The sequence below is a fragment of the Bradyrhizobium sp. BRP56 genome (assembly GCF_020194035.1).
GTDB lineage: Bacteria > Pseudomonadota > Alphaproteobacteria > Rhizobiales > Xanthobacteraceae > Bradyrhizobium > Bradyrhizobium australafricanum.
In genome coordinates, this window is sequence record NZ_JADYVV010000010.1 from 114,592 (window position 1) to 156,498 (window position 41,907).

46 protein-coding genes (1 of these 46 only partly in view) are annotated in these 41,907 nt (G+C 64.7%); 29 read left to right on the forward strand and 17 right to left on the reverse strand.

Annotated elements, in window-relative coordinates:
- A protein-coding gene (locus I6F38_RS09845) for a helix-turn-helix domain-containing protein (protein ID WP_225160156.1) crosses the window boundary here: on the reverse strand, positions 1-414 show its 5' portion. The gene continues 15 nt to the left of window position 1, outside the view; 414 of the gene's 429 nt are visible here — the first part of the coding sequence; it begins with the start codon at positions 412-414; its stop codon lies beyond the left edge, outside the window.
- Between the two features lie 98 nt (positions 415-512).
- Between I6F38_RS09845 and I6F38_RS09850 the strand changes: the two genes are divergently transcribed.
- Positions 513-1,541, forward strand: a complete 1,029-nt coding sequence (locus I6F38_RS09850) for an aldehyde reductase (RefSeq protein WP_225160157.1) — start codon at positions 513-515, stop codon at positions 1,539-1,541.
- Positions 1,542-1,649: 108 nt separating this feature from the next.
- Positions 1,650-2,435 (forward strand): fumarylacetoacetate hydrolase family protein, encoded by a 786-nt coding sequence (locus tag I6F38_RS09855; protein WP_225160158.1) that lies wholly within the window; start codon positions 1,650-1,652, stop codon positions 2,433-2,435.
- Positions 2,436-2,836: 401 nt separating this feature from the next.
- Here I6F38_RS09855 and I6F38_RS09860 read toward each other — a convergent pair whose 3' ends face one another.
- The gene (locus I6F38_RS09860) at positions 2,837-3,589 is read right to left on the reverse strand and encodes a carbonic anhydrase (RefSeq protein WP_092084928.1); all 753 of its coding nucleotides are present in this window, start codon (positions 3,587-3,589) and stop codon (positions 2,837-2,839) included.
- A gap of 774 nt (positions 3,590-4,363) precedes the next feature.
- Here I6F38_RS09860 and I6F38_RS09865 point away from each other — a divergent pair.
- The 7 genes from I6F38_RS09865 (at position 4,364) to I6F38_RS09895 (ending at position 8,173) form a co-directional block, all read left to right on the forward strand.
- Positions 4,364-4,687, forward strand: a complete 324-nt coding sequence (locus tag I6F38_RS09865) for a metalloregulator ArsR/SmtB family transcription factor (RefSeq protein WP_016846748.1) — start codon at positions 4,364-4,366, stop codon at positions 4,685-4,687.
- A complete protein-coding gene (locus I6F38_RS09870) occupies positions 4,684-5,115 on the forward strand; it encodes an SRPBCC domain-containing protein (RefSeq protein WP_225160159.1) in 432 nt (143 codons plus the stop codon). The genes I6F38_RS09865 and I6F38_RS09870 overlap by 4 nt, the downstream gene beginning before the upstream one ends.
- A 197-nt stretch (positions 5,116-5,312) precedes the next feature.
- Complete coding sequence (locus tag I6F38_RS09875; RefSeq protein WP_225160160.1) at positions 5,313-5,540, forward strand: hypothetical protein; 228 nt, start codon at positions 5,313-5,315, stop codon at positions 5,538-5,540.
- Positions 5,541-5,579: 39 nt separating this feature from the next.
- Positions 5,580-6,011, forward strand: coding sequence for a DUF1801 domain-containing protein (locus I6F38_RS09880; protein WP_225160161.1), 432 nt, complete (start codon positions 5,580-5,582; stop codon positions 6,009-6,011).
- Between the two features lie 34 nt (positions 6,012-6,045).
- A complete protein-coding gene (locus tag I6F38_RS09885) occupies positions 6,046-6,549 on the forward strand; it encodes a GNAT family N-acetyltransferase (RefSeq protein ID WP_225160162.1) in 504 nt (167 codons plus the stop codon).
- Between the two features lie 188 nt (positions 6,550-6,737).
- Entirely contained in the window at positions 6,738-7,781 is a 1,044-nt protein-coding gene (locus tag I6F38_RS09890) for a phosphatase PAP2 family protein (RefSeq protein WP_225160163.1), read from the forward strand.
- A 119-nt stretch (positions 7,782-7,900) separates the two neighbouring features.
- A complete protein-coding gene (locus tag I6F38_RS09895) occupies positions 7,901-8,173 on the forward strand; it encodes a hypothetical protein (RefSeq protein ID WP_225160164.1) in 273 nt (90 codons plus the stop codon).
- 57 nt (positions 8,174-8,230) lie between these two features.
- Here the strand turns inward: I6F38_RS09895 and I6F38_RS09900 are convergent, their stop codons facing one another.
- The 7 genes from I6F38_RS09900 to flgF all read right to left on the reverse strand — a co-directional run bounded on the left by I6F38_RS09900 (position 8,231) and on the right by flgF (position 13,242).
- Positions 8,231-8,551, reverse strand: coding sequence for a hypothetical protein (locus I6F38_RS09900; protein WP_050387610.1), 321 nt, complete (start codon positions 8,549-8,551; stop codon positions 8,231-8,233).
- A 153-nt stretch (positions 8,552-8,704) separates the two neighbouring features.
- Positions 8,705-8,998 carry a hypothetical protein gene (locus I6F38_RS09905; protein WP_026193017.1) on the reverse strand — a complete coding sequence of 98 codons (294 nt, stop codon included), beginning with the start codon at positions 8,996-8,998 and terminating at the stop codon, positions 8,705-8,707.
- Positions 8,999-9,094: 96 nt separating this feature from the next.
- Positions 9,095-9,529, reverse strand: coding sequence for a hypothetical protein (locus tag I6F38_RS09910; protein ID WP_225160165.1), 435 nt, complete (start codon positions 9,527-9,529; stop codon positions 9,095-9,097).
- Positions 9,530-9,856: 327 nt separating this feature from the next.
- Positions 9,857-10,609: a flagellar basal body L-ring protein FlgH gene (gene flgH / locus I6F38_RS09915; RefSeq protein WP_028337175.1), complete on the reverse strand. Its 753-nt coding sequence runs from the start codon at positions 10,607-10,609 to the stop codon at positions 9,857-9,859.
- 5 nt (positions 10,610-10,614) lie between these two features.
- Positions 10,615-11,670 carry a flagellar basal body P-ring formation chaperone FlgA gene (gene flgA / locus I6F38_RS09920; RefSeq protein WP_225160166.1) on the reverse strand — a complete coding sequence of 352 codons (1,056 nt, stop codon included), beginning with the start codon at positions 11,668-11,670 and terminating at the stop codon, positions 10,615-10,617.
- A 2-nt stretch (positions 11,671-11,672) separates the two neighbouring features.
- Positions 11,673-12,461 (reverse strand): flagellar basal-body rod protein FlgG, encoded by a 789-nt coding sequence (gene flgG, locus I6F38_RS09925; RefSeq protein WP_225160167.1) that lies wholly within the window; start codon positions 12,459-12,461, stop codon positions 11,673-11,675.
- Positions 12,462-12,477: 16 nt separating this feature from the next.
- Positions 12,478-13,242: a flagellar basal-body rod protein FlgF gene (flgF, locus tag I6F38_RS09930; protein WP_057018627.1), complete on the reverse strand. Its 765-nt coding sequence runs from the start codon at positions 13,240-13,242 to the stop codon at positions 12,478-12,480.
- 380 nt (positions 13,243-13,622) lie between these two features.
- On the opposite strand from flgF, the gene fliL reads away from it, so the two are divergent.
- From fliL to I6F38_RS09950, 4 genes are read left to right on the forward strand one after another with little or no spacing between them, the layout of a single operon-like run.
- On the forward strand, positions 13,623-14,111 hold the full coding sequence (gene fliL, locus I6F38_RS09935) for a flagellar basal body-associated protein FliL (RefSeq protein WP_225160168.1): 489 nt from the start codon (positions 13,623-13,625) through the stop codon (positions 14,109-14,111).
- Between the two features lie 18 nt (positions 14,112-14,129).
- Entirely contained in the window at positions 14,130-15,332 is a 1,203-nt protein-coding gene (gene fliM / locus I6F38_RS09940; RefSeq protein ID WP_028339794.1) for a flagellar motor switch protein FliM, read from the forward strand.
- Positions 15,329-15,796: a DUF6468 domain-containing protein gene (locus tag I6F38_RS09945; protein WP_225160169.1), complete on the forward strand. Its 468-nt coding sequence runs from the start codon at positions 15,329-15,331 to the stop codon at positions 15,794-15,796. Before fliM ends, I6F38_RS09945 begins: the two co-directional genes overlap by 4 nt.
- A complete protein-coding gene (locus I6F38_RS09950) occupies positions 15,793-16,608 on the forward strand; it encodes a flagellar protein FlbB (RefSeq protein ID WP_225160170.1) in 816 nt (271 codons plus the stop codon). Before I6F38_RS09945 ends, I6F38_RS09950 begins: the two co-directional genes overlap by 4 nt.
- 40 nt (positions 16,609-16,648) lie before the next feature.
- Here I6F38_RS09950 and I6F38_RS09955 read toward each other — a convergent pair whose 3' ends face one another.
- A complete protein-coding gene (locus tag I6F38_RS09955) occupies positions 16,649-17,956 on the reverse strand; it encodes a glycosyltransferase family 87 protein (protein ID WP_225160171.1) in 1,308 nt (435 codons plus the stop codon).
- 253 nt (positions 17,957-18,209) lie between these two features.
- On the opposite strand from I6F38_RS09955, the gene I6F38_RS09960 reads away from it, so the two are divergent.
- Together I6F38_RS09960 and I6F38_RS09965 are read left to right on the forward strand one after the other, a co-directional pair.
- Entirely contained in the window at positions 18,210-19,427 is a 1,218-nt protein-coding gene (locus I6F38_RS09960) for a glycosyltransferase family 87 protein (protein ID WP_225160172.1), read from the forward strand.
- 350 nt (positions 19,428-19,777) lie between these two features.
- On the forward strand, positions 19,778-20,620 hold the full coding sequence (locus tag I6F38_RS09965) for a c-type cytochrome (protein ID WP_225160173.1): 843 nt from the start codon (positions 19,778-19,780) through the stop codon (positions 20,618-20,620).
- Between the two features lie 99 nt (positions 20,621-20,719).
- Here the strand turns inward: I6F38_RS09965 and I6F38_RS09970 are convergent, their stop codons facing one another.
- Positions 20,720-21,010, reverse strand: a complete 291-nt coding sequence (locus tag I6F38_RS09970) for an addiction module antidote protein (RefSeq protein ID WP_028339801.1) — start codon at positions 21,008-21,010, stop codon at positions 20,720-20,722.
- A gap of 1 nt (position 21,011) precedes the next feature.
- On the reverse strand, positions 21,012-21,302 hold the full coding sequence (locus I6F38_RS09975) for a type II toxin-antitoxin system RelE/ParE family toxin (protein ID WP_225160174.1): 291 nt from the start codon (positions 21,300-21,302) through the stop codon (positions 21,012-21,014).
- Between the two features lie 186 nt (positions 21,303-21,488).
- Here I6F38_RS09975 and I6F38_RS09980 point away from each other — a divergent pair, with 186 nt between their 5' ends.
- The gene (locus I6F38_RS09980) at positions 21,489-25,301 is read left to right on the forward strand and encodes a tetratricopeptide repeat protein (protein WP_225160175.1); all 3,813 of its coding nucleotides are present in this window, start codon (positions 21,489-21,491) and stop codon (positions 25,299-25,301) included.
- 12 nt (positions 25,302-25,313) lie between these two features.
- On the opposite strand, the gene I6F38_RS09985 is transcribed toward I6F38_RS09980, so the two are convergent.
- Positions 25,314-26,150 (reverse strand): glyoxalase superfamily protein, encoded by an 837-nt coding sequence (locus I6F38_RS09985; RefSeq protein WP_225160176.1) that lies wholly within the window; start codon positions 26,148-26,150, stop codon positions 25,314-25,316.
- 273 nt (positions 26,151-26,423) lie between these two features.
- Here I6F38_RS09985 and I6F38_RS09990 point away from each other — a divergent pair, with 273 nt between their 5' ends.
- The 5 genes from I6F38_RS09990 to I6F38_RS10010 all read left to right on the forward strand — a co-directional run bounded on the left by I6F38_RS09990 (position 26,424) and on the right by I6F38_RS10010 (position 30,100).
- Complete coding sequence (locus tag I6F38_RS09990) at positions 26,424-26,660, forward strand: hypothetical protein (protein ID WP_057018325.1); 237 nt, start codon at positions 26,424-26,426, stop codon at positions 26,658-26,660.
- A gap of 24 nt (positions 26,661-26,684) precedes the next feature.
- Positions 26,685-27,626, forward strand: coding sequence for a LysR family transcriptional regulator (locus I6F38_RS09995; protein ID WP_225160177.1), 942 nt, complete (start codon positions 26,685-26,687; stop codon positions 27,624-27,626).
- A gap of 127 nt (positions 27,627-27,753) precedes the next feature.
- Positions 27,754-28,464 carry an SDR family oxidoreductase gene (locus tag I6F38_RS10000; RefSeq protein WP_057018327.1) on the forward strand — a complete coding sequence of 237 codons (711 nt, stop codon included), beginning with the start codon at positions 27,754-27,756 and terminating at the stop codon, positions 28,462-28,464.
- Positions 28,465-28,484: 20 nt separating this feature from the next.
- Positions 28,485-28,736: a 4-oxalocrotonate tautomerase family protein gene (locus I6F38_RS10005; RefSeq protein WP_225160178.1), complete on the forward strand. Its 252-nt coding sequence runs from the start codon at positions 28,485-28,487 to the stop codon at positions 28,734-28,736.
- 122 nt (positions 28,737-28,858) lie between these two features.
- Complete coding sequence (locus I6F38_RS10010) at positions 28,859-30,100, forward strand: YbfB/YjiJ family MFS transporter (protein ID WP_225160179.1); 1,242 nt, start codon at positions 28,859-28,861, stop codon at positions 30,098-30,100.
- Here I6F38_RS10010 and I6F38_RS10015 read toward each other — a convergent pair.
- The 4 genes from I6F38_RS10015 to I6F38_RS10030 all read right to left on the reverse strand — a co-directional run bounded on the left by I6F38_RS10015 (position 30,097) and on the right by I6F38_RS10030 (position 33,959).
- The gene (locus I6F38_RS10015) at positions 30,097-31,248 is read right to left on the reverse strand and encodes an aminotransferase class V-fold PLP-dependent enzyme (RefSeq protein ID WP_225160180.1); all 1,152 of its coding nucleotides are present in this window, start codon (positions 31,246-31,248) and stop codon (positions 30,097-30,099) included. The genes I6F38_RS10010 and I6F38_RS10015 overlap by 4 nt on opposite strands.
- A gap of 45 nt (positions 31,249-31,293) precedes the next feature.
- Positions 31,294-32,181 (reverse strand): hypothetical protein, encoded by an 888-nt coding sequence (locus I6F38_RS10020; protein ID WP_225160181.1) that lies wholly within the window; start codon positions 32,179-32,181, stop codon positions 31,294-31,296.
- 87 nt (positions 32,182-32,268) lie between these two features.
- Positions 32,269-33,021 carry a flagellar type III secretion system pore protein FliP gene (fliP, locus tag I6F38_RS10025; RefSeq protein ID WP_063709685.1) on the reverse strand — a complete coding sequence of 251 codons (753 nt, stop codon included), beginning with the start codon at positions 33,019-33,021 and terminating at the stop codon, positions 32,269-32,271.
- Positions 33,018-33,959 (reverse strand): flagellar biosynthetic protein FliO, encoded by a 942-nt coding sequence (locus tag I6F38_RS10030; protein WP_225160182.1) that lies wholly within the window; start codon positions 33,957-33,959, stop codon positions 33,018-33,020. The genes fliP and I6F38_RS10030 overlap by 4 nt, the downstream gene beginning before the upstream one ends.
- Before the next feature lie 359 nt (positions 33,960-34,318).
- On the opposite strand from I6F38_RS10030, the gene flgB reads away from it, so the two are divergent.
- From flgB to I6F38_RS10070, 8 genes are all read left to right on the forward strand, one after another.
- The gene (gene flgB, locus I6F38_RS10035; protein ID WP_038385465.1) at positions 34,319-34,729 is read left to right on the forward strand and encodes a flagellar basal body rod protein FlgB; all 411 of its coding nucleotides are present in this window, start codon (positions 34,319-34,321) and stop codon (positions 34,727-34,729) included.
- Between the two features lie 39 nt (positions 34,730-34,768).
- On the forward strand, positions 34,769-35,194 hold the full coding sequence (gene flgC / locus I6F38_RS10040) for a flagellar basal body rod protein FlgC (protein WP_018272466.1): 426 nt from the start codon (positions 34,769-34,771) through the stop codon (positions 35,192-35,194).
- A 26-nt stretch (positions 35,195-35,220) separates the two neighbouring features.
- Complete coding sequence (fliE, locus tag I6F38_RS10045; RefSeq protein ID WP_038385464.1) at positions 35,221-35,532, forward strand: flagellar hook-basal body complex protein FliE; 312 nt, start codon at positions 35,221-35,223, stop codon at positions 35,530-35,532.
- A 134-nt stretch (positions 35,533-35,666) separates the two neighbouring features.
- Entirely contained in the window at positions 35,667-35,930 is a 264-nt protein-coding gene (fliQ, locus tag I6F38_RS10050) for a flagellar biosynthesis protein FliQ (protein WP_016844766.1), read from the forward strand.
- Positions 35,931-35,948: 18 nt separating this feature from the next.
- Positions 35,949-36,719 (forward strand): flagellar biosynthetic protein FliR, encoded by a 771-nt coding sequence (fliR, locus tag I6F38_RS10055; protein ID WP_016844767.1) that lies wholly within the window; start codon positions 35,949-35,951, stop codon positions 36,717-36,719.
- Positions 36,720-36,730: 11 nt separating this feature from the next.
- Entirely contained in the window at positions 36,731-37,804 is a 1,074-nt protein-coding gene (flhB, locus tag I6F38_RS10060) for a flagellar biosynthesis protein FlhB (protein WP_225160183.1), read from the forward strand.
- Positions 37,805-37,946: 142 nt separating this feature from the next.
- Positions 37,947-40,517 (forward strand): PAS domain-containing protein, encoded by a 2,571-nt coding sequence (locus I6F38_RS10065; RefSeq protein ID WP_225160191.1) that lies wholly within the window; start codon positions 37,947-37,949, stop codon positions 40,515-40,517.
- Positions 40,518-40,759: 242 nt separating this feature from the next.
- Positions 40,760-41,722, forward strand: a complete 963-nt coding sequence (locus tag I6F38_RS10070) for a Tim44-like domain-containing protein (protein WP_225160184.1) — start codon at positions 40,760-40,762, stop codon at positions 41,720-41,722.
- Positions 41,723-41,907 lie beyond the last annotated feature (185 nt).

Genomic DNA, 41,907 nt, shown 5'->3' on the forward strand with positions numbered 1-41,907 from the left:
TCCGAGCGTCGTCGTGCTTGCCGCGCTATTGCGGCGCGGGCCGAACGTCTTCGACCATGCCAGCAATTCGCGGAAAGCCGGCGTCAGGCTCCAGGCCGAATCCGTCAGCTCGTACTCGACCTGCAGCGGCTTCTCGGCGAGCACCTTGCGCGCCACCAGGCCGTCGCGCTCGAGCTCGCGCAGCTGCGCGGTCAGCATGTGCTGGGTGATCGGCGCGAGCGCGCGGCGCAGCGCGCCGAACCGCACGCCGCCATTCATCAGCGTGAACAGGATCTCGAGCTTCCATTTTCCCCCGAGCGCGTGGATCGCGTGCTTGAATTCGATCAGCACATTGGGGTCGGTGGGGCAGCTCTCGCATTCACCGCCGTCACACATATCGCTGGTATTGTTTTCCATACCGGTCTCGAATTTCATCCTACTTGTCCAAGGTCAGATAGTGACCAGATGCGGCCTGTGCAGGGCGGGCAGTGCAATGTTGGGCCCATCCGCCGAACCATGAAGAGGGCAGGGACATGAGCACGGTTTTGGTCACAGGCGGATCGGGATTCATCGGCGTGCATACCATCCTGCAGCTGCTCGCCGACGGGCATGCGGTGCGAACGACGGTGCGCAATCCGGGTCGCAGCAACGACGTGATCGCGATGCTGCGCGAGGGTGGCGCGCTGGCGCCCGACCAGGTCGGCTTCGTCATCGCCGACCTTTTGCGCGACGACGGTTGGCGCGAGGCGGCCACCGGGTGCGACTACGTGCTGCATGTCGCATCGCCGCTCGGCGCCTATGTGCCCGAGGACGAGAACGAGCTGATCGTCCCGGCGCGGGAAGGCACGCTGCGGGTGTTGCGCGCCGCGCGTGACGCTGGCGTCAAGCGCGTGGTCGTGACGTCGTCGTTCGCGGCAATCGGCTACGGCCATCCGCCGCAGGCAGCGCCGTTCAACGAGACCGTATGGTCCAATCTCGATGGCGAGGGCGTGCAGGCCTATCCGAAATCCAAGACGCTGGCCGAGCGCGCCGCCTGGGATTTCGTGGCGCGCGAAGGCAATGGCCTCGAGCTTGCCGTGGTCAACCCTACCGCGGTGTTCGGCCCGGCGCTCGGTGCCGATTTCTCCGAGTCGATCGGCATCATCAAGGCGCTGCTCGACGGCGCGATGCCGGCGGTGCCGCGGATCCATTTCGGCCTCGTCGACGTCCGCGATGTCGCCGACCTGCATCTGCGCGCCATGATGTCCCCCGAGGCCAGCGGTGAGCGCTTCCTGGCGGTCGCCGGCGAGACCATGTCGATCCTCGGGGTCGCCCGGGTGCTGCGCGCAAAGCTCGGCAGCAAGGCGCGGCGCGTGCCGCGGTTCCAGGCGCCGGACTGGATGATGCGGCTCGCCGCACGGCGCAACCCGATGGCCCGTGCCGCGCTGCCGCTGCTCGGCAAGGTGCGCCGCGCGACCAGCGCCAAGGCGCAGCACCTGCTCGGCTGGCGCCCGCGCGGCAATGAGGAGATGATCGTCGCGACCGCCGAGAGCCTGATCCGGCTCGGCCTCATCAAGGGCTGACGGCAGCTCCCGTGCAGCGTGCTTGCCAGACGCGTCGGCGAGTGCTGAATTGCAGCGAGCAGACGGAGGCGCCACCGCGCCGCCGAGAACACCAGGGAGGCTGCGCAGATGGATCGGGTCCTCGCGGCCGCAAAGGCGATCGCCAGCGCGCGTCGCAGCCGGGCGCCGCTCAAGGCGCTTCCGAAGGACGTGGTGCCGCGCGACGAGGCCGAAGGCTATCAGGTGCAGTACGCGCTGCACGCTCTGATGCAGCCACACGTGGGCAGCCTCGTCGGCTACAAGATCGGCTGCACCAGCGCAGTGATGCAGGAATATATCAACATCCCGCACCCCTGCGTCGGTGGCGTGTTCGAGAAGGTCGTGCATGACAGCGGCGTGCGGCTGCCGGCGGCCGAGTTCGTCCATGTCGGCGTCGAGTGCGAGATCGCGGTGCGGCTCGCCCGCAATCTCGCTCCCAGCGAGGCGCCGTTTACCGCCGAATGGGTCGCGGAAGCGATCGATGCCTACTATCCCGCGATCGAGATCGTCGACGACCGCTACGTCAAATGGGAGACATTGGGCGCGCCGACGCTGATTGCCGACGACTTCTTCGCCGCCGGTTGCGTGCTCGGGGAGGAGGTGCCGCGCATCACCGTGCCCGATCTGCGCGCGGTCGCGGGACGCGCGATCGTCAACGGCAAGGAAGAAGGCCGCGGCACCGGCGCCGACGTGCTCGGGCACCCCCACAACGCGCTCGCCTGGCTCGCCAATCATCTCGCCACTGAAGGCCGTGGCCTGCATGCCGGCCAGATCGTACTGACCGGCAGCCTGGTCAAGACGGTGTGGCTGAACGCGGGCGATACGGTCGTGATGGAGCTCGACGGCCTCGGCAAGGTGGAAGCGACATTCACCTGAGGCGACGTTGTGCGAGCCTGGCTCCACATAAAGATGTCGTCCCTGCGAAAGCACTAGGGCATTTACACATCTCTTCGAGGCTAGAAAACCGACTCATCATCAAGGGGTTAGCTACTAGGCGAGAGCCGAAATCGGCGGGCGCAACCCTAGTGCAGATGAGTAAGTTCTCTGCGGTTTTCGGCCAACTCTTTGAGAAGACTCCGGAAAGACTGCGGAGGATATGTATATACGCTAGTGCGAAAGCAGGGACCCATAACCACGAATGCTGATTGTTGCACGGCGCGGGAACGACGAGCGCGGTTCACGACAACCGCCGCGGGGTATGGGTCCCTGTTTTCGCAGGGACGACACCGAGTGTGCAGCGCGACCTTGACCTGACTTTTACTGAATTCACCTGACTTTCAAGTCGCCGGACGTTTGACGTCGGTGACGAGCTCGACCTTGCCGTCGGTCAGCCGATAAACTGCGCCGACCACCCTGAGCTTGCCCTGATCGACCGCGGCGCTGAGGATCGGCGTCGCCGATTTCAGCTTCGCGACATTGTCGATGACGTTCTGCCTGATGGCGTTGGCGAGCCGGTCGCCTCCCTTGCCCTCGGTCGCCTTCACCGCCGGTGCGATCGCATTGACCAGCGAGGGCAGATGGCCGGGCAGGGTGGTGTTGTCCTTCAGCGACTTGATGGCGGCGTCGACCGCCCCGCAGCTGTCGTGGCCGAGCACCATGAACAGCGGCACGTTGAGCACGGCCGATGCATATTCCAGACTCGCGATGGTCTCGTCGCTGGCGAAATTGCCGGCGATGCGGCAGACGAACAGATCGCCGCGGCCGGTGTCGAAGGCGTATTCCGGTGCGATGCGGGAGTCCGCGCAACTCAGGATGCCGGCGAACGGATTCTGTCCGCCGGCCAGCGCCTCGCGCTCGTGCTTGAAATCATGCCGCCGCGAGACGCCTTCGACATAGCGGTGATTGCCCTTCACCAGCCGCTCCAGCGCCGCGTCCGGCGCCAGCACATTCTGCGGCTTCGGCGGCGATTTGGTTTCCTTGGCGGAAACCGGCGGGGCAAGGGCGAGGCTGGCGGCGGTGCAGGCCGCGGCAGCGAGGAAGCGGCGCCGGGAGGTCTGGGTGGGAGCTGTGATTTCGCAAAGCTGGCACATCAAAAATCTCCGTAAAATTATCCGGGAATAGCAATCGCGTCCGTGCAAAGGTTGTAGATCATGCGCAGTGCCACCGCAACGACACGGTTTCATGCTCGGTCCCTGCTCCCATGTGCAATTGCGCACTAGGCAGGGATGACGGTGAGGACGAGTCGCAATTCAAGATGTCAAACAGCGCGGTGTGATGACCCGCTAAAGCGAAAGCGGGTGATCCAGTATTGCAGAGACGGCTGTGCTTGATCCGAGAGGCCGCGGCGTACTGGATCGCCCGGTCCCGTCTTCGCCAAGGCTTCGACGAGGCCATGCATCCTTGGCGCGCCGAAGCTTCAGCGGAGGCGGCGAGCCGGGTGATGACAGAGCGGATTCCACACACACGATCGTCGTCCTGGCGAATGCCAGGACCCACCACCGCACCTGATGATGAACGGGATCGTGGCCCCAGCATCGCGCAACAACTCTCATTTGGGGTAATGGGTCCTGGCTTTCGCCAGGACGACATGGAATGTGTTGCGCGCGTTGTGAGTCAAACTTCCGCATTCTCGCGACATGATTTGCCCGAGCTTTGCTCTTCGTTCCGCCCGGATTTGCCCGACGGGCCGATCGGCGCCGCTGGATAACCTGCGGGTTATGAAAGGCGCGGGCGGTCTTGTTGTGCCATCGCGCCGGAAAACCCCGGGTGGCGCGGCCGCTGTCGGGCCGCCGAAGTTTGCGGTTGACTCATCCATAGCTGGCTGGTTATACGTTAATCCATAACCAATGGGTTATTGATCGCAAATGCCAGACGCTCATGACATCCTGTTTCGAACCCTCGCAGACCCGACCCGCCGGGCCATCTTCGAGCGCCTGTGCCGCGAGGGCGAACAGACCGTCGGCGCGTTGACGGCCCGCGCCAGGATTTCGCAGCCGGCGGTGTCGAAGCATCTCGGCGTGTTGAAGCAGGCCGGGCTGGTGCGCGACCGCCATGAAGGCAGGCAGACCCATTACAGCGCGCAACTCGGCGCGCTGGCGCCGCTGATCGACTGGACCAGCCAGATGGCGGGCTTCTGGCAGAACCGGTTCGATCACCTCGAAGATCTCCTCAAAAGGATGGACCAATGAACAAGACCACCGCTGAAACGCGCTCCGCGATCATCGAGCGTGAATTTCCTCATCCGCCGGAAAAGCTCTGGCGCGCGCTGACCCAACCGCATCTGATGGAGGAGTGGCTGATGAAGAACGACTTCAAGCCCGAGGTCGGGCACAGCTTCAACCTGCGCGGCGAGTGGGGCGGCGTGCTGGACTGCAAGGTGCTCACTGTGGAGCCGCACAGGACGCTGTCCTACACCTGGAATTTTGCGCATGCGGATGCCGCCTACAATCTCGAGAGCGTCGTGGTCTTCACGCTGACGCCGACGGCGACCGGCACCCATCTGCGCGTCGAGCAGTCCGGCTTCCAGCCGCATCAGAAGCAGGCCTATGGCGGCGCCCATGCCGGATGGAAGCAGTTCCTCGAGAATCTCGATCAGCTGATGGCGCGGGAAGGTTGACGGTCTCTCTCTCGTCATTGCGAGCCAACGGGTCGGCGCATAGCGCCGCCCGATGACAGGCTCCGCGAAGCAATCCATCGCGCCGCATACACGGATAGATGGATTGCTTCGTCGCTTCAGCGCAAAATTGCTCTGCAATTTTGTCGCGAGCTCCTCGCAATGACGATTGTGCATACATCATCCAACAGGAGGTCACATTGAACTGGAACAACTGGATCCGGCAATCGCACCGCTGGCTCTCGATCGCCTTCACGGTTGCCGTCATCATCAACATCGTCGCCATGATCCTGCAGCAGCAGGCGGTCTGGATCGGCCTGCTGGCGCTGTTCCCGCTAATCTTCATGCTGCTTAGCGGCCTCTATCTGTTCGCGTTGCCGTATCTGTCGCCGCGGCGGATCGCGAAAGGCTCGACCTCGGCGTCCTGAGTGTGGTTGCATGGAGGCTCAGAACGCGAGGCAAGAATAATGACGGCATCGGAACGTATCGACCGGATGATCGAGGACCTCACCGACTGGCGCGGCAAGACGCTCGCCAGCCTGCGCAAGAGCATCCTTGCCGCCGATCCTGAGATCATCGAAGAGTGGAAGTGGATGGGCAGCCCGGTGTGGTCGCGCGACGGCATCATTGCGGTCGGCAATGCCCACAAGGGTAAGGTCAAGCTGACCTTCATGTATGGCGCGCAGCTGCCGGACCCCGACAAACTGTTCAACACCGGCTTCGAGGGCAATGCGCGGCGCGCAATCGATCTGTTCGAGGGCGACAAGATCAACGATCGCGCGCTCAAAGCGCTCATTCGTGCCGCGATCGAGCTCAACCAGGCCAAATCCAGGAAATCTGCGAAGAAGCCGGCAAAGAAGGCCGCGGGTACCCGCGCGACCGCAAAGAAGAAGGCGTGAGCTGCGCCGGCATGGTGCTCGCGATCCATCCGCGATGATCAAGACCAGGCTCGCCACATTGTCCGATGCGGACCCCATCTCCGCGCTGTTGACGGCCAACAACGGGGAGCACGGCGGCATGCTGCTCGGGCAATGGCCGCGCGACGTGATCGAGACGCGCATTGCAAGCGGGCAATCGATCGTCGTCGCGACCGACGATGAGGGCAGACTGCTCGGCGCGCTCCTGACGTCGGAGAAGGGATATGGCGAGGCGCCGCCGGTGCAGGCCATGCTGAAGGCCTGGCCAGGCAGTCCCGATGCATATGTCTACGGCCCGGTGTGCGTCTCGCGGGACGCGCGCGGCCTTGGCGTGCTGGAGGCGTTGTACGCGAAGCTTCAGGCGACGTTCCCCGGCCGCGAGGCAATCCTGTTCATCAGGGAAGACAATCCGCGCTCGCTGAAGGCGCATCTGCGGCTCGGCATGCGCGAGGTCGCGCGATACGACTTCGGCGGCAAGGTCTTCATTGTCCTGAGCGACAGGCTGGATCTCCGTCAGTAGCCGGGCCTTCGCGCATGGGAGCCCAACTCCCCCTTTCAGAGATATAACGAAATAAACCGTTCACTATTGGACATGAAATCCATCCGGTTGTAGCGGTGTACCGACGCAACCTAACCAATGACTGCTAAACCTGTGGCTGTGGAATGAGCGGGTCTCGTGTTGAGACGCCCGCTGGAATGGCAGTCGGAATGCTCAGTCATTTGGTTGGTCCGTCACCGATCGTGTCGTCGGCGGACATCCTTGCCCTGCGAAGGGTCTCTCCAGAGGCCAATGCTGCGGCAGAGACATCTCGGGGAACCCACCTCTACAAATGGAGCATGTTCGGCTCCTGGCTTGTTGTCGTGGCGGCGGGCGGCTTCACCGGCTTCCTGCTTTGGAGATTTCGGGTCGCGATTGACGCCACGGATCTGGCGCTGTTTTCCGGCATGATGGCGTTCCTCATCATCGTCCATGTCGTCTATGGCAAATGGCGTACCGCGCCGACACTCTCTCATCTGGGCGGAGCTGTCGCCGCTACTTGCTGGTCAATCATGGCGGCTGCGGTCATCAGCCTCGTGGGCTTGCGATACAAGTTCCCCTTGATCGATGACGTCCTTAGTAACGCCGATCGTGCCGTCGGGGTCGACTTGCCGTCCATGATCCGGTGGTTTGCGGCTCATCCCTTGCTGTCCTATCTGCTATCTGTAGCTTACGACAGCTGGCTGCTCCAGCTTGCCGCACTGTTTCCGTTCCTGGCCATGATGGGACTCTTCAACAAGCTCTGGCAGCTCGTATTCGTGTTCAGCCTGACCGCGATTGTCGCTGCGACGTTTTCAGTGTTCTGGCCCGCCAGGGGAGCTTTTGCTTATTTCCACCATCCCATAGAGGTGCTTGCGCAACTTCCCGACGGCGCCGGAATCTATCATCTCGCGAAGTTCGAGTATTTTCGCAATGCGGCGTCTCCGAACGTGTCGTTTGGAAATCTGCAAGGCGTGGTGACATTCCCGTCGTTTCACACTTGCCTCGTCCTGATGACGATTTGTGCGACGACAGGGACGAGATGGCTGTTCGCCATCACGTTGATCTGGAATGCGCTTGTGCTGATCGCAACCGTTCCGATCGGCGGGCACTACGTCATCGATCTGTCTTGCGGTGCACTGCTGTGGCTGGCCGCGATGGCGGTTGAGGCGATGCTCGGCAGATCGTACGCCACCGTGCGCGGAATACCGGTGCCGGAGGCCGTGTCCGCCTAGCACGCGATCGCAGAGCCGGTCAGCGAGGCGATATCGCCCCTGTTTGATGCCGGCGGCGACTTGCAAGCTGAACCCGCCGAGCGTGGATCCGGCAAATCGGAGAGGGGGAGCAGACTTCAATGGATTGGGAAGCGCTTTGGGAAGCTCTGCTGGGCTCGTTTGTCCCAACGCCGACGGGCTCGAGCTTGCTCGACGCTGCCCCAACCGGAATCTTCCGCTCACCGCTTTTCTGGACGTGGATTGCGCTGCTCGCCGTTATGATCGGGCTGGCATACACGATCATTCACATCGGCATTCGGTCATCGCCGGCGTTGCTATGGCTCGTACTGCTCGTGGATGCCGTGGCTTGGGTGTTGGTGCGGCGCGCGCTCAAATGGCGCTACCCGATCTAGCGATCGGTTCGGCGATGAGGCCGCCGATGGTCCGCGTCGCGCTTGCATGCAGCCACGCTAGGCCGAGATGTCGACCGCTTGGCCCGCCTTGCCGGCGTTCTTCTGGAACGCCTGCTCGATCAGCTCCTTGATCTTCTGCTCGACCGCGGCGCGCTGATCCGGCGTCATGTTCTTGAGATCTTCTTCCGACATGCCCATGCTTTTGAGGATGTTCGCGCGCATCCGGTCCATCGGGCTCATCTGCGCATATTTGAGAAACTTCTGCTCGACAGTGTCGCCGAGCGAACTGCCGCCGGTGGCGTCGGCGGTCAGCGGTTTCTTCAATGTGCCAGTCGTCATGCTGGCGGTGACCGATCCAAGGGCCGAGATCGACGTCATCTGCGCGCGCAGTCCCCATTGCAATGCTGCAATCGTGGAGCAAATGGCGTGCCATTCGTTGCAGCTGTGATTTCAAGGGGATCGCGACGCCGCCATGCGCGCACGACGCGCCGCGGGCAGCTTCTGCCGGGCGAAGTTTGCCGGTTGCGGCCGTCAGGCTATGGTGTGCACGATCACGGGACCTGCGACTGCGGTGGCCTGGCCGACCAGCAATGGGCCGAGATTGTCGTCGATCCAGGCCAGCGCGCGGCGGTTGGCCTCTTCGGCGCCGGCATGGTTGTTGAAGACGCTGATCGCGGTGACCGTATCGTCGCCGGCATAGACCACGTAATAGGCCATGAATCCTTCGACGTCGCTGATGATCGGGATCGCGCCTTCCTTGATCCGGCGCGCGAGTTCCTCGGCGCTACCAGTCTTCGCCTTGGCGTGACGGATGGCGGCATACATGCGTTCCTCCTTCCGGCTGCATCGATCGGGCTGCGCTTCGCGCATGCGCGATCGTACGCCGGACCGGGTGGCGACGCCATCGGGATTGCGGACGGATTAGCTGAAACGCCTGCTCACGACCGTCGTGCGTCGGTCGGGGAGCTTTGGCAGCCTTGCCACACCGGCGCGCGTCGTCGTGGTCCTTGGGCCGGGGGCGGGCTCCGGCTCCTGTTGCTGCAGAAACAGCGTGGCTTCGAACAGCACGCCGGGGGCCTGCTTGGCCGTGCCCGAGCACACCGCCCGATTGCCGTTGAACGAGCCGGTCAGCTGCGCCTCGACCTCGTCGCATCCGAACACGGTGGTGAACGGGCCGTCGGCATAGCGGTGCGTCGTCAGCGTCGCCGTGAAGCGGTCCTGATCGAGCTGATAGGTGCCGCCATAAATGAACATGGCGTCACCGCCCGAGATCCTGCCATTTGCAAGCTGGACTATTCCGGTGCCTTCGCCCCGCGGCGTCCGGAACCACGCCGCATATCGTCCGTCTCTTTGCATGACCGTCATACAAACAGAAAACCCTGCGTTGTCGTCTCCCTACGTTGCAAGCGCCGGGACTTCTACTGTGCGCTGCTGCGAGGGTTAACGAACCGACAAGGCGATGGCGCGACTTTCGTGAAGCGGTATCGGACTGGTGCGCGGCGACCGCGCCGGCGCACGCCACCGGTCACAAAAAGCCACGGCCCCCGCCAGGGGAGCTAGCGAGGGCCGTGTTGGTACACCGCGCCGCGCCTAGGTTCGCGACGAGATGTGGGAGCTCGTAAAAGTCCTACTCAGGCATGATCCGTTTCCGAAAACCGGTTTCCGCTTTGCGGGATCATGCCGTTAGAAGGGCAGCAGCACGTCGAGAACCTGCTGGCCGTAGCGCGGCTGTTGCACGTCGGTGATCTGGCCGCGGCCGCCATAGGCGATGCGGGCCTGGGCGATCTTCGAGGAATCGATCGTGTTGTCGCTCTGGATGTCCTCCGGGCGCACGATGCCGGCCACGATCAGCTCGCGGATTTCGAAATTGACCCGGATCTCCTGCTTGCCCTCGACCACGAGATTGCCGTTCGGCAGCACCTGGGTGACGACCGCGGCGACGTTGGTCTGCAACGCTTCCTGGCGGTTCACCGAGCCCTTGCCGTCGCTGGAGGCGGTGGAGTCGGCGGTCAGGATGCGGCCGGGCAGGATCTTGTTCGGCTGCGTGATGGTCTGCGAGCCCAGGAAGTTGGTGACGCCCGAATCCTCGGAGTTGGTACGGCTGCGCTGGGTCTCGTTGGCGATCGCGGCCTTGTCGGTGAAGTTCACCGTGATGGTCAGGATGTCGCCGACGCGCGCGGCGCGCTGATCCTTGAAGAAGGCGCGGGAGCCGCTGCGCCACAGCGAGTTCGGGCTGTAGGAGGCGACCTCGGGCTTCGGCATCGGCATCTGCACCGGCTTGTAGCCGGGCTGGGTGGTCGGATTGTCGATCGACGACAGCTTCGGCTGCTCGCCGATCTGGGAGAGACGGTCGATCGACGAGCACCCGCTGGCGATCGTTCCGAGCGCGAGCAGCGCACCGGTCAGGACGAGGCGGTTGATGCGGTACTGGGACATGAACTTTACTCGGCGTTTGGTGCGACTGAACTCAGCTTGACGGAAGCGGAATTGGATTCGGTGGCGTCGGCGGTCGGCGCCGGGCGCGGGGTCGCGACCGAGATCGAGACCTCGCCGCGGCCGGTGACGACGCCGGAGACGGCACGCTTGGACTGCAGATTCATCACGCTGACGGTGTCGCCCTCGGCGCCGCCATCCATCGCCTTGCCGCGGATCGTCAGGTAGAGGCCGGCGGTGCGGTAGATCAGCGTGACGTTCTGGTCGCGGGTGACGAGATCGGGCTTCGCGAGGTCGGCGACGCGCAGCGCCTGGCCGGGGCGGAGCTGGCGGCGGACCTGCATGCCGACGGCGCTGTTGCGCACCGCCGCGTCGTTGCCGATTTCGGCCTTCGGACGGCGCTCGACGATCACGTCGGAGGCCTTCAACACGTCGCCGCGCTCGACATTGCGCGTCAGCACGGCGGCCTCGATGGTTTCGATCGCGGTTCCGGTGAAGCGCAGCTTCGACGGCGCGGCGCCGGCGTCGTTGCCGATCTCGAAGGTCAGGTCGAAACGCGTCGAGCGCGGGTCGTAGCGCACGGCGATCGGCTGCATCACGCCGGTATTGGTGGCCTCGAGGCGGATGTCGCCAGGATCGCGGTCGAAGGTCAGCGCGATGTTGCCGGCCCTGCCGAGCCCGTGGCGGCCCTCCAGCGCGCGCGACACCTGCTGCTCGATCTCCTTGCTGTCGATGGTGCGCGCCAGCCGGGTGACGGTGATCTCCTTCAGCTCGCGGGTATCGACGCCGATCACCTGGTGCGAACGCAACACGTTGAGCACCTGCGCGACCGGCAGCGTGCCTGTCGTGCCGAGGTCCGGTGCGCGGTAGACCGCGACGCTGCCGGCGCTGCCGGCATTGTCGATGAGGTCGCCGACCCGCACAATGTCGTCGGCGACCGTGATGCTGGCGCGTAGCGTCGGCACCGCGATGGTCTCGCGGCGGCTTTGCGCGGCCGACGGCGCCACGGTGACGGCGAGGAGCGCGGCTGCGATCAGGAGTGAGCGGGCGATCATCGACATCATCCTCAGCGGAACAGGTTGGAGGTCGACTGCATCATCTGGTCGGCGGCGGAGACCACCTTCGAGTTCATCTCATAGGCGCGCTGAGCGGCGATCAGGTCGGAGATTTCCGAGACCACCTCGACATTGGCCTGTTCGAGGTTGCTCTGCTGCATGTCGCCATAGCCGTCGGTGTTGGCGGCGCCGTCCTGCGGCTGGCCGGAGGCCGGCGTTTCCTGGAACAGATTGTCGCCGATCGGCATCAGGCCGGCCTTGTTGATGAAGCGGGTCAGGCCGATCTGGCCGATGTTGGTCGATGCGGTCTGGCCCGGCAGCGTCACCGAGACCTGGCCCTGCGCATTGATGGTGAGGCCGGATGCGTTCTGCGGGATCGTGATCGTCGGCTGCAGCAAATTGCCCTGCGCGTTGACGATGCGGCCCTGATTGTCCATCTGGAACGAGCCGTCGCGGGTGTAGGTGAAGGTGCCGTCCGGCATCAGGATCTTGAAGAAGCCTTCGCCGCGGATCGCGATGTCGAGATCGTTGCCGGTCGGCGACAGCGTGCCCTGGGTCATCATGCGCGGCGTGCCGACGGTCTTGACGCCGCCGCCGAGGTCGATGCCCATCGGCATGATGGTGTTCTGGTCGGAGGCCTGCGCACCGACCCGACGCACATGGTCGTAGATCAGGTCCTGGAACGCGGCGCGCTGCTTCTTGTAGCCGGTGGTGCGCAGGTTCGCGATGTTGTTGGAGATCACCTGAACGCTGAGTTCCTGTGCCGCCATTCCGGTCGCAGCTGTATAAAGTGCGCGCATCGGTCAATCCCTCGGATCAGTTCGGCACGTCGGCGAGCTTCTCGATCGCCGATTTGTGCAGGTCGCTCTGCTGCTGCAGCAGCGAGGCGATTTGGGTGTAGGTCCGCGTGATCTCGATCATGCGGCTCATCTCGACGACGGAATTGACGTTCGACTTCTCGATGAAGCCCTGGCGGATCTGGGCCTTGGTGTCCGGCAGCGCCTGCGTGCCTTCGCCCGGCGCGTAGAGGTTGGAGCCTTCCTTCAGCAGGCGCTGGGCCTGCGCGAACGAGACGAGGCGCAGCTTGCCGCGAATCGAGTCGAGGCGGGAGGTGCCCTCGAGCACGGTGATGTTGCCGTCGGCGGCGATCGAGACGTCGTGGTCGGTCTGCTGGAAGGTGATCGGGCCGGCGGTGCCGAGCACCTGATAGCCCGAGGCGGTGACCAGCTGGCCGCGATTGTTGATCTGCAGGCTGCCTTCGCGGGTATAGCGCTCGCCACCCGGCGTCTGCACCACCAGAAAGGCATTGCCGTCGATCGCGACGTCGAGCGGGTTCTTGGTCTCTTCGGTCGGGCCCTGCGCGAAATCGTGGAAGGTCGCGCGGTCCTGCACGAAGGAGACGCGGCGGTCGGAGGAGGCGAAATTGTCCTCATGCGCGTTCGAGGACAGATATTCCTGGAACAGCGACCGGTCGGCCTTGTAGCCGTTGGTGTTCATGTTCGCGATGTTGTTGGAGACGACATCCATCTGCCGTTCCAGCACCATCTGCTTCGATAGGCCGACCAGAAGCGTATTCTGCATCGGTGGTTCTCCCCTGTGAGGTGATCCGATGCAGGTTCTCCCAAACCTTCACGCCGGACCGTCGGTAACCATTGGGTTCTCCCAAACCCGCGGGTTACGCCGTGCTCTCAGCGAAAGCCGTGCCAACTTGGAATATTCAAATATTTGAATGACTTAGGTGTTTTTCTGGAGGCCCGGTAGGGCGGCAGAAAGGTCTTGTTGACCATGTTTGCCCGGCAGTTTTTTCCTAGTGGATGGTAAATCCTAAGCTTCCGTTAACCATTATGACCCCAGTGTTGCCGGCATTGGGGCGCGTGTGCGCCGGCGGCATTTGTATCGCGTCTTCAGGCCAAGGCTGGGGCAAATCGCGTTCGCATCCTTCAGAGTGAAGCGAGCGGACGATGGCGGACGAGGAAAAGACGGACAGCGGCGAGGGCGCGGCCGCACCGAAGAAGGGCAAGCTCAAGCTGATCATTGCCGTCGTCGGCTTCCTCGTCGTGCTCGGCGCGGGCGCCGGCGGCTGGTTCGTCTTCATGCGCGGCCACGGCGAGGAGCAGCACGCCGAGGCGCCGCCGCCGAAGCCGCCGAGCTTCGTCGACGTGCCGGACATGCTGGTCAATCTGGTCGGCGCGCCCGGCGAGCGCGTGCAATATCTCAAGCTGAAGCTCGTGCTCGAGGTCAAGGAAGAGAAGCAGGTCGAGGCGATCAAGCCGGCGCTGCCGCGCGTCACCGACCTGTTCCAGACCTACATGCGCGAGCTGCGCCCGAGCGACCTCAACGGCTCGGCCGGCCTGTTCCGCCTCAAGGAAGAACTGACCAAGCGCGTCAATCTCGCGCTGGCACCCAACCAGGTCAACGCGGTGCTGTTCAAGGAAGTCGTGATCCAGTGACGGGGTGGATGTAAAGCCATGGCCGGCAACGACCAGATGGACCAGGACGCCATTGCGGCCCAATGGGAAGCCTCGCTCGATTCCGAGGATCCCGAGGCGGCCGCGGCGGAAGCCGCCAAGAACGAGCTCACCGAGAACATGGCGCTGCAATGGGCCGCCATGGTTGAGGACGGCAGCCGCGACTTCGGCGGCAAGAACACCAATGGCGAGCGCGTGCTGTCGCAGGAGGAGATCGACAATCTCCTCGGCTTCACGGTCGGCGACGTCAGCCTCGACGACCATTCCGGCATTCGCGCCATCATCGATTCCGCGATGGTGTCCTACGAGCGTCTGCCGATGCTCGAAATCGTGTTCGACCGCCTGGTGCGGTTGATGACGACCAGCTTGCGCAATTTCACCTCCGACAACGTCGAGGTCTCGCTCGACCGCATCACTTCGGTGCGCTTCGGCGACTACATGAACTCGATCCCGCTGCCCGCGGTGCTCTCGGTGTTCAAGGCCGAGGAGTGGGAGAATTTCGGCCTCGCCATGGTCGACTCCAACCTGATCTATTCGATGATCGACGTGCTGCTTGGCGGCCGCCGCGGTCAGACCCAGCTCAAGATCGAGGGCCGGCCCTACACCACGATCGAGACCAACCTCGTCAAGCGCCTGGTCGAGGTGGTGCTGTCGGATGCCGAGCAGGCGTTCCGGCCGCTGTCGCCGGTGACCTTCACGATCGACCGGCTCGAGACCAATCCGCGCTTTGCCGCGATCAGCCGCCCGGCCAATGCCGCGATCCTGGTGCGCCTGCGCATCGACATGGAAGACCGCGGCGGCAATGTCGAATTGCTGCTGCCCTACGCTACCATCGAACCGATCCGCAACGTGCTGTTGCAGATGTTCATGGGCGAAAAGTTCGGCCGCGACCCGATCTGGGAAGGCCATTTCGCCACCGAAGTGGCGCAGGCCGAGATCTCGGTCGACGCGGTGCTCTATGAAGCCGATATCCCGCTGAAGGAGCTGATGAAGCTCAAGGTCGGCGACACCCTGCCGCTGGATATCCGCTCCGACGCGCTGGTCTCGGTACGCTGCGGCAACGTCACCCTGACGGAAGGGCGCATGGGCCGGGTCGGCGACCGTGTCGCGATCCGCGTCACCAAGAATTTGCGTAAACCCCAAACCACCTTCGCGATGTTCGAGAAGGCGGACGAGCGGACCAAGATGATGGAGGCACCATGAGTCATGTGCTTGGACTAGCAATCGAGAGTCTGGTAGCCGTGCTGCTGATGCTGACGATCGGCTATTGCTGGCTGCTCAACAAGCGCCTGCAGCGGCTGAAGGCCGACGAGCATTCGCTGAAGGCGACGATCGCCGAATTGATCACCGCGACCGAGATCGCCGAGCGGGCGATCGGCGGGTTGAAGCACGCGGTGCGCGACGTCAATGAGAACCTCGGCAACCAGCTCGATGCGGCGACGCAGATGTCGGCACTGCTGAAGAACCAGCTGGCGGAGGGCGACCACGTGGTGCGCCGCCTGTCCAAGATCGCGATGGCCGCGCGGCCGTCCGAGCCCGCCCAGGCACCGGCGGCTGCGCCCGCCGCGCCAGCGGCGCCGGCGCCCAGGGTCTCGGCCGCGCACGCGGTTGCCGCGGCGGCTGAAGCCTTCACCGAGCGCAGGAGGGCCGGCGGCCTCGCTGCATGAAGTTGCTTCGTGACATCAGAGTGATGCCCGTGGTGCTGGTCGCGATCTTCGGCCTGATGGTGCTGAAGGTCGCCGGCCTCGTGCTCGATGGCGGTTACGTGTTTGCCGACGATACGCCGCCGGCCGGCGCGGCCGGCCCGTCCTGGGCGCAGCAGAACTTCAATTTCCCTGGCGCCGGCAAGGCTGCGGTTGTTGATAGCAAGGTCAAGGGCGATCCCGGCGACATCACGGGATCGGTCGAGCACAAGGAGGCCAAGAAGGATGAGGCGCCGAAGCCGGCCGCCCCGGCCGCGGAGCCGTCCAAGCCCGATGGCGTTGTCGTCAATCTGGATGCGCCCGCGCTGGTGTCGGCGTCGGAGCGCGCGATCCTGGAACGGTTGCAGTCGCGCCGCCAGGAGCTCGAGACGCGCGCGCGCGAGGTCGAGATCCGCGAAAGCCTGCTGAAGGCCGCCGAGAAGCGCATCGAGGCCAAGGTCGAGGAGGCCAAGGCCAATGATGCCAAGACGAATGCCGATGCCGCGGTAAAGGCGGAAGCCGATGCCGCGCGCTTCAAGGGCATCGTCACCATGTACGAGAACATGAAGCCGAAGGACGCCGCGAAGGTGTTCGATCGTCTGGAAATGAATGTGCTCTACCAGATCGCCTCGCAGATCCAGCCGCGCAAGATGTCCGACATCCTCGGCCTGATGCAGCCGGAAGCCGCCGAACGGCTCACGGTCGAACTCGCCCGCCGTGCCGGCGGCGACAAATCGGCCTCGACCGACGATCTTCCCAAGATCGAAGGCAAGATGCTCACGCCGAAGACGAATTGATGGGAGCTATCTAAGAGTCCGTCAATTGGCGGTGGCCCCCTCAGCCGTAAGCCAGATCCGACTTAACACCGGGTTGCCTGCATCGCATCCAGATCATCGCGATGAGGGTCGCGCACATGAACGGACCGACGGGCACGAGTGCGACCGGGTAGGTAAACCCCGCCAGGACAAGCACGCCGAACCCGATCCGTAGTTCGGAGCGATTCGAGAGAAGCGAGCCATGTTCGGCCATGGGCGCGTTCATCAGAAAGATGAGCGCGAGAGCCAGTAGCGCCGTATCGTAGATCGCGAAGTAGGGAGATACGAGCAACGTCGCGACGAGCAGGCTCGCGGCCCTGACGGCGAAGCTGACGTTGCGACGCCATATGATCAGCGTCCACGTCGCGGCTGCCGCAGCGACCGCGACGTGCAATGCCATGGCCGATCCATAGCCAAAACCGGCAAACCGAAGCACGCCGTAGACACTCTGCAGTTTGTACCAGGCCAGGGTACCGGTGAGATGGAACTGCGTCGTCGCGAAGACGGCCGCTTCGCGGAACCCCTCAAAAGTGTCCCAGCCGAAGGTAAGCCCGGTGAGCAGCAAGAGCACCGGTGTCACCAAGCTGGCTGTGATGAAGACGGTCCAGCGTCCGGTAGCTATTAGAACGAGGGGAAGCAGGACGCCATATTGCGGCTTGAAGATCAGCAGCGCGATCAGGAAGCCGCTGACGATCGGTCGCCGGTCCAGCGTCAGCAGAATGGCGCCGAGCAGCGATGCCGCGAGCAGGGAGCTCTGGCCGACAATGAAATCGTACAGGACGGCCGGCACGGCGAATGCCAGCAGCAGTACGGCGAAGCGCGGCCGGATGGCGGAAACAACGAGCGCCCAGCACAGCAGCTTTGCGGTGCTCCAGATCCAGAACGCGGTCGGAAACGGCAGCAGTGCCAGCAGTGCCGCCGCAAAGAGAAAAAACGGCGGGTAGAAAAACGGTATCGGTACCTCGTAAACGGGGAACGGAGCGTAGTTCAAGCTGGGATGTATTTGAATGATCGCTTGCCGCAACCGCGGCCAATCGTAGGCGGTGGCGGCATGGCCATCGAGAGCCATTTTCCCCGCGCTCCAAAAGCACGAAAAGTCGAGCCCGGTCGCGCCGGTACCGTCAACGACTTTCGGTAACACGCAGTACAGGGTAAAGCCCAACACGATGAGGCAGGCAATGGCCAATGCACGGTCGTATCCGTTGCGCTCCGCACGGGCGCGCACCATTCCAAATCCGTTCATGAAACTGCCAGAAACTAAGAATTGCTTGAAATGTAAGCGGTTGTATACCGCAACTGGCGGTGGCGCAAGCGAGTGGCCGATCTCCATGCGGCGTTGGGTTAATCGCTGGGAGTTCCGCGCATGCCCGATGGACCGGGGGTAATCCTCTCGATGCAGACGCGGATGTTCGCCGTCTCCGATGGTGTGGGCTCGACGGGGTCTCCGCGAAGCCAAACGCCTATCGACGCCGAGAAGTGTACGCCGGTTATGGTAGCCTTAAACGGTAGCGTTAAGTTGCAACCGATTTGTCATTCTGGAATTGAAGTCGCTATGTCTCAAGGTGGTGTTTTGGGAATTGCCAATGCTGAAAGACATGCCATGGCTCACCGCGCCGCGCGCCCGATTGTACGTGAGTGGTGTCGCAATTGTGCTGGTGCTGACCCTCGCGAGGTCGCTTTTGCTATTTTACCGCGATGGCGGCTATGGCGCGAATAATTTTCTGCTCGGCTCGGACTTCCTGACGTTCTGGGCAGCGTCGCTCCAGGTGTTGGCCGGGCATCCCGCCGAGGTTTATGTGCCCGAATTGCATCTGCTCGCGGAAGCTCCATACCTTCGAGAGGGCTACGAGGCGTTCTTCTATCCGCCGACGATGCTGCTTTTGTGCGTGCCGCTCGCGCTCGCGCCGTATTTCGTCTCGCTGTTCGTGTTCATTGGTATGACGGCGGCGTCGTTCGCCGCGGTGATCTGGCGTATCTTGCGAACGCCTTGGTGCCTGGTCGCGATCCTTGCCTATGCGCCGGTCTATCTTAATGCCGTGGCGGGGCAGAACGCCTTTCTGACGGCATCGATCCTTGGGTGCGGTCTCAACATCATGGACCGGAGGCCAAAGCTCGCGGGCGCGATCCTCGGGCTGATGGTGATCAAGCCGCACCTGGCGCTGGCCGTGCCGATCGCCCTGATCGTCACAGGTCGCTGGCGCACGCTGATCTGGGCAGGCATGTCGTCGATTTCGCTCGTCGTGCTGTCCGCGCTGCTGTTCGGCCTGGATACGTGGCTCAACTTCCTCGACGTCTCTCACTCGGCCCGACAGGCTCTCGAGAACGGCGACGTCGAGTTTTCATTGCTGCAGAGCGTTTACGCGACAGCGCGCCTGCTCGGCGCCGGCGTCAACACGGCCTTTATCATTCACGGCCTCGTGGCGCTGGGCATGACGTGTGTGCTGGTCTGGATGTTGCGTCAGAAGATCAGTGCTGCCACTGAACGCTCGATCATCGTGCTCACCTGCCTCCTGATTACGCCGTTCTGCCTGTTCTACGACATGCTCATCATGGCGCTGCCGCTGGCCTGGATGCTCAGCGAATGGTTGAGGGTCGGCTTTCCGGCCTGGTCGAAAATGGTCCTTGGCGTGACGTTTCTCGCGCCGATGGTCTTCTACCTACCTGTCCTCTATCAGCTGTCGGTCGTGAAGCCGCTGCCTTTTGGTTCTCCGGTCATCATCCTGTTCTGCTGGTTGCTGGTCCGGGAGAGCATGCAGACGCGGCAAGCGGCGCACGGCGAGCGAGAGGTCGCGGCAGTCTGAGTTCGGAGTACCTCACTCGAACCTCCGTAACATCGCGGGAGTGTCCAGTGCTGGGCTTCCACCGCCGCGATAAATCAGGGGCGTTGCCATTGGCGCGGAGCCAACCGTAACGCTGGCGGCGCCAAGGCCATTGCAACCGAGCCATCGCGGACATTGCCAAAGCGCTTGATGCGGGTCTAGCATTGGCGTGAGGAAGGCGAGCGCGATTTCGCTACTTTTGGCCTTCCGTGATTGTGGTCGCATGGACCGCGGCTTGAGTTGATTGATTGAATTGCTCTTGTGCCGGGCGCGAAGCTGCGCCCGATCAGAAATTGAATTCTTCATCACCAAGAAATTTCGAGGAAACCAACATGCGTAGCCTGTTCATGATGCTTGTCGTCATCGCCACCACCAATCTGGCATGGGCCCAATCCGAACTGGTCAAACGGGGCGATTACCTCGTCAACGGCATTCTGGCTTGCGGCAATTGCCACACGCCCAAGGGACCGAACGGCGACGTTTCGGAGAAGGCGTTTTCGGGTGGAGGATACTGGGACGAGCCTCCCTTCACGGTGCATGCCGCCAACATCACGCCAGACAAGGAAACAGGCATCGGAAACTGGAGTGATGCCGATATCAAGAAACTGCTGCGGACCGGGCAAACCCCAAAGGGTGTGCATACCGCGATGGTCATGCCGACCAGCTTCTATCACATCCTGACTGAAAATGATCTCGACGCGGTCGTCGCATATTTGCGTACGATCACGCCAGTCCACAACAAGGTGCCCGATCCGATCTACAAGGTGCCTCAGGTCGAGAACGTTCCGCCGGGCGGCGAGAACGCGTTCGCCGAACCGATGATGAGCGACAAGGTGCAGAAGGGATTCTATCTCGTCACGATCGCGCATTGCATGGCGTGCCATACGCCCATTGGACCGAGGGGACGAGAATACAAAAGCAGCCTTGGCGCCGGTGGCGTCAAATTTTCCGGGCCGTGGGGAATCTCGGTTTCACGCAACATCACGCAGAACAAGACCAATGGGATCGGCACATGGAGCGATGACGAGATCAAGCGTGCGATCACCGAAGGTGTCAGCCGCGACGGCAGCCGTCTCGGTCGACCGATGGGATACCACTACTACGCCCGGATCAGTCCCGATGACCTCGATGCCATCGTGGCGTATTTGCGCACGGTACCCGGCAGCGCGGAGTAAGCCTCGTTGCAAGGCCAAATCCTGTCCGGTCACAGCCGCGCAGCGGGCCCCTGGCTGACTCCAGTTCTGCGAGGATAGCGCGCACCGCTATCTGCGCAGCTAGGCGGCGCTCGGAACAAGCTTCAGCTTCAAACCGAGCGCTTTTGTCGCCTTGTTCAGGGTTTCAATAGTCGGATTGCCGCCGGGCCGGAATGACTTGTAGATCACTTCGCGGCTTAAGCCGGTTTCGCGCGAAAACTGCGATACGCCGCGAGCTCTGGCGATGTCGCCGATAGCTGTCGCGATGAACGAGGGATCGTCCTCTTCCAGCGCCGCTTCGAGATAGGCGATCTGCTGCTCCAGCGTCTTCAGATGATCCTTGATGTCGAACTTGGTCGTCTTGAGCGGCATCTCAAATCTCCCTCACCATCTTCTGGGCCGCCTTGACGTCCTTGCTTTGGGTTCGCTTGTCGCCACCGCAAAGCAGGAGCACGATGGTTTTGCCTCGACGCGTGAAATACACCCGGTAGCCGGGGCCGTAATCGATCCGCATTTCGCTCACGCCTTTGCCCACCGATTTCACATCGCCTGGATTTCCGAGTTCGAGACGCCGGATGCGTGCGCCGATCCGGGCGACCGCTTTCATGTCGGCTAGCGAGTTGAGCCAGTGCGCAAAAGCGTCGGTCTGAACGACCTGGATCATGTGTATTATCATACACGATGCGGTCGATTTGTCAACTATAGTACACAGTCATTCCGTGGCAGGGGCCGGTCCGAAACAATCCGTTGACGTTAACAGCTCCTTAACGCCGCCCGATCCAAGATCGGGAGGCGTGGGCGAGGGCGCTTCGCGCTTGGTGTGGCTGGGGTCCCGAGAAGACGTTTCGAGATGGCGCGAACCGCTGCCGCTGGAACATGGTCGCTAGGCCGCGCCTGGGCGCGGACCGCGCGTCTGTGCCTGCTTGCCGCCGGCCTTGCGCTTACAACCCTTACATTTCCGACCGCGGTGCGCGCCGAAGACCCGGTGCCCGGTGAGGCGACATTCTCTGCCGCGAACGGCTATGCCCGGCTGGTGCTGAAGTTGAAGGAGGATGTCGAGTCGGAGGTCACGACCGCCGGCTCGATCATCGTGATCCGCTTCAGGCGACCGGTCGATATCCCCGTCGAGAAACTGCAGGATGCGGTGCCCGATTATGTCGGGGCCGCGCGCCGCGATCCCGACGGCTCGGCGATCCGTCTGTCGCTGGCGCGCCGCGTCAGCATCAACACCATGACCGCCGGCGAGCGCATCTTCATCGACTTCCTGCCCGACAGCTGGACCGGCCCGCCGCCGTCGCTGCCGCAGGAGGTGATCCGCGAGCTTGCCGAGCGCGCCCGCGCCGCCGAGCGCCTGCTGCGCATGCAGCGTGCCGCCGACGCCGCCAGGAAGAAGCCGCCGGTCCGGGTTCGCGCGCTGGTGCAACCCACCTTCGTCCGCTTCGTGTTCGAGGTGCCCGACGGGGTCAGCGTCTCCTCGGTGCTGAACGAGCAGAAGTTGACGCTGTCGTTCAATTCGGTCCTGACTTTCGACCTTGCCGATGCCAAGGTCGCCGCCCCGCCGAATGTCGCGTCGATCAGCGCGCGCGCCGACACGGACACCTCGGCGGTCGACGTGTCGCTGATTGGCGATGTCGACGTGCATTCGTTCCGCGACGAGAAGAACTATATCGTCGACGTCGCCTTCCAGCAGAACGAGCAGCAGGCGGCAAAGCCCTCGCTGAGCTCATTGTTGCCGACGCCGCGCGCCAAACCGAAAGGCGCCGCGGCGGTCGCGCCGGTGACATCGGAAAGCATCGCCCAGCAGGCCAAGATCGAGATCAAGCCCGAACAGTCCAAATCCGAACCGGCGAAGTCCGAGCCTGCCAAGTCCGAACCGCAGCACTCTGAGCCGCTCAAGCCGGAGCAAGCCACGAGCGAGCAACCGGCGGCCGCGCCCGCCAAAACGGAGCAGCCCCGATCGGAACTGCCCGATCCGGAGCTGCCGAAAATCGCGGCCGCACCTGCGGCCAACGCCGAGAACGCTGCTGTGCCGACCCCGCCGCACGACGGTGGCGCCGGCTCTGCGGCGGAACAGAACACGGCGCCCGTGACCAACGCACCGAAGCCGGTGCCCGCTGTCGCCGCCGCGCCGGCGATGGAAGCGCCGAAGGCGGCTGCGGCGCCATCGCCGCCTGCTGCCGAGGCCCGTGCCGGCGGCAAGCCCGCGGTCGAGGCCCAGCGGGACAGCGACGGCTTGCGCGTGACATTCTCATTCCCCGGCGCGACGCCGGCGGCGCTATTCCGCCGCGCCGACACGGTTTGGATGGTGTTCGACACGGCTGAGGCGATCGACGTCGATCCAGTCCGCGCCAAGGCCGGCTCGCTGATATCGGATGTCAGCCGGATCGCGCTGGAAAAGGGCCAGGCGGTGCGCTTCCGCCTCAACCGGCCGCAGATGCCGTCGCTCGAAAGCGACGACCGCTCGCGCGGCGTGAGCTGGACGCTGACCTTTGCCGACCGGGTGCAGAAACCGCCATTGCCGCTCACCGTGGTGCGCAACATCTCGGAGCCCTCGCTCGCCAATGTCAGCGTACCGCTCGCCAATCCCGGCCAGCTGCACAGACTGGTCGATCCCGACGCCGGCGATACGCTCTGGGTGGTGACCGCGCCGCCGCCGACCCGCGGCATCATCAAGCGGCAGGATTTCGTCGAGCTGTCGCTGCTGGAATCGATCCACGGCGTCGTGGTTCATCCGAACGCGGACGACGTCAAGGCCGAGGTCGGCGCCGACAAGGTGATGCTGGGCCGGCCGGGCGGCCTGACGCTGTCATCGGCCGACGTCGCCGCCGAGCGCGCGACCGCGGCGGTGAAGCCGTTGTTCGATCCGGACGAGTGGCGCAAGAACCAGTCGGAGACGTTCCTCAAGCAGCTCGACGGCCTGATCGCGGCGGCCGCGTCGGCCAATGCCGAGCAGCTGCCGCAGGCACGGCTCGATCTCGCCGATTTCTACATGGCGCGCGGCATGTACCAGGAAGCCCATGGTGTCGCCAATCTGATCCTGTCCGAGAGCAAGCGCGGCAGCGAGACGGCGTCGGTGGTGATGGTGCACGCGGTCGCCAGCATCCTGATCGGCCACCCGGCGCAGGGCCTGAAGGATCTCGCCAATCCGGTGATCGGCAACGGTTACGATTCCCAATTGTGGAAGGGGCTCGCTTTCGCCCGCGAGGGCAAATGGGCCGAGGCGCGCGAGAAGTTCAAGAACGCCGAATTCGCGGTGGCGACGCTGCCGCCCGATTTGCAGCGCATCGTCACCATGGACTCGATGAAGGCCTCGCTCGAGGTCAAGGACTATGCCGGTGCCGCGCGGCGCAAGAGCGATCTCGACGTGGTCGGCGTTCCCGGCGAGCTGAAGCCCGCGGTTGCGGTGCTGCGCGGCCGGCTCGCCGAGGCCCTCGGCCAGGAGAAGGATGCGCTCGACGCCTATCGCTTCGCCGCCAATTCGGCCGATCGCCAGGCTGCCGCCGAAGGCAGGTTGCTGGAGACGCTGCTCAAGCAGAAGCGCGGCGAGATCGGCCGCGACGATGTGCTGAAGGAGCTCGAACTGCTGTCGATGCTGTGGCGCGGCGACAATATCGAGCTGAAGACGCTGTATGTGCTGTCGAAGATCTACGCCGAGACGGCGCGCTATGCCGACGCCTTCGCGGTGACGCGTGCCGCGACCCGGCTGCAGCCGAATGCGCCGGAATCGCGCCAGGCGCAGGATGCCGCCTCGGCCTTGTTCGTGCAGCTCTACCTCGGCCCCAAGGGCGACGAGATGTCGCCGATCGATGCGCTCGGCACCTTCTACGAATATCGCGAACTGACGCCGATCGGCCGCCGCGGCGACGAGATGATCCGCCGTCTCGCCGACCGCCTGGTCGGCGTCGATCTGCTCGACCAGGCCGCCGACCTCCTGCAATACCAGGTCGACAAGCGGCTTGAAGGCGCGGCCCGCGCCCAGGTCGCGGCGCGCCTTGCGATGGTCTATCTGATGAACCGCAAGCCCGACCGCGCCATCGCCGCGCTGCGCTCGACGCGGATCGCGGATCTCTCCGGCGAGCTGCGCCAGCAGCGGCTGCTGCTCGAGGCGCGCGCGCAGAGCGACGTCGGCCGGCACGATCTCGCGCTCGACATCATCTCGAACATCACCGGCCGCGAGGCAATCCGGCTGCGCTCCGACATCTATTGGGCGTCGCGGCACTGGCGCGAGGCGTCCGAGCAGATCGAACTCTATTATGGCGACCGCTGGCGCGACTTCACCCCGCTCAACCCGGGCGAGAAGGCCGACATCATCCGCGCCGTGGTCGGCTACGCACTTGCCGAGGACGCCATCGGGCTGTCCCGGTTCCGCGAGAAATACGCGCCGCTGATGTCCGGCGATGCCGACAAGCTCGCCTTCGACTCGGCCAGCAAGCCGGTGGCGACGTCCAGCGCCGAATTCGCCCAGATCGCGCGAATGGCCGCCAGCGTCGACACGCTCGACGGCTTCATCCGCGAGATGAAGACCCGCTTCCCCGACGCCACCGCCCGCGCGCCATTGCCCGATCCGGTCGCGACCGGATCGGTGACTGACAAGCCAAAGGTCGCGCCGGTGAGCGCGCTGCCGGCGATCAAGGGCGAGCGCCGCGCCAGCGCGGCGCCGTAGCAGCGCTGGCGCTCACGGCCCTGCAGACACCCACGCGGTCGAAATGATCCCGGTGGCGTCGAGCGCGATCCGCCAATGCGAGGCACCGTTGGCGTGCCGCACACTGTAGACATCCTCGCCCTGCGCGCCGACGCCGAGAAAGCGGGTGGATTCGATCGCGCCGAGGTCGGCTAGGAAAGGCTGCAGGTGTGGCAATTGCTCGCGGGTCGCCGCGGCGAGCGCAGGGGTCATGTCCGCATAGTCGGGCTGTCCCGATGCGACCCCCTCGATCAGGCGGCGGAGCGCGGCCTCGGTTCCGGGAGCCGGCGACTGGTTTTTCACGCGCTCCGCGGTGCGATCCGCAATCTGCTTCGCGATTGCAGCGTCAATACGCGGCATCGGCTTGTCGCCATTTTGATGCAGGATCAGTGACGTCGCCTGACCGTCAGCCGCGATGACAAAGCTGATCTGCGCGTCGACTTCCCTGGCGAAAAACCCGGTCTGGCTCTCCGCAAAGAACGGTACGGCACGTTGCCCGGTGAGCTGTACAGCCAAGTGGTGATCCTCACGCATCACACTGAGGACGGCCTGCTCGCTGAGCTGGTAGAAGCCGGCATAGCGGTCGAGCACCGCCGCAGCGACTGCGATCTCTTGCCGCACGACGTCCGGCGGCGATCGCGGAGCAGAAGCCGGCACATCGGCGGATCCGCCGGCCGCCTGTATCCGTGCCGCCAGCGTGTTCCAGTCGCGCTGGCCGAACAGTTTGGCGATCAGCTCCAGGCTGTCGCTGTGGGTGAGGGGGATCGATTTGGCGCCGAGCGCTTCGCGCAGCGTCTGCGCCATGGCCTTGGCATCACGAAAGTCGCGCATGGGATCAACCTTTGCATCGACGAACGGAAAGCGTCAGGGGCTTGCGTTGCTGACCCGTTCGTGCGGGCAAAGGAAGCCTGAAACATGGCTTGATACCTTCACCGTCCCCGGGTGGGATGCAAGCGGCGGGTGGTATCGACCCTGCCGAATGTTCGCCGGGGACGAGCATTTTGTCAATTGCAACTGGTTGTGATCGCACGCGTGCTCTCGACATCGTGCCGTCAAATCGGCAACCATGGCGTCCGTTGGACAACGCCGGGAGGACGTCGTTACATGAGCAAGCCGATCAAGACCGAAGCCGAACTCATCGCGATGGCGCGGGCCGAGCTGAAGGCCCATGCCGACTGCCCCGACGGCATCGACATCTCCGTGCTGCGCGACGGCGACAGCTGGGAGTTTCGCGCCAGCGCCGATGACGCCACGGTGGCGAGGCCCGGCTATCCCGAATGCGTCGCGATGCTGGTGCAGATCGGCGACCACCTCAGCAAGCAGTATGACGTGAAGGAGTAACGGCGACCGCGAAGCGGGGGATCGATGGACCGCATCGACGCCATGAAGGTCTTCGTTGCGGCGGTCGACGAGGGTAGCCTCGCCGGTGCCGGGCGGAAACTGCGGCGCTCGCCGGCGGCGGTCAGCCGGGCGATCGCTTTCCTAGAGCATAATGTCGGCGCCGAGCTGCTACATCGCACGACGCGCTCGCTGAAGCTGAGCGATGCCGGCCAGCGCTATGCGGCCGCATGCCGTCGTATCCTCGGCGAGCTCGAGGAGGCCGATATCTCGGCGGGCGGCGAGCGGTCAGTGCCGCGCGGCACGCTGACCGTCACCGCGCCGGTCGTGGTCGGCGAGGACGTGCTGCGGCCGGTGCTCGATGCCTTCATGACGGACTATCCGGCGGTGTCGGTACGGCTCGTGATGCTCGATCGCACCGTCAATCTGATCGACGAGGGGATCGACGTCGCGCTGCGTATCGCCCATCTCGCCGATTCCAGTTTCATCGCGATCAAGCTCGGCGAGGTGCGCCGCGTGGTGGCGGCATCGCCCGGCTATCTCGCGCAGCATCCGCTGATCGCCGAGCCGGCGGATCTGGCGAAGCACCAGATCATCGCCATGACGCATTTCGGGCTCGACTCCTGGAGCTTCCCGCCGGCCGCGAAGTCGAAGATCGCGCGCGCGGTCCAGTTCACGCCACGGCTGGTCGTCAACACGGTGCGCGCGGCGGTGGCCTCGGCCAGCGAAGGACACGGCATCACCCGGCTGTTCTCGTATCACATCGCCGAGGAAATCCGTGACGGGCGGTTGCAGATCCTGCTCGCCGGCGACGAGCATCCGCCGCTGCCGGTACATCTTTTGGCGCCGCAGGGCCGCTTCGACGTGCCGAAGGTGCGCGCCTTCGTCGATTTCGCGACGCCGCGGCTGAAGCGTTATTTCGAGCGGCTGTCGCGCGAGGCCAGCAAGGCTGGCGCGAAAGCCCGATGACGCCGGTCGTTCGCGCCGCGGAAGAGTGTCTGCCGAATAGCGGGCATTCGCGCGGAAAGCGGATGTATCTAGCTTGCTCTCCATCGAAGCGGCGCTGGGTCGCTTCAGCAACAGATGGAGAGAGATCATGGGTGCAGAGCAGAAGGTTGCCATCGTCACCGGTGCGTCGCAGGGCCTCGGCGAGGCCATCGTCAAGGGCTATCGCGACCGCAACTGGCGCGTCGTCGCCAATTCCCGCAGCATCAAGCCGTCGACCGACAGCGACGTTCTGACCGTCGCAGGCGACATCGGCGATCCCGAAGTCGCCGACCGCATCGTCAAGCAGGCGCTCGGGCGCTTCGGCCGCATAGACACGCTGGTCAACAATGCCGGCATCTTCCTTGCCAAGCCGTTCACCGACTACACCGACCAGGACTACGCGCAGGTGCTGGCGACCAATCTCAACGGCTTCTTCTACATCACCCGCCGCGCCGCCAGGGAGATGGAGAAGCAGGGCTCCGGACACATCGTGCAGATCACGACCAGCCTCGTCGATCACGCCAACAGCAACGTTCCCTCGGTGCTGGCCTCGCTGACCAAGGGCGGCCTGAACGCCGCCACCAAGTCGCTCGCCATCGAATATGCCGCCAAGGGCATCCGCGTGAACGCGGTCTCGCCCGGTGTGATCAGGACACCGATGCACGCGCCGGCAACGCACGACTTCCTCGCCAAGCAGCATCCGGTCGGACGCATGGGTGAAGCCAAGGACATCGTCGACGCCGTGCTGTTCCTGGAAGGCGCGGGCTTCGTCACCGGCGAGATCCTGCATGTCGACGGCGGCCAGAGCGCCGGCCACTAACGAGCACGATGGAGCGTATCATGCCTATCGTCACCATCCAGGTCACGCGTGAGGGGACGGCGCCGGGGGCGTCGTCCACCACGCCGGAGCAGAAAGCCGCACTGATCAAGGGCGCCAGCGAACTGCTGCGCGACGTGCTCGGCAAGCCGATGGAGTCGACGTTCGTCGTCATCGAGGAAGTCAACACCGACAATTGGGGTTGGGGCGGGCTGCCCGCGCTCGACTATCGCAAGAAGCTCGCTGCCGCTGCGGCGTCCAAATCTTCCCGCTGAAGGCTTTTCCCAAACCGAATTGTGCACCTCTCCCGGTCGGGAGAGGTGAGCCGTGATCGCTGCGAACGATTGCTGCGATCGCAACTAATCATTTTTCACGAACGGCCGGAGCGCCTACTGCGATGTCCATGTCAGCCAATGTCGATCATCACAGGCGCCAGCACGCCGCGCCGCGGCGGGATGCCGGCGGGCCGCTGTGGCTGTCCGCGGCCGCAGGGTTATGCGCCTCGCTGGTCGGGCTCGGACTGGCGCGCTTCGCCTACACGCCGTTGATCCCGGCTTTGATCGCCGCTAAGTGGTTCACGCCGGCGGAAGCGGTCTATCTCGGTGCGGCCAACCTTGCCGGCTATCTCGCCGGTGCGCTCATCGCCCGCGATCTCGGCGCGCGGATCGGCTCGGTATGGACATTGCGCGGCATGATGGCGCTGGCCGCGATCACCTGCTTTGCCTGCGCGGTGCCGATCTCCTTCATCTGGTTCTTCGGTTTCCGCTTTCTCGCCGGCGTCAGCGGCGGCGTGATCATGGTGCTGGCGGCAACAGCAATCCTGCCGCATACCGCGCCCAGCAAACGCGGCCTGATCGGCGGCGTGATCTTTGCCGGCGTTGGCCTCGGCGTCGCCGCGTCCGGCACGCTGGTGCCGCTGTTGCTGCAACAGGGCGTCAAGCAGGCCTGGTACGGTCTTGGCGTGCTGTCGGCGGTGCTGACACTGGTCAGCTGGAAGGCGTGGCCTGCCGAAGCTCCCGCCGCGCGAGGCGTTGCGGAGCAGCCCGTCGCGTCGCATGGCCTGCGCTCGCCGCTGGTGATCGCGCTCTGCCTGGAATACGGCCTCAACGCGCTGGCGCTGGTGCCGCACATGGTGTTCCTGGTCGACTTCGTCGCCCGCGGGCTCGGGCAGGGGATTGCCGCGGGATCGCATTACTGGGTGCTGTACGGCATCGGTGCCGTGGTCGGGCCGTTGCTCACGGGACATCTCGCCGATCGCGCCGGCTTCGCCGCGGCGCTCCGCGCGGCGTTCCTGATCGAGGCCGTTGCGGTTGCGCTGCCCGCCGTGACGACATCGCCCGCCGCACTGATCGTGTCGAGCCTGATCGTCGGCGGCTTCACGCCCGGCATCGTGCCTCTGGTGATCGGCCGCATCCACGAGCTGATCCCACATTCCGCGGCGAGCCAGCGTTCAGCCTGGGCGCAGGCCACCACGACCTTCGCGCTGTTCCAGGCGGCGGGCGCCTATGGCCTGTCGTATCTGTTCGCGCACAGCGGCGGCGACTATGCGCTGCTGTTCCTGATCGGCGCGGCCGGAGTGGCCATCGCGTTGGCGATCGAACTGTTCGGCGTCGTCGGACTGCGGCACAAGTCCAGCTAAACGCGCAACGTTTTGGTCAAGACAGCGACGAGGCGATCGACATCGGCCTCGTCGTTGAAAACGTGCGGCGAGATACGCATCCGGCCGAGCCGCAGCGCGACATGGATGTTCTCTGCGGCGAGCCGCGCGATCAGCTCCTTCGGGATGCCGCCGGCCATGCCGAGGCTCAGGATGTGCGGCGCACGTAGATCGCGCGCCAGCATATCGAGCTTGAGATCACGCACGCCGTCGGCAATCCGCTCGTTGAGCATCGCGAGCCGCGCGCTGACGGCAGCGGCGCCCCATTCCGCCATCATCTCCATGCCGATCGAGGCCATCTCCAGCGTGATGAAATGATCGCGCTCGCCCATGTCGTAACGCGTGGCGTTGTCGACATAGCCGAGATCGCTGAAATAGACCGGGTTCTCGGAGTTGACGTTGCGGCGGCCGCTGGAGGTCTGCTCCAGCGGCACGCCGTTCTGGTGGCGTTTTGCAATGTAGAGGAAGGCACGGCCGTAGGGGCCGATCAGCCATTTGTAGGTCGGAAACATCACGGCGTCGGGGTCGAGCCTCGTCACGTCCATCGCCACGACACCCGCGCTCTGCGTCGCGTCGATGACGAACATCGCGCCGTGCCCCCGCAGTAGGGCCTGCACCTTGTCGACGTCGATCATGCCGCCGTCCGACCAGTGCACCGAGGAGATCGAGGCGAGGCCGACCGGCGGCGCGCCTGGCCGCTCGATCGTTGCCAGCACCGCCGATGTCCAGTCGCCGTCGGCGGGCTGGCGTACAGTGTCGACGACGAAGCCCTGCGCCTCGGCGCGGGCGCGCCATTCGAGGACCGGCGAGGAATGGTCATTCTCAAGCACGATGACGCGCGTGCCGCGCGGAATGCTCAGCGCCTTCGCCACCGTCGCGACGCCGTAGCTGATCGCGGGGATCAGCGCGACATCGTCTGGTGCGGCGTTGATCAGGCGGGCGGCCACGCTACGGGCGCGCTCGTGCTGGCGGCCGGCAAATCCTGCATCGATCGTCCAGGGCTGGCCCTTGCGTCCGACCGCCGCACGGCCGGCATCGAGCGTCTTCAGCGGCAGCGGGCTGTAGGACGCCGAATTCAGGTAGCAGACCTCGCGTGGAATCTCGAACAGATGGCGCTGGGAGGGAAGCATGTCGTCTCGTTTGCTGGAATTTGCGGATCATGACGTGACGCGCGCTCAGCCGTCATACTGGTCCGGCCCCATCGCCCACGGCGCCTGGTCGTAGCCGTTGGCGAAGGTGCGGTTGGTCTGCGCCGGATTGCGATTGATCAGTGGCCGCAGATACATCGGGTGGGTAGCGCTGCGCACCTCGTGCTCGACGGTGAACAGATGCCGGCCGTCGGCCGGATCGACGATGTCGCAGAAGCGGTACTGGTATTGATTGTCCTCGCGGGAGACCAGATTGCGTTCGCGCAGTCGCCGGTAGGGGCCCGAGAAGTTCGTGATGTAGATCTGGATGTGATGGCCGTCGAATTCGCCCTGTGCCGCGTCGCTCTCGCGGAATTGCAGATACTGATCCTTGCCGACTTTTGCGCGCGCGACGACGTCGTCGCCGTTCACAACGCCGGCGGGGATGCCCATGATCTCAGGATAGAACCGGCTGATCGCCTCAGCCGTGCCGCGCGGCACCAAGAACTCGACATAGGGCATGCCGAGTGCGATGCGCCCGAACCGTTCGGCGTCCGGCTCAAAGCAGCGCAGGCGGTTGCCCCAGGGGCAGATGGCCTCGACGTGATCATTGCGCTCGCGATAGCTGAACGCGGTGCCCTCGAGCTTGGGCGCGACGGCGGCGAGCCGCTGCAGCAGGGCCTGCCGCCCGGCGATCACGATGCCGGTGTGGCCGCGCAGCACCTGCTGGCGGCCGCTCGGCAGATGAAACTGGCTGCGGCCGACGTTCACCCACATGTTGCTGTCGGAGACCATCAGATAGGGATCGCGGGTCAGCCCGATGCCGGCGACGTAGAACAGCGTGGCGAGGCGCTGGTCCGGCACCTGCACGTTGACATGTTCGAGATGGATGGCGTTGCCGAGATCTTCTGCGGCGCGGTCGAATGGCTGCTGCACGGCGCGGCTCCCTGGATGCGGTGCCGCGCATGATAGTGCAACGGTGTGGCCGATCCAGCTGACGGGCCATGAATGTTTCGCAGGGCGCTACCCCCCGTAACTCTGCACCAGACTGCCGGCGACCAGGGCCCAGCCGTCGACCAGCACGAAGAAGATCAGCTTGAACGGCAGCGAGACCACCACCGGCGGCAGCATCATCATGCCCATCGACATCAGGACCGAGGCGACCACGAGGTCGATGATCAAAAACGGCAGGAACAGCAGGAAGCCGATCTCGAAGGCGCGTTTCAGCTCGGAGATCATGAAGGCCGGCACCAGGATGCGCAGCGACATCTCCTCCGGCGTCGCCGGCGGCGGCTCGCCGGAGAGGTCCATGAACAGCTTCAAATCCTTCTCGCGGACGTTCTTCTGCATGAAGCCGCGCAAGGGGACCGAGGCGCGCTGCAACGCGTCCTCAACGCCGATCTGGTTGGCGACCAGCGGCTTGATGCCGTCGTCATAGGATTTCTGCAGTACCGGCCCCATCACGAAGGCGGTGAGGAACATCGCAAGCGCGATCATCACCGAGTTCGGCGGCGCGGTGGCGGTGCCGAGCGCGGTGCGCAGCAGCGAGAGCACGACCACGATGCGCGTGAACGACGTCATCATGATCAGGATCGACGGCGCGATCGACAGCACCGTGAGCAGCGCAATCAGCTGGATCGCGCGCTCGGTCACGCCGCCATTGCCGCCGCCGAGATTGATGCTGATATCCTGCGCCATCGCCGGATCAGCGAGGGATCCGGCGGCGATCAGGACAGCGATGAAAAAAACTCTACGCGGGACTGCCCCTGGCCTCACGAAGGATTCTTCGGTCGGCCGAGCAGCGAGGCCATCTCGTCCTCGAGATTCTCGAACCCGCTCTTCTGTCCGCCGGCGGGCGGGGCGGGCGGCTCGCTGCGCTGCGGGCGCGCCGGCGGCGCCTCGGGCGCAACCGGCGGCGCGACGGTCTCGCCGGCGCCGGTCGGGCGGCGCAGCGCCGCTTCGAGCCGTTGCGCCATCTCGGCGAGATTGGCGTCAGCGTTCGATGGAGGCGGCGGAGCCGGAGGCGTCTGCGTTGCAGCCGGCGGCGGTGCCTGGGGAGGCGGTGGCGGCGGCGTCACGGCGCGCTCGGTTGTGCGCAGCGGTGGCGGCGCCTTCGGCGACTCGGCGGCGCGCGGCGGACGCGGGACGACCGGCTCGGAGCGCGGCGGCAGGCGTGGCGGCATCGGATCGGAACGCGGCTCGCCGCGTTCGGGCGTGAAGCCCGCGAGCGGATCGCTGCGACGCTCGGCGATCGGCGGCGGGGGCCGGCGCAGCTCGTCGGCGAAGGAGGGCCGCGTCTGACGCGGCGGCAGCTCCGGCTCGGGAAGGTCGAAATTCTCGGAGCGGGCGGCTTCGCTCTCGTTCCAGGCTGCATCCGGAAGCGGCGCCACGCGCGGCGGCGCGGCATCGGCTGCGACCGCGGGGCGGGTCGACATTTGATCGCGCGCGGGGATCGCGCGGACGATATTCGGCTCGACGACGATATCGGTGGGGCCGCCGATCATCAGCAGATGCTCGATGTTGTCGCGGCGGACCAGCACCAGGCGGCGCCGCCCGTCGACGGCGGCAGCGTCGATCACCGCCAGGCGCGGCATGCGCCCACGGTTGGCGTTGGCCCCGAGGCGGTTTCCGGCGAAGCGGCGGACGAGCCATGCGGTCACGCCGATCAGCGCCAGCACGACAACGAATGCCAAGACGAATGTAATGACCTGCATATTGGAGTCCCCGGCCATCTTGGCCTTCCTCAGCTTTCGCCATCAACGGGCGCGGATTGATAGGTGCGGTTTGCGCAGCGAATCGCGCCCGAGATTCGCCTTATTTCTTAATTCCCAGCGGCTTGCAGCCGGCTGTTCTATTAATAAACCAAGAATCGCTTGTCCCAAAACGACTTCTCAGCGCCCCACGCTGTCTTGGTTTGTGCTGGTTAACGCAGCATTCGTGGCGAAAATGCGCTCGCAGGCCGCAGTTGCGGCGTTCTCCACGGATCCGTCCGGCATTTTAACCGCCTGTTAACCATACACCGGGCAAATTCTGCCTACCTCGGAAGAGCCCAGAGGTTAACGGAGCCGCGGCAATGGCCATGAACGATCTCCCGATCCTGTCGGCGTTGCGCACCAAGATGCAGTGGCACCAGGAGCGCCAGCGGGTGCTCGCCGAGAACATTTCCAATTCCGACACGCCGAGCTTCCGGCCGCGCGACCTGGTCGAGCCGAAGTTCGACCGGGCCGGCGCCACGGTCGGCGGCGGCGTGGGGACGCTGCCGATGATGCAGACCAGCACCACCCACATGGCGGCGTCCGGGGCGCCCGACAGCTTCGACAACGATCGCGGCAAGAGCGGGTTCCAGACCCGCCCGGCCGGCAACGCGGTCAATCTCGAGGAGCAGATGCTGAAAGTGTCGGCCAACCAGATGGACTATGCGGCCGTCACCTCGCTCTACAGCCGCAGCCTGCATCTGCTGAAAACCGCGATCGGCAAGGGCTAGAGCAAGGGTTAGCCCGCCTGACGGCGGCAGGAGGATCCCATGGCAGATGGAACAAGCGATTTCGCCCGCTCGATGAGCATCGCGACCTCAGGCCTGCGGGCGCAGGCGGGGCGCATGCGGGTGATCTCGGAAAATATCGCCAATGCCGATTCGACGGCGCAGACCGCGGGTGGCGATCCCTACCGCCGCAAGGTGCCGACCTTCTCCTCCACGCTCGATCGCACGCTCGACGCCCAGGTTGTGGCGCTGGGCCGGATCCGCCCCGACCAGTCTTCGTTCCGGGTCAAGCACGAGCCGGGCAATCCGGCGGCGGACGCCTCCGGCAACGTCAAATATCCGAACGTCAATGCGATGGTCGAAATGACCGACATGCGCGACGCCCAGCGTTCCTACGAGGCCAACCTCAACATTATCAGCGCGACGCGGCGGATGATCCAGCGCACGCTCGACATCCTCAAGTCCTGACGCAACAAGAACAGGGAACCTAAATCATGGCTACACCGACAGTCGCCGCCAACGCCTACGCCAACCTCGCCAAGATGATGGAGCGCGGCGGCGCCGAGAAGGCCGGGCAGGCCGTCGCCGGCCCATCCTTCAGCGCGCTGCTGAAGGACTCCGTCGGCAGCGTCCTGGAGGCGGGCAAGAAGTCCGACGCGCAGACCATGGCGATGGCCTCCGGCAAGGCGAACGTGATGGACGTGGTGACGGCGGTCGCCGACACCGACGTTGCGGTGTCGACACTGGTCTCGGTGCGCGACCGCGTGATCCAGGCCTATGAAGACATCATGAAGATGCCGATCTGACGCCATCCCGGGGCGATGCGCAGCATCGAGCCTCAGATGTGCAATTGCACATCAAAGATCTCGAGGCTCCGGCTTCGATGCTTTGCATCGCCCCCGGAACGACGGTGCAAACAACTGACAGCGAGAACACAACAATGACCGGCCCCGAAACCCTCGACGTGGCGCGCGATGCGATCTGGACCATCGTGGTGGTGTCGTCGCCCCTGATGGTGGTCGGCCTCGTGGTCGGCGTCGTGGTGTCGCTGTTCCAGGCGCTGACGCAGATCCAGGAGCAGACCCTGATCTTCGTGCCGAAGATCCTCGCGATCTTCGTCACATTGCTGCTGGCGCTGCCGTTCATGGCGGACTCGCTCAGTAGCCACATGATGCGGATTTCATCGCGAATCATCGGCGGTTGATGCACTAATGCCGCGGTCATGCGCATCGATGTCTCCCTGCTGCCGGCGCTGGCCGCGATCTTCGTGCTGGTCTTCGCGCGCGTGGGCGCGATGGTGATGCTGCTGCCCGGTTTCGGCGAGAGCAACATCCCGGCGCGGGTCAAGCTGTCGATCGCGCTGTTGCTGACGCTGATCATCCTTCCCCTGCATCGCAACGCCTATCATGTCGACCTGACGTCGATCTCCTCGCTCGGCGTCCTGATGGTGCATGAGCTCATCATCGGCATCGTGCTCGGCGCGACCGCGCGGGTGACGTTGTCGGCGCTCAACGTCGCGGGCTCCGTGATCGCGCAGCAGCTCGGCCTCGGCTTCGTCACCGCCGTCGATCCGACCCAGGGGCAGCAGGGCCAGATCATCGGCAACTTCCTCACCATCCTCGGCCTCACGCTGCTGTTTGCGACCGACAGCCACTATCTCGTCATTGCGGCGCTGAGCGAGAGCTACCGCATCTTCTCGCCCGGCGAGATCATGCCGACCGGCGATGTCGCCGCGCTTGCGACTTCGGCCTTCTCGGCCGCCTTCAAGATCGGCCTGCAGCTGTCGGCGCCGTTCCTGGTGTTCGGCCTGGTCTTCAACATCGGGCTTGGCGTGCTGGCGCGGCTGATGCCGCAGATGCAGGTCTATTTCGTCGGCGTGCCGCTCTCGATCATGGTCGGGTTCCTGATCTTCGGCGTCGTGCTCGCCGCGATGATGAACACCTATCTCGACTATTTCCTCGGCGTCATGCGCCAGCTCGCTCCGATGAATTAGGGGGAGAAGCAGTGGCGGACGATACCGAAGACAAAACAGAAGACCCTACGCAAAAACGTCTCGATGAAGCCCTCGAGAAAGGTGACGTCGTCAAGAGCCAGGAGGTCAACACCTGGTTCGTGATCGCCGGCGGCACCTTGGTGCTGTCGACCTTCTCGGGCTCGATCGGCAGCGGCATCTTGATGCCGCTGCGCAACCTGATCGCCAATTCATGGATGATCCGCACCGACGGCGCCGGCCTGCTGGCGCTGACACAGTCGCTCGGCTACGCGGTGGTCGCCGCGATCGGCGTGCCGTTCCTGTTGCTGGCGCTGGCCGCGATCGCGGGCAACATGGTGCAGCATCAGCTGGTGTGGTCGGGTGAGCAGCTGAAGCCGAAATTCTCCAAGATCTCGCCGGCTGCCGGCTTCAAGCGGCTGTTCGGCAAGCAGGCGGTGGCGAATTTCCTGAAGGGCCTGTTCAAGCTGATTGCGCTCGGCGCCGTGATGGTCGCGGTGCTGTGGCCCGACCGGATGCGGATGGAATCCTTCCTGCGGGTCGATCCGGCCGAGCTGCTGCCTGCCATCACCGGCATGACGGTGCACCTGTTGGCGGCGGTGGTCGCCATCCTCGCTGCGGTCGCGATCGCCGACTACTTCTTCCAGTACCGGACCTGGTACGAGCGTCACAAGATGTCGCTGCAGGAGATGAAGGAGGAGTTCAAGCAGTCGGAAGGCGACCCGCACGTCAAGGGCAGGATCAAGCAATTGCGGGTCCAGCGCGCCAAGAAGCGGATGATGGCCCAGGTTCCGAAGGCCTCGGTGATCATCACCAACCCGACCCACTATTCGGTGGCGCTGGCCTACGACCGCAGCATGTCGGCGCCGATCTGCGTCGCCAAGGGCGTCGACAATCTTGCCTTCAAGATCCGGGAGATCGCCAAGGAGCACGACATTCCGATCGTGGAGAACGTGGCGCTGGCCCGGGCGCTCTATGCGACGGTCGAGCTCGATCGGGAGATCCCGGTCGAGCACTATCACGCGGTTGCCGAAATCATCGGCTACGTGATGCGGCTGAGGCGCGGCCTGTCCGGCCTGCGGCAGTAAGGGGCGGAAAACCCGCTTGAAATGCGCGTAACTTGCGAAATTGCCGCCTGTTGGACTTGCGTTTTCGGGTCCGATTCAGGCACTCAGGGGCGAGGTGGCCGGCCGGTCGCCTTCGTGATGCAGACGAGCCATGTCTCTCCAGATGACCGCCGATAGCAACGATCCTTCCGTGACCGAGCCGTTCGTGGCCCACGGGCCAGCGCGGCGGAACGGCAGCATCCTGCTGGTGGTCTTGATCGCCGCCGGAATCGTCGCGGTGGCGGTCTGGCTGATGACCATCGGCCGCACCGAGGCGCAGCCCTATATCCTCGGCGTGCTGGCGCTGCTCGCCACGGTCGGGCTGTTCAACCTGTTCGCCCTTGCCGCCGGCATCATCCGCTTCTCCGACCGCGCCACCGATGATCCGGTGATGGCGCGGATCGCCGACCAGGCCCAGGAAGGGCTCGTCGTCACCGACTCCCGCGGCCACGTGGTCTATTCCAACGCCGCCTATCTCACGCTGACCGGCGCGGCCGGGCCGCAGGACGTCCGTCCGGTCGAGCGGGTCTTCATCGGTAACCCCGACGTCTCCGAGGCGGTGTTCCGCCTGTTGAAGGCTGCCCGCGAGGGCAAGCGGCAGCAGGAGGAGGTCCGCGTCGCCGGCCACGAGGCCGGCCAGGGTCGCTGGCTGCGCCTGCGGGTACGCCCGCTCGGTGAAGGCAAGCGCGATGCGAAATACGCGGTTTGGTCGATCGCCGACGTCACCCGCGACCGCGAGCGCCAGGAAGACGTGTTCCAGGAGCTGCGGCACGCGATCGAATATCTCGATCACGCGCCATGCGGCTTCTTCTCGGTCAATCCGGCCGGCGAGATCGCCTATGTCAACGCCACGCTGGCCAATTGGCTGGACTACGATCTGGCCGAGATCGGCTCGGGCGGCCTGAAACTGACCGACATCGTCTCGGGCGACGGCGCGGCGCTGTTGACCTCGATTGCGGCGGTGCCGGGCGAGGTCAAGACCGAGGTATTCGACATCGACCTGCGGATGCGCGGCGGCAAGACCGTGCCGGTGCGGCTCTATCACAAGCTTGCCTTCGGCGCCGACGGCGCGGCGGGCGCCTCGCGCACGCTGGTGATCAGCCGCGCCCGCGACGAGCATTCCGATCCGGAGCGCGCCGCCGAGGTGCGCTTCATGCGTTTCTTCGACCATACGCCGATGGCGATCGCGACCGTCGATCGCGGCGGCAATGTGGTCGGCGCCAATGCGCGCTATGCCAAGCTGGCGCAGGGCCTGAACGGTGACGGCGGCGCCGCCAAGTCGATCTTCCGCGCCGTTAATCCGCGCGACCGCGGCCTCTTGATCGCCGCGATCAACCAGGCGGCCGAGGGCCAGGGCGACATCGCGCCGGTCGAGGTGATGCTCGATGGGCCCAAGGAGCGCTTTGCCCAGTTCTTCGTCACCACGGTCGAGAAGGACGAGCGCGACGCCGAGACCGCGATCGTCTACATGCTCGAGACCACCGAGCGGCGCGCGCTGGAAAACCAGATCAACCAGTCGCAGAAGATGGAGATGGTCGGCCAGCTCGCCGGCGGCATCGCGCACGACTTCAACAACGTGCTGTCGGCCATCATGATGGCCAACGACTTCCTGCTGAACGCGCACAAGCCGACCGACCCGTCGTTCCAGGACATCATGCAGATCAAGCAGAACGCCACCCGCGCCGCGACGCTGGTGCGGCAGCTGCTTGCATTCTCGCGCCGCCAGACGCTGCGGCCGCAGGTGCTCGATCTCGGTGATGCATTGAGCGACCTCACCATGCTGCTGCGCCGGCTGATCGGCGAGAAGGTCAAGCTCGACCTCGTGCATGGCCGCGACCTGTGGCCGGTGAAGGTCGACGTCTCGCAGTTCGAGCAGGTGGTGGTCAATCTCGCGGTCAACGCGCGCGATGCGATGCCCGACGGCGGCAAGCTGATCATCCGCACCGCCAATGTGCCGACCGAGGAGGCCGCCCAGCTCGCCAACAAGGGCATGCCGGCGGCGGACTATGTGAAGATCGAGATCGCCGACACCGGCACCGGCATTCCGGCCGAGATCATCGACAAGATCTTCGAGCCGTTCTTCTCGACCAAGGAAGTCGGCAAGGGAACCGGCCTCGGCCTGTCCACGGTCTACGGCATCGTCAAGCAGACCGGCGGCTTCGTCTATGTCGATTCCGTGCCGGGCGGCGGCACCACGTTCCGGATCTATTTGCCGCGGCATCGCCAGCAGCAGGAGGTCGCACCGGAGGCCCAGGTCGGCAACGGTGCGGCCAAGGAAACCGCCGCCGCCACGGAAGCCGCCAAGCCGAAGCCTGATCTGACCGGGCAGGGCACCATCCTGCTGGTCGAGGACGAGGACGGCCTGCGCTCGCTCAATGCGCGCGGCCTGCGTTCGCGCGGCTACAGCGTGATCGAGGCGGCGAACGGCGTCGAGGCGCTGGAAGCGTTCGAGGAGAAGAACGGCGCCGTCGATCTCGTCGTCTCCGACGTCGTGATGCCGGAGATGGACGGCCCGACGCTGCTGAAGGAAATGCGCAGCCGCAACGCGGAGCTGAAGATCATCTTCGTCTCAGGCTATGCCGAGGACGCGTTCGAGAAGAGCCTGCCGGAGAACCAGCAGTTCGCGTTCCTGCCGAAGCCCTTCACGTTGACGCAGCTGGTCGCCGCGGTGAAGGAAACCATGACGGCGAACTAGCCGGTTGCCGCGGCAACCGGCTTTACTTCTCGCAAGTGCGAGGTGAAATTCCGCGGTAACTGCGGTTGAAACCGGGCCTCATCCCGCGGTAGGACGCGGCGTCGCATCCACAAGGACCATAGTGTCACATCTCCGCGACCGAGGGCCGCAGCCGCGGTTCCCGTTTCCCGCTTCACTTTTAACCGGCCCTGCCCATCTTAGGGGCGTTTCCCCATGCCGGGGAATCCTTTGAGGAAACCAACATGAATTTCTCGCAACGCACGCGTGGAATTGTTCGGGCGATCGCCGTCGCGATGGCGCTGGCGCTGCCCGTGATGATGACCGTTTCGGCGGCCGACGCCCGCGTTGGTGGCGGCGGCTCGCGCGGCTCGCGGACATTCTCCGCGCCGCCCTCGACCAACACGGCGCCGGGCTCGGTTGCGCCGATGAACCGCACCTTCAGCCAGCCTGGTAGCCCGAACATGGGTTCGCCGGCGGCGGCGAATTCCGGCGGCCTGTTCGGTCGCGGCGGAATGGGCCGCGGCCTGCTCGGCGGCCTCGCCGCGGGCTTCCTTGGCGCCGGCCTCTTCGGCATGCTGTTCGGTGGCGGGCTGTTCTCGGGTCTCGGCGGCCTGTCGTCGATGCTCGGCCTCTTGCTGCAGATCGGTCTGATCGTGCTCGTGGTTCGCCTTGCGATGTCGTGGTGGCAGCGCCGCAACACGCCGGCGGCCGCCTATGCGGGTGGCCCCGACGTCGGCCCCGGTCCGCAGGCGAACGCCCGCTCGGGCTTCGGCTTCGGGCTCGGCGGCGGATCGAATGCGCCGGTCGAGATCGCGCCTGGCGACTATGAGACGTTCGAACGGCTGCTGGGCGACATCCAGACCGCGTGGTCGAACGAGGACATCGCGAAGCTGCACACGCTCGCGACGCCGGAGATGGTGTCGTACTTCTCGAAGGATCTCGAGGAGAACAAGGTGCGCAACGTCACCAACAAGGTGACCAATGTGAAGCTGCTGCAGGGCGATCTGGCGGAAGCCTGGCGCGAAGGCGACAGCGAGTATGCGACGGTCGCGATGCGCTACTCGCTGGTCGACACCACGCTCGAGCGCGGCACCGGCCGTCAGGTCAGCGGCGGCACGCAGCCGGAGGAGGTCACTGAGGTTTGGACCTTCGTGCGCCAACGCGGCGGCAATTGGGAGCTTTCGGCGATCCAGCAGACCAACTGATCGGTTGCCGGAGAATGACAGATACAAGGCGCCGCGGCCTGGTCCGCGGCGCCTTTGTTTGTGTGCCGAGTATGAACGACAGCTTGGAGGTGGAAGTCCTCTACCCAGCCTGATGGCGGCGAAGGGTTAGCGAAGCGCAAGGGCATCATCGCGAGGTGGGGTCTGAAGAAAGCGTGGAGCAAAGC

Bases quoted from the DNA above. Each gene is read 5' to 3' on its own strand.
- I6F38_RS10030 (WP_225160182.1), bottom strand. From the start codon at position 33,959: ATGCAGGTCATTACATTCGTCTTGGCATTCGTTGTCGTGCTGGCGCTG.
- I6F38_RS09900 (WP_050387610.1), bottom strand. From the start codon at position 8,551: ATGACGTCGATCTCGGCCCTTGGATCGGTCACCGCCAGCATGACGACT.
- I6F38_RS09850 (WP_225160157.1), top strand. From the start codon at position 513: ATGAGCACGGTTTTGGTCACAGGCGGATCGGGATTCATCGGCGTGCAT.
- flgA (WP_225160166.1), bottom strand. From the start codon at position 11,670: ATGATGTCGATGATCGCCCGCTCACTCCTGATCGCAGCCGCGCTCCTC.
- I6F38_RS09960 (WP_225160172.1), top strand. From the start codon at position 18,210: ATGCTGAAAGACATGCCATGGCTCACCGCGCCGCGCGCCCGATTGTAC.
- I6F38_RS09870 (WP_225160159.1), top strand. From the start codon at position 4,684: ATGAACAAGACCACCGCTGAAACGCGCTCCGCGATCATCGAGCGTGAA.
- flgB (WP_038385465.1), top strand. From the start codon at position 34,319: ATGGCCATGAACGATCTCCCGATCCTGTCGGCGTTGCGCACCAAGATG.
- I6F38_RS10065 (WP_225160191.1), top strand. From the start codon at position 37,947: ATGACCGCCGATAGCAACGATCCTTCCGTGACCGAGCCGTTCGTGGCC.
- I6F38_RS09855 (WP_225160158.1), top strand. From the start codon at position 1,650: ATGGATCGGGTCCTCGCGGCCGCAAAGGCGATCGCCAGCGCGCGTCGC.
- I6F38_RS09955 (WP_225160171.1), bottom strand. From the start codon at position 17,956: ATGGAGATCGGCCACTCGCTTGCGCCACCGCCAGTTGCGGTATACAAC.
- I6F38_RS10070 (WP_225160184.1), top strand. From the start codon at position 40,760: ATGAATTTCTCGCAACGCACGCGTGGAATTGTTCGGGCGATCGCCGTC.
- flgF (WP_057018627.1), bottom strand. From the start codon at position 13,242: ATGCAGAATACGCTTCTGGTCGGCCTATCGAAGCAGATGGTGCTGGAA.
- I6F38_RS09985 (WP_225160176.1), bottom strand. From the start codon at position 26,150: ATGCGCGACTTTCGTGATGCCAAGGCCATGGCGCAGACGCTGCGCGAA.
- I6F38_RS09890 (WP_225160163.1), top strand. From the start codon at position 6,738: ATGCTCAGTCATTTGGTTGGTCCGTCACCGATCGTGTCGTCGGCGGAC.
- I6F38_RS09880 (WP_225160161.1), top strand. From the start codon at position 5,580: ATGACGGCATCGGAACGTATCGACCGGATGATCGAGGACCTCACCGAC.
- fliE (WP_038385464.1), top strand. From the start codon at position 35,221: ATGGCTACACCGACAGTCGCCGCCAACGCCTACGCCAACCTCGCCAAG.
- I6F38_RS09980 (WP_225160175.1), top strand. From the start codon at position 21,489: ATGGCGCGAACCGCTGCCGCTGGAACATGGTCGCTAGGCCGCGCCTGG.
- fliR (WP_016844767.1), top strand. From the start codon at position 35,949: ATGCGCATCGATGTCTCCCTGCTGCCGGCGCTGGCCGCGATCTTCGTG.
- I6F38_RS09970 (WP_028339801.1), bottom strand. From the start codon at position 21,010: ATGCCGCTCAAGACGACCAAGTTCGACATCAAGGATCATCTGAAGACG.
- I6F38_RS09905 (WP_026193017.1), bottom strand. From the start codon at position 8,998: ATGTATGCCGCCATCCGTCACGCCAAGGCGAAGACTGGTAGCGCCGAG.
- I6F38_RS10015 (WP_225160180.1), bottom strand. From the start codon at position 31,248: ATGCTTCCCTCCCAGCGCCATCTGTTCGAGATTCCACGCGAGGTCTGC.
- I6F38_RS09895 (WP_225160164.1), top strand. From the start codon at position 7,901: ATGGATTGGGAAGCGCTTTGGGAAGCTCTGCTGGGCTCGTTTGTCCCA.
- I6F38_RS10000 (WP_057018327.1), top strand. From the start codon at position 27,754: ATGGGTGCAGAGCAGAAGGTTGCCATCGTCACCGGTGCGTCGCAGGGC.
- I6F38_RS09965 (WP_225160173.1), top strand. From the start codon at position 19,778: ATGCGTAGCCTGTTCATGATGCTTGTCGTCATCGCCACCACCAATCTG.
- flgC (WP_018272466.1), top strand. From the start codon at position 34,769: ATGGCAGATGGAACAAGCGATTTCGCCCGCTCGATGAGCATCGCGACC.
- I6F38_RS09865 (WP_016846748.1), top strand. From the start codon at position 4,364: ATGCCAGACGCTCATGACATCCTGTTTCGAACCCTCGCAGACCCGACC.
- flgH (WP_028337175.1), bottom strand. From the start codon at position 10,609: ATGTCCCAGTACCGCATCAACCGCCTCGTCCTGACCGGTGCGCTGCTC.
- I6F38_RS09945 (WP_225160169.1), top strand. From the start codon at position 15,329: ATGAGTCATGTGCTTGGACTAGCAATCGAGAGTCTGGTAGCCGTGCTG.
- I6F38_RS09975 (WP_225160174.1), bottom strand. From the start codon at position 21,302: ATGATCCAGGTCGTTCAGACCGACGCTTTTGCGCACTGGCTCAACTCG.
- I6F38_RS09885 (WP_225160162.1), top strand. From the start codon at position 6,046: ATGATCAAGACCAGGCTCGCCACATTGTCCGATGCGGACCCCATCTCC.
- I6F38_RS09990 (WP_057018325.1), top strand. From the start codon at position 26,424: ATGAGCAAGCCGATCAAGACCGAAGCCGAACTCATCGCGATGGCGCGG.
- fliM (WP_028339794.1), top strand. From the start codon at position 14,130: ATGGCCGGCAACGACCAGATGGACCAGGACGCCATTGCGGCCCAATGG.
- I6F38_RS09995 (WP_225160177.1), top strand. From the start codon at position 26,685: ATGGACCGCATCGACGCCATGAAGGTCTTCGTTGCGGCGGTCGACGAG.
- I6F38_RS10010 (WP_225160179.1), top strand. From the start codon at position 28,859: ATGTCCATGTCAGCCAATGTCGATCATCACAGGCGCCAGCACGCCGCG.
- I6F38_RS09950 (WP_225160170.1), top strand. From the start codon at position 15,793: ATGAAGTTGCTTCGTGACATCAGAGTGATGCCCGTGGTGCTGGTCGCG.
- fliQ (WP_016844766.1), top strand. From the start codon at position 35,667: ATGACCGGCCCCGAAACCCTCGACGTGGCGCGCGATGCGATCTGGACC.
- fliL (WP_225160168.1), top strand. From the start codon at position 13,623: ATGGCGGACGAGGAAAAGACGGACAGCGGCGAGGGCGCGGCCGCACCG.
- flgG (WP_225160167.1), bottom strand. From the start codon at position 12,461: ATGCGCGCACTTTATACAGCTGCGACCGGAATGGCGGCACAGGAACTC.
- I6F38_RS10005 (WP_225160178.1), top strand. From the start codon at position 28,485: ATGCCTATCGTCACCATCCAGGTCACGCGTGAGGGGACGGCGCCGGGG.
- I6F38_RS09910 (WP_225160165.1), bottom strand. From the start codon at position 9,529: ATGCAAAGAGACGGACGATATGCGGCGTGGTTCCGGACGCCGCGGGGC.
- I6F38_RS09860 (WP_092084928.1), bottom strand. From the start codon at position 3,589: ATGTGCCAGCTTTGCGAAATCACAGCTCCCACCCAGACCTCCCGGCGC.